The 43,757-nt window shown below is 70.2% G+C and carries 43 protein-coding genes; 29 read left to right on the plus strand and 14 right to left on the minus strand.

What is annotated here, in order from left to right; genetic code table 11:
• Positions 1–193: 193 nt before the first annotated feature.
• From VNO22_02255 to VNO22_02315, 13 genes are all read left to right on the plus strand, one after another.
• Complete coding sequence (locus VNO22_02255) at positions 194–454, plus strand: hypothetical protein (protein ID HXG60173.1); 261 nt, start codon at positions 194–196, stop codon at positions 452–454.
• A gap of 35 nt (positions 455–489) precedes the next feature.
• A complete protein-coding gene (locus VNO22_02260; GenBank protein HXG60174.1) occupies positions 490–855 on the plus strand; it encodes a response regulator in 366 nt (121 codons plus the stop codon).
• A 354-nt stretch (positions 856–1,209) separates the two neighbouring features.
• On the plus strand, positions 1,210–2,499 hold the full coding sequence (locus tag VNO22_02265) for an NTP transferase domain-containing protein (protein HXG60175.1): 1,290 nt from the start codon (positions 1,210–1,212) through the stop codon (positions 2,497–2,499).
• Positions 2,496–3,437, plus strand: coding sequence for a ribose-phosphate pyrophosphokinase (locus tag VNO22_02270; protein HXG60176.1), 942 nt, complete (start codon positions 2,496–2,498; stop codon positions 3,435–3,437). The genes VNO22_02265 and VNO22_02270 overlap by 4 nt, the downstream gene beginning before the upstream one ends.
• A gap of 14 nt (positions 3,438–3,451) precedes the next feature.
• Complete coding sequence (locus VNO22_02275; GenBank protein HXG60177.1) at positions 3,452–4,135, plus strand: 50S ribosomal protein L25; 684 nt, start codon at positions 3,452–3,454, stop codon at positions 4,133–4,135.
• An 11-nt stretch (positions 4,136–4,146) separates the two neighbouring features.
• Positions 4,147–4,746 carry an aminoacyl-tRNA hydrolase gene (gene pth, locus VNO22_02280; GenBank protein ID HXG60178.1) on the plus strand — a complete coding sequence of 200 codons (600 nt, stop codon included), beginning with the start codon at positions 4,147–4,149 and terminating at the stop codon, positions 4,744–4,746.
• The gene (rpsF, locus tag VNO22_02285; GenBank protein ID HXG60179.1) at positions 4,743–5,153 is read left to right on the plus strand and encodes a 30S ribosomal protein S6; all 411 of its coding nucleotides are present in this window, start codon (positions 4,743–4,745) and stop codon (positions 5,151–5,153) included. The genes pth and rpsF overlap by 4 nt, the downstream gene beginning before the upstream one ends.
• 19 nt (positions 5,154–5,172) lie before the next feature.
• Positions 5,173–5,601: a single-stranded DNA-binding protein gene (gene ssb / locus VNO22_02290; GenBank protein HXG60180.1), complete on the plus strand. Its 429-nt coding sequence runs from the start codon at positions 5,173–5,175 to the stop codon at positions 5,599–5,601.
• Between the two features lie 30 nt (positions 5,602–5,631).
• Complete coding sequence (rpsR, locus tag VNO22_02295; GenBank protein ID HXG60181.1) at positions 5,632–5,910, plus strand: 30S ribosomal protein S18; 279 nt, start codon at positions 5,632–5,634, stop codon at positions 5,908–5,910.
• A 13-nt stretch (positions 5,911–5,923) separates the two neighbouring features.
• A complete protein-coding gene (gene rplI, locus VNO22_02300; GenBank protein ID HXG60182.1) occupies positions 5,924–6,424 on the plus strand; it encodes a 50S ribosomal protein L9 in 501 nt (166 codons plus the stop codon).
• An 83-nt stretch (positions 6,425–6,507) separates the two neighbouring features.
• Positions 6,508–7,887 (plus strand): replicative DNA helicase, encoded by a 1,380-nt coding sequence (gene dnaB, locus VNO22_02305; protein HXG60183.1) that lies wholly within the window; start codon positions 6,508–6,510, stop codon positions 7,885–7,887.
• A 16-nt stretch (positions 7,888–7,903) separates the two neighbouring features.
• A complete protein-coding gene (locus tag VNO22_02310) occupies positions 7,904–8,482 on the plus strand; it encodes a carbohydrate-binding protein (GenBank protein HXG60184.1) in 579 nt (192 codons plus the stop codon).
• On the plus strand, positions 8,479–8,862 hold the full coding sequence (locus VNO22_02315) for a hypothetical protein (protein ID HXG60185.1): 384 nt from the start codon (positions 8,479–8,481) through the stop codon (positions 8,860–8,862). Before VNO22_02310 ends, VNO22_02315 begins: the two co-directional genes overlap by 4 nt.
• A gap of 355 nt (positions 8,863–9,217) precedes the next feature.
• Here the strand turns inward: VNO22_02315 and VNO22_02320 are convergent, their stop codons facing one another.
• The 4 genes from VNO22_02320 to VNO22_02335 form a co-directional block, all read right to left on the minus strand.
• The gene (locus VNO22_02320; GenBank protein HXG60186.1) at positions 9,218–13,342 is read right to left on the minus strand and encodes a diguanylate cyclase; all 4,125 of its coding nucleotides are present in this window, start codon (positions 13,340–13,342) and stop codon (positions 9,218–9,220) included.
• Positions 13,339–15,318 (minus strand): protein kinase, encoded by a 1,980-nt coding sequence (locus VNO22_02325; protein ID HXG60187.1) that lies wholly within the window; start codon positions 15,316–15,318, stop codon positions 13,339–13,341. The genes VNO22_02320 and VNO22_02325 overlap by 4 nt, the downstream gene beginning before the upstream one ends.
• A gap of 61 nt (positions 15,319–15,379) precedes the next feature.
• On the minus strand, positions 15,380–15,682 hold the full coding sequence (locus tag VNO22_02330) for a hypothetical protein (GenBank protein HXG60188.1): 303 nt from the start codon (positions 15,680–15,682) through the stop codon (positions 15,380–15,382).
• 36 nt (positions 15,683–15,718) lie between these two features.
• Positions 15,719–15,934, minus strand: a complete 216-nt coding sequence (locus tag VNO22_02335; protein HXG60189.1) for a hypothetical protein — start codon at positions 15,932–15,934, stop codon at positions 15,719–15,721.
• A 96-nt stretch (positions 15,935–16,030) separates the two neighbouring features.
• On the opposite strand from VNO22_02335, the gene VNO22_02340 reads away from it, so the two are divergent.
• Genes VNO22_02340 through VNO22_02350 form a run of 3 tightly spaced genes read left to right on the plus strand, consistent with a single transcriptional unit; the run spans position 16,031 to position 19,202 of the window.
• A complete protein-coding gene (locus VNO22_02340; protein ID HXG60190.1) occupies positions 16,031–17,212 on the plus strand; it encodes an aminotransferase class I/II-fold pyridoxal phosphate-dependent enzyme in 1,182 nt (393 codons plus the stop codon).
• Positions 17,209–18,120, plus strand: coding sequence for an N-acetylmuramic acid 6-phosphate etherase (murQ, locus tag VNO22_02345; protein ID HXG60191.1), 912 nt, complete (start codon positions 17,209–17,211; stop codon positions 18,118–18,120). Before VNO22_02340 ends, murQ begins: the two co-directional genes overlap by 4 nt.
• Positions 18,117–19,202 carry an anhydro-N-acetylmuramic acid kinase gene (locus VNO22_02350; protein ID HXG60192.1) on the plus strand — a complete coding sequence of 362 codons (1,086 nt, stop codon included), beginning with the start codon at positions 18,117–18,119 and terminating at the stop codon, positions 19,200–19,202. The genes murQ and VNO22_02350 overlap by 4 nt, the downstream gene beginning before the upstream one ends.
• 30 nt (positions 19,203–19,232) lie before the next feature.
• Here VNO22_02350 and VNO22_02355 read toward each other — a convergent pair whose 3' ends face one another.
• The 6 genes from VNO22_02355 to VNO22_02380 are packed head-to-tail and all read right to left on the minus strand — an operon-like array spanning position 19,233 to position 25,772.
• Entirely contained in the window at positions 19,233–20,798 is a 1,566-nt protein-coding gene (locus tag VNO22_02355; GenBank protein ID HXG60193.1) for an ABC transporter substrate-binding protein, read from the minus strand.
• A gap of 11 nt (positions 20,799–20,809) precedes the next feature.
• Positions 20,810–21,682 (minus strand): ABC transporter permease, encoded by an 873-nt coding sequence (locus tag VNO22_02360; GenBank protein ID HXG60194.1) that lies wholly within the window; start codon positions 21,680–21,682, stop codon positions 20,810–20,812.
• A complete protein-coding gene (locus VNO22_02365) occupies positions 21,682–22,620 on the minus strand; it encodes an ABC transporter permease (protein ID HXG60195.1) in 939 nt (312 codons plus the stop codon). The genes VNO22_02360 and VNO22_02365 overlap by 1 nt, the downstream gene beginning before the upstream one ends.
• A 6-nt stretch (positions 22,621–22,626) precedes the next feature.
• The gene (locus tag VNO22_02370) at positions 22,627–24,234 is read right to left on the minus strand and encodes an ABC transporter substrate-binding protein (GenBank protein ID HXG60196.1); all 1,608 of its coding nucleotides are present in this window, start codon (positions 24,232–24,234) and stop codon (positions 22,627–22,629) included.
• Positions 24,235–24,285: 51 nt separating this feature from the next.
• Positions 24,286–25,167, minus strand: coding sequence for an SDR family oxidoreductase (locus VNO22_02375; GenBank protein ID HXG60197.1), 882 nt, complete (start codon positions 25,165–25,167; stop codon positions 24,286–24,288).
• A gap of 41 nt (positions 25,168–25,208) precedes the next feature.
• Positions 25,209–25,772 (minus strand): aminodeoxychorismate/anthranilate synthase component II, encoded by a 564-nt coding sequence (locus VNO22_02380; GenBank protein ID HXG60198.1) that lies wholly within the window; start codon positions 25,770–25,772, stop codon positions 25,209–25,211.
• 154 nt (positions 25,773–25,926) lie between these two features.
• On the opposite strand from VNO22_02380, the gene VNO22_02385 reads away from it, so the two are divergent.
• The 8 genes from VNO22_02385 (at position 25,927) to VNO22_02420 (ending at position 35,454) form a co-directional block, all read left to right on the plus strand.
• Positions 25,927–27,582 (plus strand): hypothetical protein, encoded by a 1,656-nt coding sequence (locus tag VNO22_02385; GenBank protein ID HXG60199.1) that lies wholly within the window; start codon positions 25,927–25,929, stop codon positions 27,580–27,582.
• An 87-nt stretch (positions 27,583–27,669) separates the two neighbouring features.
• Positions 27,670–29,571 (plus strand): secretin N-terminal domain-containing protein, encoded by a 1,902-nt coding sequence (locus tag VNO22_02390; protein ID HXG60200.1) that lies wholly within the window; start codon positions 27,670–27,672, stop codon positions 29,569–29,571.
• Positions 29,572–29,754: 183 nt separating this feature from the next.
• Complete coding sequence (locus VNO22_02395) at positions 29,755–30,384, plus strand: TIGR03936 family radical SAM-associated protein (protein ID HXG60201.1); 630 nt, start codon at positions 29,755–29,757, stop codon at positions 30,382–30,384.
• Positions 30,381–31,916 (plus strand): Rne/Rng family ribonuclease, encoded by a 1,536-nt coding sequence (locus tag VNO22_02400; GenBank protein ID HXG60202.1) that lies wholly within the window; start codon positions 30,381–30,383, stop codon positions 31,914–31,916. The genes VNO22_02395 and VNO22_02400 overlap by 4 nt, the downstream gene beginning before the upstream one ends.
• Before the next feature lie 65 nt (positions 31,917–31,981).
• Complete coding sequence (gene rplU, locus VNO22_02405; GenBank protein HXG60203.1) at positions 31,982–32,296, plus strand: 50S ribosomal protein L21; 315 nt, start codon at positions 31,982–31,984, stop codon at positions 32,294–32,296.
• Between the two features lie 39 nt (positions 32,297–32,335).
• Positions 32,336–33,343 carry a GTPase ObgE gene (obgE, locus tag VNO22_02410; protein ID HXG60204.1) on the plus strand — a complete coding sequence of 336 codons (1,008 nt, stop codon included), beginning with the start codon at positions 32,336–32,338 and terminating at the stop codon, positions 33,341–33,343.
• A gap of 37 nt (positions 33,344–33,380) precedes the next feature.
• Positions 33,381–34,496 (plus strand): type IV pilus twitching motility protein PilT, encoded by a 1,116-nt coding sequence (locus tag VNO22_02415; protein HXG60205.1) that lies wholly within the window; start codon positions 33,381–33,383, stop codon positions 34,494–34,496.
• 19 nt (positions 34,497–34,515) lie between these two features.
• Complete coding sequence (locus tag VNO22_02420) at positions 34,516–35,454, plus strand: PDZ domain-containing protein (protein ID HXG60206.1); 939 nt, start codon at positions 34,516–34,518, stop codon at positions 35,452–35,454.
• Between the two features lie 98 nt (positions 35,455–35,552).
• Here the strand turns inward: VNO22_02420 and VNO22_02425 are convergent, their stop codons facing one another.
• From VNO22_02425 to thrC, 3 genes are read right to left on the minus strand one after another with little or no spacing between them, the layout of a single operon-like run.
• The gene (locus VNO22_02425; protein ID HXG60207.1) at positions 35,553–36,929 is read right to left on the minus strand and encodes an aspartate kinase; all 1,377 of its coding nucleotides are present in this window, start codon (positions 36,927–36,929) and stop codon (positions 35,553–35,555) included.
• On the minus strand, positions 36,926–37,945 hold the full coding sequence (locus VNO22_02430; protein ID HXG60208.1) for a homoserine dehydrogenase: 1,020 nt from the start codon (positions 37,943–37,945) through the stop codon (positions 36,926–36,928). The genes VNO22_02425 and VNO22_02430 overlap by 4 nt, the downstream gene beginning before the upstream one ends.
• Positions 37,942–39,120, minus strand: coding sequence for a threonine synthase (gene thrC / locus VNO22_02435; protein HXG60209.1), 1,179 nt, complete (start codon positions 39,118–39,120; stop codon positions 37,942–37,944). Before thrC ends, VNO22_02430 begins: the two co-directional genes overlap by 4 nt.
• 67 nt (positions 39,121–39,187) lie before the next feature.
• On the opposite strand from thrC, the gene VNO22_02440 reads away from it, so the two are divergent.
• On the plus strand, positions 39,188–39,820 hold the full coding sequence (locus VNO22_02440) for a type III pantothenate kinase (protein HXG60210.1): 633 nt from the start codon (positions 39,188–39,190) through the stop codon (positions 39,818–39,820).
• The gene (locus VNO22_02445) at positions 39,802–40,896 is read left to right on the plus strand and encodes a GTPase (GenBank protein ID HXG60211.1); all 1,095 of its coding nucleotides are present in this window, start codon (positions 39,802–39,804) and stop codon (positions 40,894–40,896) included. Before VNO22_02440 ends, VNO22_02445 begins: the two co-directional genes overlap by 19 nt.
• On the opposite strand, the gene VNO22_02450 is transcribed toward VNO22_02445, so the two are convergent.
• Positions 40,893–41,411 (minus strand): hypothetical protein, encoded by a 519-nt coding sequence (locus tag VNO22_02450; GenBank protein ID HXG60212.1) that lies wholly within the window; start codon positions 41,409–41,411, stop codon positions 40,893–40,895. The two genes, VNO22_02445 and VNO22_02450, sit on opposite strands and share 4 nt — an antisense overlap.
• A 192-nt stretch (positions 41,412–41,603) precedes the next feature.
• Here VNO22_02450 and VNO22_02455 point away from each other — a divergent pair, with 192 nt between their 5' ends.
• The 3 genes from VNO22_02455 to VNO22_02465 all read left to right on the plus strand — a co-directional run.
• Positions 41,604–42,884: a hypothetical protein gene (locus VNO22_02455; protein HXG60213.1), complete on the plus strand. Its 1,281-nt coding sequence runs from the start codon at positions 41,604–41,606 to the stop codon at positions 42,882–42,884.
• Between the two features lie 7 nt (positions 42,885–42,891).
• Positions 42,892–43,443: a sigma-70 family RNA polymerase sigma factor gene (locus VNO22_02460; GenBank protein HXG60214.1), complete on the plus strand. Its 552-nt coding sequence runs from the start codon at positions 42,892–42,894 to the stop codon at positions 43,441–43,443.
• A partial coding sequence (locus VNO22_02465; protein ID HXG60215.1) for a zf-HC2 domain-containing protein occupies positions 43,440–43,757 on the plus strand: 318 nt, incomplete at its 3' end. The genes VNO22_02460 and VNO22_02465, both read left to right, overlap by 4 nt.

A 43,757-nucleotide genomic window follows, 5' to 3' on the forward strand; every position in this document is an offset into this window, starting at 1 on the left:
CCAAGGGCTGCGCCGGGGACCGATCGCCTCGTGGTAGAGGTGGGCCAGGCGAACCAGACGCCGCATGACCCGGCAATCCAGGTACGAAAGAGCGATCAGGTGCTCCCCGAGGGGGTGGTAACGATGTCCCTGATCAGTCCATTATGAAGAGTATTCTCGTTGTATATACTCCTTTCAGGGAGTATCATTCAGCGTGAACGCGGCTACGCGGGCGAAGCGCGGCAAGGTCCGGAAGACGTCCGAGGCGCGACCGGTTCCGGACGTGCTGGATTTTTACGACGGCCTCGTGGTGGAGCTGGACCGCCTGCGGGCGCTGGCGGAGCTTCTCGGATGCGCGGGGGAGCGGCTCGATCCGCGCGTCTTGGGAGGGGTGGCATGTCTCCTGGAAGACGTGGAGCGGCGCATGAGGGAGGCGCTGCGGGGTCTGTGGGAGGGAAGGAAGCGGAAAGGATAGACGCGTCCGCGGGGCGGGCGGCCCGCCGGGTTCTCGTGGCGGACGACGACGCCTCGATCCGGACGTACTTGGCGGCGATGCTGTCGGGCGACGGATGGGAAGTGGATTGGTGCGAAGACGGCGTTTCGGCGCTTGAGGCGGCTCGCTCGGGGGCGCATGAGCTTCTGATCCTGGACGTTCTCATGCCGCGCCTGACGGGACTGGAGGTCCTGCGGGAAGTGCGGGCATGGGGATCGCGGGTGCCGGTCATGCTTATTTCCGGGACGCTCTGGGACGGGGTGATCCGGGCGGCTTCGGCGATGAGCGGGCCGACGGTCTGCCTGGCCAAGCCTTTCGGGCCGGCCGACGTTCGGCGCGCCCTGGCGCGCCTGGGGGAGGCGGTCCGGCGCGGGTTCGGGTAAGGGGAAATCGTTTCGACGCGGGGGCGCGCGCGGTCCGGGAAAGGTCTCGAGTGCGACCGGGGTTGTGGCGGACCGAACGGGGGCACAACGGGCGGACGGCGCGCGCGGCTCTCCGCCGGGCTCGTGCCCCGTGGGGGCATGGGGTTGTCCAGGTCGTGCCCCTATTCCGGCCCGGCGGGGCTCCGCATCGGTTTTGCTCGCCTTTTGCCTTGACTTGGCCCCGGGGGGTCCGCTAGACTCCCCACGCCTCCGGTCGTATGACCCCGCATGCGCGGGCGCCGTGCCGTTTGCGCGGCGGCCGATTACCGCGGCGGGAACCGAGAGTTTGGCGAGAGCTCCCGAACGAGGCTCGTCGTGTCGCTCGAGAACGTCAAGGCCGTCGTCCTGGCCGCCGGCAAAGGCGTCCGGATGAAGTCCGAACGCGCCAAGGTCCTTCACGAGGTCCTCGGCCGGCCGGTCCTGGACTACGTTCTTCGCCACCTGCGGGCGGCGGGCGTCGAAGATATCGTTCTCGTCGTCGGCCACCAGGCCGACCGCGTCCGGGCCGCCGCGCCCGGCTGCCGCTGCGTCGAACAAAAAGAACAGAAAGGGACCGGCCACGCGCTCCTTTCGGCCGAGCCGGCGCTGGCCGGATTCTCCGGCGATCTTTTCGTCCTGGCCGGCGACGCGCCCCTCATCGGACCCAATACCCTGCGGCGGATGCTCGACGAGCACCGCCGCGCCGGCCGCGACGCCACCTTCCTCTCCGCCTGCCTCGACGACCCCACCGGCTACGGCCGCGTTCTGCGCGACCGCGCCACCGGACGGTTCCTCCGCTTCGTCGAAGAGGCCGACGCCGCCCCCGAGCAGAAAAACATCCCCGAATGCAACTCCGGAGCCTACGTCCTGCGCGCCCCCGCGATCTTCGAGGCCCTCCGCGAGGTCCGCCCCGACAACGCCAAGGGCGAAATCTACCTTACCGACGCGCTGGCGGTCCTGGCCTCCCGCGGCCGCCCCGTGGACGCCTGCCGCTCCCAGAACCCCGCCGAGATCTACGGCATCAACACCCGCCGCGACCTCGTCGCCGTCACGAATTTCCTGCGCTGGAAAATCCTCGAGCATCACATGGACGGCGGCGTCACCGTCGTCGATCCCTCCACGACCTTCATCGAGGACGACGTGACGATCGGCGCGGACACCGTGATCCACCCCTTCACGGTCATCCGCCGCGGCGTGTCGATCGGCCGGGGCTGCGAGGTGGGCCCGTTCTCCCACCTGCGGCCGGGAACCGTCCTGGAGGACGGCGCGGAGATCGGAAATTTCGTCGAGGTGAAGAAATCCCGCGTGGGGCCGCACTCCAAGGCCAAGCACCTCACGTACCTCGGGGACGCCGTTTTGGGGGCCCACGTCAACATCGGCGCCGGCACGATCACCGCCAACTACGACGGCGTCTCGAAGCACCCCACGATCATCGAGGACGGCGTCCAGACGGGTTCCCACACGGTGCTCGTGGCGCCCGTCCGGGTGGGGAAGGGCGCCAAGACGGGCGCCGGGGCCGTCGTCGCCAAGGGCGAGGTGCCTCCGGGCGCCGTCGTCGTGGGGGTTCCGGCGCGGCCGCTTCGTCCCAAGGCGCCGCCCGAGGCGGGGAAGAAGGCGTCCTCATGAAGAATTCGCTGGCCGTCTTCTCGGGAAACGCCAACCCGGCGCTCGCCAAACGGGTCTGCGACTACCTGGGGCTTCCCCTGGGCCGCGCCGACATCGGCCGGTTCCCCGACGGGGAAATCGATCTCAAGATTCTCGAGGACGTCCGCGGCGCCGACGTCTACGTGGTCCAGCCCACCTGCCCGCCCGTCAACGAAAACCTGATGGAGCTCCTGATCCTCATCGACTGCCTGCGGCGGGCGAGCGCCGAGCGGATCACGGCGGTGGTGCCCTATTTCGGCTACGCCCGGCAGGACCGCAAGGCCGAAGGACGCGTCCCCATCAGCGCCAAGCTCGTCGCCAACCTCATCACCGCCGCCGGCGCCAGCCGCGTCCTCTCGGTGGACCTCCACGCCCCCCAGATCCAGGGCTTTTTCGACATCCCCACCGACCACCTGTACGCCGCGCCCGTCCTCATCGAATACTTCCGGCGTCTCGATCTCAAGGACGTCACGGTGGTTTCCCCGGACGTGGGCGGCATCAAGATGGCCCGCGCGTACGCCAAGCGCCTGGGGGCGGGACTGGCCATCTGCGACAAGCGCCGCAGCGGTCCCACGGAAACCGAGGTCATGCACGTCATCGGCGACGTCCAGAAGCGGAACGTCGTTCTCGTGGACGACATGATTTCCACGGGCACCTCGATCACCGAAGCCGCCCGGGCCTGCCGGCAGCACGGCGCCCGCGACATCTACATCTGCGCCACTCACGCCGTCCTGGCGGCCAGCGCGGTCGAGAAACTCGCCCGCGCGCCGCTCAAGGAGGTCGTCGTCACCGACACGATCCCCCTGGACGGAAAGGAAAAGCAGCTCGGGAACCTCCGGATTCTGTCGATCGCCAACCTCCTCGGGGAGGCGATCCGCCGGATCCATCATTCGGAATCCGTCAGCAGCCTGTTCCTGTAGAGGAGAAGAAGGCCATGGCCGAATCCTTCATGATCGACGCCGAGAAGCGCGACCGGCTGGGCACGCGCGTGGCGCGCCGCTACCGCAAGGCGGGCAAGATTCCCGCGGTCCTGGCCCGGAAGGGCGAGGCGCCGCTTCACCTGCTCGTGGACGCGCGGGAGTTCGAGCGCGTGGTCAAGCGGCACGCCCGCATCGTGACCCTGCGCCACCCCGCCGGACAGGACAAGGTGTTCATCAAGGAGGTGCAGTACGACCACCTGGACGAGCACATGATCCACGTGGACTTCGCCAAGGTGGCCATGGACGAGCTTCTGACGCTCGAGGTGCCCCTCGTGCTCAAGGGCAAGCCCGTGGGGGTGACGGAGGAGGGCGGCGTCCTCGATCAGTACGTCAAGACCCTGCGCATTCAGTGCCTCCCGGACGCGATTCCGGAGGCGGTCGAGGCGGACGTGACGGGGCTCAAGAAGGACGTCAACCTGACGGTCAAGGATCTGAAGCCTCCGGCGGGGGTCAAGATCCTCAACGAGCCGGATCTGACCGTGGCCGTGGTCACGGAGCACAAGGTCGAGGAGGCGCCGGCGGCGGCCGCGGCGGCGCCCGGGCCCACGGAGCCCGAGGTCATCAAGAAGGAGAAGCCCGAGGAGGGCGCCGAGGAGGCTCCGAAGAAGGAAGCTCCCAAGAAGGAGGAGAAGAAGTAGCGGCCGGGCTCATGAAAGTCGTGCTCGGGATCGGCAATCCCGGCGAGAAGTACGCCGAGACGCGCCACAACGTGGGCTGGAAGGTGGTCGACCGGCTGGCGGAGCGGATCGGCGCCCGGTTCCGCAAAGCCGGCTTCGAGTTCTGGGCCGCCGAGGGGCGGCTGGGCCGGCGCGAGGCGACGCTCGTGAAGACGTGGACGTACGTGAACGAAACAGGGCGGGCGATCCCGGAGATCCTGAAGCGGTACGGCGACGACCTTCTCGTCGTGTGCGACGACGTGAACCTGCCGCTGGGGGCCCTGCGGATCCGGCCCAAGGGCTCCAGCGGGGGCCACAACGGCCTGCGCTCGATCGAGGCGGCGCTCGGGCACGACGCCTACGCGCGGCTGAGGATCGGCGTGGGCGGAGGGAGGCCGGACCCCGACTGGGTGCTCGGGAAATTCGCCCGCGAGGAGCGGCCCGTGATCGAGGAGGCCGTGGCGGCCGCCTGCGACGCGGTCCGGTGCTGGGCCGAGGAAGGCCTGGAAGCGTCGATGACGAAGTTCAACCGCCGGGGTCCCCCCGCCGCCGAGGCGCCGGGGGGTGCGGCGAAAGGAGGATCCGACCGGTGAGCGTGAGAACGTACGAGGGAATGCTTCTGGTGGAGCCCACCGTGGCCAGCCGGGAGTGGAACCGCGTGGTCGAGGAAGTCGAACGCGTGGCCAAGCGCAACGGGGCCGCCGTGCTCCAGATCACCAAGTGGGGGGAGCGCAAGCTCGCCTATCCCGTCCGCAAGGTGAACCGGGGCGCCTACGTCCTGGCGTACCTGGCGGCGCCCCCCAAGGCGGTGGCCAAGATCCGGGCGGACCTGCAGCTTTCGGAAGTGGTCCTCCGGAGCCTGATCCTGCAGCACGAGGGGGAGCTGCGCAAGGAGCCGCCCAAGGATTTCGAGACGGCCGGTCCGCTGCCGCCCAAGACGGATCTGGGCGGCCGCCCGCCGGGGCCCCCGCGTCCGGCGTTCGAGGGCCGTCCGTCGTAACCCGTAAGGAGGTTCGCCCATGGCCAGCGTGAACAAGGTGCTCTTGCTCGGGAACCTGACGCGCGACCCGGAGCTCCGCTACACCCCGCAGGGCGCGGCGGTGTGCGAGTTCTCGCTGGCGCTCAATCGGGCGTACACGAGCAAGCAGACGGGCCAGCGCGTGGAGGAAGTGTCGTTCGTGGACGTCGTCGCCTGGGCCCGCACGGCGGAGCTGTGCGCCGAGTATCTCAAGAAGGGGCGGCAGGTGTTCGTCGAAGGGCGGCTCACCCAGGACCGCTGGGAGTCCCCGGAAGGCAAGAAGATGAGCAAGCTCCGGGTCACCGCGGAGGCCGTGACCTTCCTGGGCGGGCGCCCCGCCGGCGAGGCCCGGCCCGGGGCCGCGCCGGGGTCCGCCCCCGCGGCCGCCGAGGAGGCTCCCCCGGAGCCCGATGCGGAAATGCCGTTTTGAGCGAAGGTTTGAGGAAGGAGAACGTCAGCCATGCCTCGAGTCGAACGCGACCGCGATGAGCGGGACGACCGGCGCAAGAAGTACACCAAGTTCCGCAAGGACAACCGGTGCCGCTTCTGCCGCGACCAGGTCGGAGAGGTGGACTACAAGGACCTCCAGGTCCTGTTCAAGCTGTGCACCGGGCAGGGGAAGCTCTATTCCCGCAAGCGCTCCGGCAACTGCGCGTATCATCAGCGCAGCGCGCAGGCCGCCGTCAAGCGCGCCCGCTTCATGGCCATGCTTCCGTACGTGGGAACCGGCAGCCTGTAACCGCGAGGGTCCTATGAAAGTGCTGCTCTGGCAGGACGTCGAGAAACTGGGAAAGCGCGGCGAGATCGTGGAGGTCCGCGACGGCTACGCGCGCAACTACCTGCTTCCCCGGCGGCTGGCGGGGATCCCCACGCCCGCCGCCTACCGGGAGCTGGAGCTCGAGAAGCGCCGCGCCGCCAAGCGCGAGGCCGCGCTCATCAGCGACGCGAAAGCCGTCGCCGAGAAGCTGGCCGCCCTCCCTTCGGTCTCGATCGAGGTCAATACCAACGAACAGGGCCAGCTCTACGGGAGCGTGACCCCGACCATGATCGCCGACGCCCTCCGCGCCCAGGGCCTCAAGGTCGAGGCCAAGGCGATCGAGATCCCCGAACCCATCAAGCAGGCCGGGACGTACGAGGTCACGATCCACCTTCACCGCGACGTGCGGCCCGCCCTCAAGGTGTGGGTCCTCTCCACCCGGGCCGTCCAGCCCGGCGAGAAGAAGGCCGAGGACGCCGCGCCGCCCGCGCCGTAGGGTATATAGTCTCCAGGGAAGCGCCGGGCCGCCCGCCTTCGCCCGCGCCGGGGCGGGCCGGCCCGTTCCGAGGGAGGGGAGCCATGACGACCGCCGCCCGCAACCCGGTGCCGCCCGCCGACGTCCTCCGGGCCGCCCCGCTGCCCCAGAGCCGGGAGGCCGAAATGGCCCTCCTCGGGGCGATGATCTACGACAACGAGATCATCGGCGACGTCGTCGAGCTCGTCAACCAGCGGGAGATGTTCGCCTTTCCCGCCCATCAGACGATCTTCGAGGCGATCCTGCGGCTGCACCTGGACCGCAAGCCGATCGACCTCGTGGTCCTGCGGGACGAGCTGGCCCGCGACCGGCGCCTGGAGTCCGTCGGCGGCGCGGAATACCTGGCCTCCCTGGTCGGAAACCTCCCCGACTCCGCCCACGCCCCCGAATACGCCCGCACCGTCTACGAGAAATTCGTCCTGCGCAACATCATCGAGACCTGCAACCGCATCGTCCACCAGGCCACCCAGGTCACCGAGGACGTCGAGGCCGTCCGCGAGGAAGCCGAGCGCGCGCTCTTCCAGGCCCTGGCCCGCGGCGAGAAGGGCACCGTGCGCACCATGACCGACATCCTCCACGAGACCTTCCAGAAGATTCAGGACTTTCACGACCGCAAAGGCCGTCTCCTCGGGATGCCCACGGGCTTCTACGAACTGGACGACCTTCTGTCGGGTCTTCAGGCGGGCCAGCTCTACATCATCGCCGGCCGTCCCTCCATGGGGAAGACCAGCCTGGCGATGAGCATCATCGAGAACGTCGCCCTCAAGGAGCAGAAACGGGTCCTGTTCTTCTCCCTCGAAATGGCCGCCGAGCAGATCGCCCAGCAGATGCTCTGCTCCCATACCCGCGTCCCTTCCCACCTCCTGCGCACGGGAAAGATCTCCGAGGAGGATTACTACCGGCTGACCCTGGCCGCCGGGACCCTGAGCGAGGCCCGCATCTTCATCGACGACTCGGCCGACCTCTCCGCCCTCGAGGTGCGCACCCGCGCGCGGCGCATGAAGGCCAAGGAAGGACTCGACCTCGTCGTCGTCGATTACCTGCAGAAGATGCACGCCCGCCAGGGGAACCGCGCCCCGGAGTCCCGCCAGCTCGAGATCGCCATGATCTCCTCCAACCTCAAGGCCATGGCCAAGGAGCTCAACGTGCCGGTGATCGCCCTGGCCCAGCTCAACCGCGCGCCCGAGGGACGCGAGGACCGCAAGCCCATGCTCTCCGACCTGCGCGAGTCGGGCGCCATCGAGCAGGACGCCGACGCCGTGATGCTCCTCTATCGCGAGGAGTACTACAACCCCGACACCGAAAAGAAGGGCGTGGCGGAGGTGATCCTGGCCAAGAACCGCACCGGCCCGACCGACACCGTGGAGCTGGCGTTCCTTAAGGACTTCACCCGCTTCGAAAATCTCGCGGCGCGCCCCACGTAGGGAAGGAGGTCCCGTCATGCGATATCCCGCCGCCGCGGCGGCGCTGGCGTTCGTCCTGGCCGCCTGCGCGTCCGCCGAGTCCTGGCCCGGGCCTTCGCGTCCGTTCCGGGGCAAGATCCACGGGATCCCCGGCATGATCGAGGCGGAAGATTTCGACGAGGGCGGGGAAGGCGTGGCCTACCACGACGCCGAGGCGCGCAACCTCGAGACCCGCGGCGCCCCGTACCGCGAGTCGGGAGTGGACCTCGAATGGCGTCCCGAGGCGCGCGGGGGCTACAACCTGGGATGGACCCGGCCGGGCGAGTGGCTCGTCTACACGGTGGAGGTCCGGGAATCCGGCCTCTATCGGCTGGATACGAGCGTGGCCTGCAAGGGCCCGGGCGGGACGTTCCGGATCGAGTTCGGCGGCGTGGACCGCACCGGGCCGATCGAGATTCCCGACACCGGAGGATGGCAATACCTCAAGCCTCTTTCCCGCGAAGGCCTCCGCCTGGAGGCGGGCCGCTGGGCGATGAGGGTGGTCCTGGACCGGCCGGGCGCTTCGGGCAGCATCGGAGACATCGACTTCTTCACGTTCACGCGGGTGGGTCCGTGAGGAAGGCGCCCTACGTCCTGGCGATCCTGGCGACCTTCGGGGTGGGGATCGCGGATCTGGCGCTTCTCGGGGTCCCCGCCTTCCGGAACGGCTGGTGGACGATGGCCCTGTTCGCGGTCCCCGCGGCGTTCCTGGGAATCGGGCGGCGCGGGGCGGGCGCGATCCGGTTCTGGGCCTGGGCCGTCTTTCTGGCGGGGCTGCTCGGGTATCCCGCGCTTCGACTCTGGGCGTTCCGCGTGCCTCAGGATCCGCCGGCGGTGTCGGTCGGGTCGCGGGCGCCGGACTTCACGCTTCCGGACGCCGAGGGGCGCCCGGTGTCGCTCGGGGAACTCGCGCGCGGAGGGCGCGTCCTTCTGGTTTTCTTCCGCGGCCCGGGCTGACCGGTCTGTCGGGCCGAGCTTTCGGCCCTGGCCGCCCGCCTGGAGGACTTCCGGAACTCGCGGGTGACCGTGGTCGCCGTGGGGCCGCAGCGCCCGGAGGACGCCCGCGCGCTCGGACTTCCGTTTCCGGTGCTCTCGGACGTCTCCCTCGAGGTGACGCGGCGGTACGGGCTTCTTCACCCGGGAGGCTTTCTGGGACGGGATGCGCCGCGGCCGGCGCTTCTGCTGCTGGGGCCCGACCGGGTCGTGCGCTGGATCCGTCCCGCTCCGGATGTGCGGACGCGGCCGGCGCCGGAAGAAATTCTGGAAGCGCTCCGGAGCGCGCGCGGTCCGGGGGGGGGCGGGACGCCGCCGGTCAGAAGGGTTTCCGCGCGGTCGGCGCGGCGGCGGCCTTCGCCTCGGCGGCCAGCGCCTCGGCGAGCTCGCGCATTTCGCGGTCGCGCGCGGCGGCGGCGAGCAGCGCCTCCTCCGCCTGACGGGTTCCCTGCCGCGCCAGCGCGGCCAGCGCGGCCCGGCGCGTCTCGGCGGAATAGCCCTTGACGAGCCCCAGGAAGCGCGGGCGGCGCTCGACGATCCGCGAAAGCAGAGGCACCGACGCCGGGTTGGGCGCCGCCTCGAAGTAGGCGCAGCAAAGCTGCAGGAGGCGCTCGTCCTCCGTGGCCTCCATGAGCTTGCCCACTTCGGCGCCGAGCTGCGGGATCTTCAGCCGGGCCGCCAGCTCGAGCCCCCGCACGCGGCGCCCCTCGTCGGCGCTCCCCAGGAGCTGCCGCACCACCGGAGCCGCCAGCGGCGCCGGCCACCGCTCCGCCGCCTCGAGAATCATCCGGCGGACCTCGGGGGGGCCTTTCTCCGCCAGCTCGGCCAGGTGACCCGCGAGCGCCGGTCCGAGAAGCGGATCGATCACCTCGAGGAGCCGGGCGACGCGGTCCGGCGGCGTCTCGGGGCCCAGGACCTGCGCGAGCTCCCCGGCCACCTCGGCCGCCGCGAACCCCAGGGCCGTGGCCATCGCCTTGCGCGCCGCCGGGTCCGGCTCGTCCAGGAACGCCTCCAGGAGCCGCCGCACCGCCTCGCCGCCGATCGACAGGAGAATGTTCGCCGCGGTCAGGCGCTCCTCGGGCCGCGGCTTGCGGAGCGAGGCCAGAAGCACCGGGTAGGCCGCGGTCTTCGGGATGTCCTGGAGGATCGATTCGCACGCGATGGCGATTTCCTGGGGGGTGTCCGCGGCCGCGGCGCGCTTGCGAAGCACGGAGCCGGCGATCTCCGCCAGTTCCCGCAGGCACCCCACCGTGGCGGCGGCCGGGATCCACAGCGGGAGGATGTCCGTCGCCGTGCGGAAAAGCTCAGGCGTCTTGTCCTCCCAGAGCCGCTGCCGGAGCGGAGGAGCGGAGCGCTCGACCTCCAGCCGGCGCGTTCCCGGCGAAGCGAAGGCGAGCGACCGGCCCAGAAGATCGAACGCGCGGCGGCGGTGGCGACCGCTCGGGTCGGCGAAATGCGCCCCCAGGCGGTCCACGAGCTGCTCCGCGAGCGGCCGGAGCGCTCCGTACGCGAGCGTCTCGACGAGCGCGGGGAACTGCTGCTCGAGCTCCCCGGAGAGGAACTCGGCATACGGCCGGGCCAGAAGCTCCCGCGCGCGGATTTCGGAACGGATGGGCCTGGGCGGCGGGGCCACGGCGACGACCGTCCGGCCCTCCTCGGCGCGCGCGTACTCGCGGGAGCCGAACTCCACGTGGACGAACTGCTGCAGGAGGCCGGCGGCCGGCGTTCCGGGCGGCATCGAAAGGAAACTCACCAGGGCGCGCACCTCGTCCTCCGTGAGCCCCGAGGCGAGCGTTATGCTCTTGAGGGCGCGTTCGTCGATCTCCTTCACGAGGAAGGCGCCCGCCTCGCCGTAGAACTTGCGGTCGCCCGGCCGGCCGTTGACGACGAGCTCCCCCTCCGCCGTTCCGAGAACGACCGCCGGGACGCGCGCGCAGAGCTCCGTGAGCGCCCGGGAGGCCTCCCGGGCCGTCTCCTCGACGAGCGAATGCCCCGGCGGGTAGAGCTTGAGGGCGTCCACGGCGGCCTTGAAGAGGCGCAGGGCGTCCCGGAGCGCCGGAAGATGCTCGGGCGGAATCGGCCCCTCGGCCGCCCGCGCGGCGGCGCGCGCGTCGCGCTCGCGGACCTGGTAGGCCTTCTGGACGAGGTCGATGCCCTCGAGCCCCTCGCGGTCGAGGAAGCGGTCCCAGTGGTCGGCCTCCGCGCGCACCCGGTCGAAGGGCTCGGTGAACGCCTTGAGGAGGGTCTCGATGCGTCCGACGTCGAAGGAGGGCAGGAGCGTCAGGGACTCCACGAGGCGTTCGTCGAGGAGCGCGGCGAAATCGGCGGCGACCGCGGCATCCGAGGGCCGGCCGTTGATCGCGGGGCCGGCGGAGCCGGCGGAAAAGGTGAAGCCCGGCGCGGCCGCCAGGAGCGCCCGGAGTTCGTCCCGGAGCTGGGCGACGAATCCCGCGCTCACCTGGCTCCACTGCGGATAGAGCCGCCCGACCTTGAGCGCTCCGGCGAAGTGCCGCAGGGCGGCCAGCGCGTGCTCGAGGGCCGCCGGGGAGAGCGGCTCCTTGCAGGGCTCCAGCCGCGCGCGGCGCGCGCCCTCCCGCCGCGGGGGCCTGAGGATCTCCGCGCGGCGGCGCGCCACGGCGTCGAAGTGCCGGGCCCGGTCCTCCCGGCCGGCGCGCCCGTAGTGATAGGCCAGCTCGTCGGCCAGATGGGCGACGTCGCCCCCGTGGCGGGCCTCCTGAGCCACGCCCACGCGCGCGTGGAGATGGCGGCGCTCGTCGTCCGGCGAGGATTCCAGACGCGCCCGGCGGGCGTAGGAGGCCGGGAAGGAGAGAAGTTCCGTCTCCGTGTCCGACGTCACCAGGAGGCGCGCGCGCCGGGCCTCGTCGATGAGGTCCAGCATCTCCATGTCGTCCTGGCCCATGACCTCCTGGAGGAGATCGGGATCCACGTCCGCCCCGATGACGGCGGCGCCGAGGAGGAGCGTGTTGGCGCGGGCCGGAAGCGCTTCCGCCACGGCGCGCACCGCCCCGTCGAGGTCCCGAGGAAGGTCGGCGGGTCCCAGGGCCGGGATCTTCCATCGGCCGTCCGCCAGCCGCACGCGGCCCTTGAGGAGAAGCGCGCGGAGGGTCTCTTCGAGCCAGAGCGGGTTGCCGCCCGAGGACTCGACGAGCTGCCGCACGGCGTCGGGGGCGAAGTCGGCGTCCGGCAGGATCGCCTGGAGCATCCGGCCCATTTCCTCGGGGGTCAGGGGGCCCAGGGCGAGCGTGACGGCCGAGGGGCCGCGCTCGCGGAAGAAATCCCCCGCCCGCGTGCGGGCGAACGCCTCCGCGTCCAGGTCCGTGGCGGCGGCCAGGAGATACGGGACGCCCCGGGCGGCCGCCTGGCGGAGGGCCTCGAACGTGGCCGCGTCGGCGTGCTCCGCTTCGTCGAAGGTTACGAGGAGCGGTCCCTCGCGCGCCAGCTCCGCCAGGAGCGCGGGGAAGGCCTCCCAGAGGAGGCGCGCGTAGCGGGACAGCTCGAGCTCCGCGGGCCGGTCCGGGAGCGGGTACTCGCGGAGCACCACCGCGAGCGCGCTGCGGGGGTCGGGACCCAGCCGCAGGAGCGCCTCGCGCACGATGCGCGGATCGGTGACGGAGAGGCCGTCCACCGCCTCGGCGAGGCTCGCGTAGGGGAACCCGGCGCGGGGTTCCCGGCAGGTGGTCGAGAGCACCACGAACCGCTCGGAGCGGGCCCAGATTCCCAGCTCCCGCAGGAGCCGCGACTTGCCCAGGCCCGCGGGGCCGGTCACGAGCGCGCAAGAGGCGCCCACATGGCGGGCGTCCGAGGCCATCTGCCGGAGCTTGGCCTGTTCGGGCGCCCGGCCGATCAGCAGCGGACAGGGCAGGCCGCGGAAGACGCCGATTTCGGCGAGCACCGCCGGATCCAGGCGTCCGGCGACGGCGACGCGGTCGCGTCCCTGGCGCTTGGCGACGAAAAGCGCCAGTTCCGCCGCCTCGATGAGGAGCGTGGGCGAGCGGCCGTCCACGGGATAGGACGAGGCGGACGCGCTGGCGGTGAGGGCGACGCGCAGGCCGCCTTGGTCGTCCGCGCCGAGCGCGAACGGTTCGGAGCGCACGGCGGCGCGGAGGGTTTCGGCGCAGCGCAGGCCGCGCTCCTTGTCGGCTCCGGGCAGGAGCGCGCAGAACGCGTCCGCCGCCCAGCGGTAGAGGAGGGTGTCCGGTTCGGCGGCCGCGCGGAGCCGCCGGGCGACTTCGGAGAGCAGACGCTCCACGAGCGCCTTGGGGAAGCGCTCGGTGGCCGATCGGAAGCCGTCCAGGTCGAGCATTACGAGCGCGCCCTGGCCTCCGGGGACGCGTTCGCGAAGGTCCCTGAGAAGGGCGCGGCGGTTGGCCAGTCCCGTGACGCGGTCCAGGAGCGCGGGGTCGGGCGCGGCGGAGGCGTTCATGGGCGGCGGATCTCCTCGAGCTCGCGGCGGGCTTCCTCGGCCAGCGGCGTTCCCTCGAGCGTCCGGAGGATCTCGGCCGCCTTGGGGTCTCGTCCGGCCGCGCGGCAGTAGAGGGCCAGGCCCCAGCGGTCTTCCGCGCGGTCGAGCAGGCCGCAGGCGGCCGCCAGGGCGGCCACGCCCTCGGGGCCCAGGTCGGACCAGTCGGCCGCGTCGGGTTCGTCCTCTGCGAGAAAGACGACGCGGTCCGGATAGGCTTTGAAGATCCGGACGTCGCGCAGGGTGCGGCCCCGCACGGAAAGCTCCGGAAGGACGGGGCGCAGGCGGCGCACGGCGTCCGAGAGGCGTTCCTTGAAGGCGAGGACGGCGTCGCGGTGCCGGGCGAGGCGGGCGGGGCCGGGTTCGGAGGGGGAGCCCAGGCCGAGCGCCTCGGGGGCCTCGGGGCGGAATTCGGCCAGGCGGCGGAGCGCGCGTTCGGCCGGAGGTTCCGTCTCCGGGGCGGGACGGAAAGCGACCCACGCGGCGGCTCCCGTCAGGACCGCGGCCGCCAGCGCCGCGGCCGCCGGCGCGGCCCGGCGCGACCGAGGGGGCGGAAGGGAAACCGCCCGCGTCCGGGAGGAGGAGGCGCTCCCGTCCAGGACGGCGCGGGCCTTCTGGAGGATGGAGGCGATCTCCTGCGCCACGGCCAGCGCGCTCGGGGGGCGGCGTTCGCGTTCCTTCTCGAGGCATCGCAGGCAGAGCGCCTCGAGGTCCGCGGGGATCGACCGCGTCCGCTCGCCGGCGGCGGCCCGCTCGCGGGCCACGGTGGACGGCGGGACCGGCCGGTCGCGCAGGGTCTGGAGGATCACTTTTCCCATGTCCCCGGCGAACGGAGGACGCCCGGTGAGGACTTCATAGAGGACCGCGCCCAGTCCGTAGACGTCCGTGCGGGCGTCCACTTCGTCGTTCCGCCCCGCGGCCTGCTCGGGGGACATGTACGAGGGCGTGCCGCTGATCATGCCGACGTCGTCGGCGAAATTTCCGAGCTGGCGGGCCAGGCCGAAGTCCAGGACGTACGGCCGTCCGTCCTTGGCGATGAAGATGTTGCCCGGCTTGAGGTCGCAGTGGAACGTGGGGATCGGCCGCGTGTGGGCGTAGTGGACCGCGTGGGCCACCTGGTAGAGCACGCCCAGCCAGCGTTCGGGGTCGGCGTCCCAGAGGGACTGCTTGCGTTGCTCGCGGTGGCGGCGGATTTCGTCGTACAGGGTGTGCCCTTCCAGGCACTCCATGCTGATGTAGTAGACCTGGCCGACGCGGCCGATGTCGTAGACCGAGACGATGTTCGGGTGGCGCAGGCGGATGGCGTTGTGCGCCTCGTTGAGGAGGCTGGCCACGCGGGAATGGTGGCCGGAAGCGGTTTCCGAAGGCTGCGGCTTGATCCGCTTGAGGGCCACATACTGGTGGAGGTAGGTGTCCCACGCGCGGGAGACTTCGGCGATCCCGCCGCGGCCGAGGGGTTCGAGGATCACGTACTTGCCGAACCGCCGGGTGGTCTCGCGGAGCGCTTCCTGGACCTCGGGGGGTACGGGCAGGCAGCTGTTGACGATGATCGAGCTTTCGACGCACTTGTGGCCGTCGCCCGGCGGGGGCGGCCGGAGCGGACCTTGGCAGCGGCCGCACTGGTACGCGATGGCGTCGGGGCGGCGGTCCACGTTGACCAGAATCTCGCAGCTCGGGCAGAAGAGGATCTTCTTGTCCTGCTCCCCGAGCGCGCGCTCCACCGCCTCGCGCGTGACGTAGCCCTTCCGGACGAGAATCTCGCCCAGCCGCGGGGGCGGCGTCCCCTCGCGCCCGACCATCTCGCGCTGCGTGCGGAGGGCGTCCTCGAGCTGCTCCGGGCGCAGAAGTCCGTCCCGGACCAGGATCTGGCCGAGATCCGCCTTTTCGGGAACGGGCGGGAGGGAGGACGGCGCCGGAGCCTTCTCGGTGCGCGGTTCCATGGAGTCTTCCGGAGAGGCGCGGGGCCCCCCCGAACGAATGAATTATACACTCCAGGGCGGCCTATTCGCCCGCGGTCTGCAGGAGGAGGGACTTGAGTTCGTTGTAGTACGTCGGATTCGCCAGATCGCGGGTCAACAGGTTATACACGCGGACCTTGCGGTTCTGGCGGTCGAGGATGAAAACGTCATCCTTGGACGCCCCCCAGCGGGACCAGACGTTCCCCGAGGGCGTGATGTCGTCCTGGAGCCAGGGAATCGTCCGGCCCGTCGTGATCGTTCCGTTGCCGGACTCCTCGCCGAGGACGTTGATTCCGAGGATCCGGATGGCGGTGGCCGGGTTGGCGGTCAGAAGCTCGGTCTGCATTTCGTCCAGTTTCCCGAACTGGGTCTGGCAATAGCTTCAGGTGGCGTGGCCGAAGTACCAGGCCGAGACTTGATCCAGGTAATCGCGGGGCGAGACCTTCTGATTGTAGGTGGCCGAGTTCGGGTTGACGTCGGTGAGGGAGAAATCGGGCATGACGGGGGGAGGGCCGTCCGAGTCGGAATCCTCGCGGCAGGCCGCTGCGAGGGCCAGAGCCGCCAGGAGCGCCGGTCGGATCAGCGTCGTGCCGCGCATTGGGACCTCCGCCAACGTAGCGCGGGGCCGGGCCGGGAGCAACGGAAACCCGCGCGTTTCTTGTGGCCCGCCCCGCTTTCCGATAAAGTTCTTCCCATGCCCCGGGACTTCGTCTCCAGGAAGGCCGCCCGTTTCACCGAGAGCGTCATCCGGGAGATGACCCGCCTGGCCGACCGCCACGGGGCGATCAACCTGGCTCAGGGCTTTCCGGACTTTCCGGCCCCCGCGGCGCTCAAGCGCGCCGCCTGCGAGGCCATCCGGCGCGACGTCAACCAGTACGCCGTCACCTGGGGCGCGCCCGCCCTCCGGGAGGCTCTGGCCCGCAAGTACAAGAAGTACAACCGAATGGACGTGGACCCTGACCGAAATATCACCGTCACCTGCGGCGCCACGGAGGCCATGATCTCGGCGCTCCTGGCGGCGGTCGATCCGGGGGAGGAGGTCATCCTTTTCGAGCCGCACTACGAGAACTACGGGCCCGACACGATCCTCTCCGGCGCCACGCCCCGCTTCGTGCATCTGCATCCTCCGGACTGGCACCTGGACGAGAAGGAGCTGGCGCGCGCCTTCAACCGGCGCACGAAGGCGATCGTCCTGAACACCCCCAACAATCCCACGGGGAAGGTGTTCACGCGCCGGGAGCTCGAGACGATCGCCCGGCTGTGCCTGAAGTGGGACGTCCTGGCGGTCACGGACGAGGTGTACGAGCACATCGTCTACGAGGGGGAGCACGTTTCGATCGCGTCGCTCGACGGCATGGCGGAGCGGACGATCACCACCTCGTCGCTCTCGAAGACGTTTTCGATCACGGGCTGGCGGCTCGGATACTGCATCGCGCCCGAGCGGCTGAGCGGCGCGATCCGGAAGGTGCATGACTTCCTCACGGTGGGGGCGCCGCATCCGCTCCAGGTCGCCGCGGCGCGGCTTCTGGACCGGCCGGGGACGCTCTTCGAGGACCTGCCGCGCGAGTACCGGGAACGCCGCGAGGTCTTCTACCCGGCGCTCGAGGCGGCCGACTTCCGTCCGTTCCGGCGTCCCGCCGGCGCGTACTACGTGATGTGCGACGTCTCGCGGTTCGGGTTCCCGGACGACACGGCCTTCGCCCGGTGGTTCGTGCGGGAGGCCGGGATCGCCGTGGTTCCGGGCAGCTCTTTCTACGTGGATCCCGCGCGGGGGCGCCACCTCGTCCGGTTCGCCTTCTGCAAGCGCAAGCCCACGCTGCGCGAGGCGGCGCGGCGCCTGGCCCGCCTTTCCGTACCGGCCGCCGCCCGCTCATGAAGCGCGATTTCGACCGGCTCCTCACCGAGCAGCGCCATCCGCGCACGCGGCGGATCGACGCGATGCCGGTGTCCGAGATCCTCGCCACGATTCACCGCGAGGACGCGCGGGTGGCCGGCGCGGTGGCGGCCGAGCGGCCGCGGCTGGCGCGGGCGGTCGAGCTGGTCGTCGAGCGGCTGCGGCGCGGCGGGCGGATCTTCTTCGTGGGGGCGGGAACGAGCGGACGTCTGGGGGTGCTCGAGGCGGCCGAGATGCCGCCGACCTTCGACACGCCGCCGGAGCTCGCCCAGGCGGTCATGGCCGGCGGTCCGGAGTGCGTCTGGGCGAGCAAGGAGGGGGCCGAGGACGACGCCGCCGACGGCGCGCGGCAGATCCGGCTCCGCAAGATCCGCCCGGCGGACGTCGTCGTCGGGATCGCCGCCAGCGGGGTGACGCCGTTCGTGCACGGGGCGCTCCGGGAAGCCCGCCGGCGGGGCGCGGGGACGATCCTGGTTGCCTGCAACCGCCGGGGGGTGCCGCCCCGGCCGGCGGACGTCGTCGTCGCCCCGCGGGTGGGTCCGGAGGTGATCGCCGGATCCACGCGCCTGCGGGCCGGCACCGCGACCAAGATGGTGCTCAACGCCCTCACGGTCGCCTCGATGATCCGGCTGGGCAAGGTCTACGAGAACCTGATGGTGGATCTCCAGACGCGCTCCGACAAGCTTCACGCGCGGGCGCGGCGGATCGTGCGGATTCTGACGGGGGTTTCGGAGCGGCGCGCGGCGCGGGCGCTGCGGGCGGCGGGAGGCCGGTGCAAGACGGCGATCGTGATGCTCCGGCGGGGCGTGACCCGGGAGGAGGCGGAGCGGCTCCTGGAGGCCGCGGGAGGGATGCTCCGGCCGGTCCTGGAGGACGGCGGCGCGCGATGATCCGGGCGCTGGGGCTCATGTCCGGAACGTCCGCCGACGGGGTTTCGGCGGCGCTCGTGCGGATCGCGGACCGGCGGGTGGAGCTTCTGGCGTTCCGGACGGAGGCGTATCCGAAGGCGCTGCGGGAGCGCGTGCGGGCGGCGGCGGGGGCGCGGGCGCCGGAGCTCTCGGAGCTTCACGCGGATCTGGGGCGGTTCTTCGCGCGGGCGGCCCGGCGGATCCTGGCGGGGCGCCGCGCGGACGTGATCGGCTCGCACGGCCAGACGGTCTGGCATGAGCCGGGGCGGCACACGCTTCAGCTCGGGGAGCCTTCCTTCATCGCCCAGGAGACGGGGATTCCGACCGTGGCCGATTTCCGGCCCGCGGACGTGGCGGCGGGGGGGCAGGGCGCGCCGCTCGTGCCGTATTTCGACTGGTTCGTCTTCGGCGGCCGGCCGGTGGCGCTTCTGAACCTCGGAGGCATCGCCAATTTCACCTTCGTGGGGCGGACGCTCCGGGAGACCACCGGCTTCGACACGGGTCCGGGCAACGTTCTTCTGGACGAAGCGATGCGCCGGGCGTTCGGCCGGGAGTACGACGCCGGCGGCCGGGTGGCGGCGTCCGGGACCATCGATCTTCGGATGCTCCGGCGGCTGGATCATCCCTACTTTCGGAAGCCTCCGCCGAAGTCCACGGGGCGGGAGCTTTTCGGGCCGGCCTTTCTCGAGGAGCGTCTGGGACGGGAGCTCCGGCGGCGTCCCGCCGACGCGGTGGCGACGCTGACGTTTTTCACGGCGCGCACGATCGCGGACGCGTTCGCGCGGTTCGCGCCGCGTCCGGTGCAGGAGGTCGTGGTGTCGGGCGGCGGGGCGTTCAACCGGACGCTGGTGCGTCATCTGGAATGGATGCTCTGGCCGGCGGCGGTGCGGCCGATCGACGTCTACGGCTTTCCGCCCCTGGCGCGGGAGCCGGCGGCCTTCGCGCTTCTGGCGGCGCAGACCCTGCGGGGCCGTCCCTCGAACGTGCCTTCGGCCACCGGGGCGCGCCGCGCGGTGGTCCTGGGGAAGATCGTGCCGGCCGGGAGGGGCGGGGTTCCGTCCTGAACGTCCGGGCGCCGGAGACCTCGGAGTTCTTCATCGCTCCGGAAGCGGGGCCGGACGGGACGTCGGCGGGACCAGCCGCAGGGCCGGCGTTTCGCCGCCCCGCAGGATCGAACGGACGATGCCCTCGCGGTCGATGGTCTGCGAAAGCGCCCGGCGGACGCGGGGGTCGTCGAGCGGCCGGACGCTCGTGTTGAAGACGTAGTAGTACACGGCGTTGTAGGGCGCCGCCACGTGGTCCGGACGGGTGGCATAGGTGTCGACCGCGTCGGGAGGGGCGCGGAAAAGCCAGTGGCAGGCGCCGGATTCGTAGAGCCGCCAGGCCGCGTTGTCGTCGGCGACGCTCAGGAAGACGAACTTCGCGAGCTTCACCTCCCGGGCCGCCCGGTAGAGCGGGTTCTTCACGAACACCTTCCGGTCGTTGAAGGTCCACGACTCCAGACGATACGGGCCGTTGTGGACCATCGTTCCCGGGCGGACCCACTCGGCGCCGTGGCGCTCCACGGTGGCGCGGTGGACCGGGAAGAAGACGTTCAGGCAGAGAAGCTCCGGGAAATAGGGCGCCACGTGCGCCAGCTCCGCCACGAGCGTCCGGTCGTCCGTCGCGCGCACGCCCAGGCTCGAGGGCGGCGCCTCGCCGCGCGCGACCGCCCGGGCGTTGCGCAGGACGAAGAGCCGGTCCACATAGGGCGACGCCGTGCGGGGATCCGCCGCGCGCCGCCACGCCCAGACGAAATCGTGGGCCGTGACCGGATCGCCGTTCGACCAGCGGGCTTCCCGGAGCCGGAAGGTCCAGGTCTTTCCGTCCGGGGAAACCTCCCAACGCTCGGCGGCGGCGGGGACGGGACGGGCGTCCTTCGGGTCGGGCGCGGCCAGCCCCTCGAAGAGATGCATGAGGACCTTGAGGCCCGCGATGTCCTGGGAAAGCGCCGGATCGAGCGAGGCGGGTTCCTCGGCGCCGTTGAACACGAGGACGCCGTCGGCCGGCGCGCCGGGACCCTCCAGGGTCACGCCCTGAAGCGGGTGCATGTCCCGGACGTTCGGGTAGACCCCCTTGACGAACGGCTTGATGTAGTTGTGGGACACATAGTGATAGATCGGAGCCACCGCGGCCTCGTCCAGAAGCAGGCGCTCCGCCTCGGCCAGAAGACCGAGCCGCCGCGCCGCGTCCGGCTCGGCGTCCGCCGCGTCCATGAGCCGCTCGAAGGCGTCGGAACTCCATCCGGCGGCATGGGCCCGGCTGTCGCGCCGGAAGAGGGCCAGGAACGCGTGGGGGTCGAGGTACTCCCCGATCCAGGCGCGGCGGGCGATCTGGTAGTCGCCCGCGGCCAGGCGGTCGAGGTACACCCTCCACTCGACGTTCCGGAGGTCGACGTCGACGCCCAGCGCGCGCCGCCAGTTCTCCTGGATGCGCGCGGCGATGCGGGTGTGCCAGTCGGCGCGGTTGTACAGGATCGTCAGGCGGGGAAATCCGCGGCCGTCGGGGAATCCCGCCTCCGCCAGGAGCCGGGCGGCGGGCGTGCGGGGCGGGGCGGGGGCGTCCGAGCGGCCGCAGGCGGCCAGAGCCGCGGCGGCGGCCAGCACAGCGAGGGCTCGCATGGCGGGCCTCCTCACGACGGTCGCTGCTGGACGTCGAAGGCGTCCCGCAGGCCGTCCCCGATCGAGTTCAGGCAGTACAGCGTCAGCGCCAGGGCCGCCCCGGGAAAAGTCACCAGCCACCAGAGGTTGCGCTCCGTGCCGAGCGCCTTGGCGCCCTCGCTGATGAGGACTCCCCACGACGTCTCCGGTTCCGAAACCCCGAGGCCCAGAAAGGAGAGGAACGATTCCGTCAGCATCGCGCCCGGCACGGAAAGCGTCGCGTAGACGATCACGGGTCCCAGGACGTTGGGCACCATGTGGCGCACGATGATGGCGGGCATTCCCGCCCCCAGCGCGCGCGCGGCCTCCACGAACTCCCGTTCCCGCAGCGAAAGCACCTGCCCGCGCACGATCCGCGCGAGCGTCAGCCAGCCGAAAAGGCCGATCACGAGGAAGACCCACGCGAGGCTCCGGGACTCGACGAGCGCCATGATGACGATGATGAGCAGGATGTGGGGGAGTCCGTAAAGGACGTCCACCACGCGCATCATGAAGGCGTCCGTCCGGCCTCCCGCGACCGCCGAGGCGGCGCCGTAGGCGGTCCCGACGAGCACGCTCACGGTGGTGGCCAGGAGCGCCACGGCGAAGGAGACCCGGCCTCCGCGGAAGACGCGCGAAAAGAGGTCGCGGCCGAGCGCGTCGGTGCCCATCCAGTACGTGGAGTTGGGGCGGCCCAGGGTGTAGGTGAAGTCCTGGTCGCGGTAATCGTGCGGGCTGGCCCAGGGGACGACCCACGTCGCCAGCCCGAGGAGCCCCAGAAGCGCCGCCGAAACGAGGGCGCGCCGGTTGCGCCGGAACCGGCGCAGGGCCAGGCGGGTCGGGGACCGGCTTTCCTCGGCTCCCATCAGTGGACCCTCACCCGCGGGTCGAGGATCCCGTAGAGGAGGTCGACCGCGAAGTTCATGGCGATGACGATCGCCGTGTAGACGAGAACGCAGGCCATGATGAGGTTCATGTCCCGGTTGAGGGCGGATTTCACGAAGTGCTGGCCGAGGCCCGGGATCGCGAAGACCGACTCGACGACGAGCGATCCCGTGACGAGGACGGCCACCATGGGGCCGAGGTAGGAGACGACGGGCGTGACGCCGTTCTTGAGGGCGTGCCGGAGAAAGACGGCGCGTTCCGGCAGGCCCTTCGCGCGGGCGGTGCGGATGAAGTCCTTATGGAGGACGTCGAGCATTCCGGCGCGCGCGAGCCGAGAGATGTAGGCGATATGGACCAGGGCGAGCGTCACGGACGGAAGCACGAGCTTCTTGAGTTCCGAAAGGCGCGTCCAGTCCTCGGGCCAGAGCGCCGCCGGAAGCCAGCCCAGGCCGATGGCGAAGACGAGGACGAGGATCGGTCCGAGGAGGAAGTTGGGTACGCAGATGCCGGCGATCGAGAGGCTCATGGCCAGGGTGTCGGGCCAGCGGTTCTGGCGGGCGGCGGCCAGGAGGCCCAGGGGCAGGCCGATGCCGAGCGCCAGGAAGGCCGCCAGCGCCCCCAGGACCGCCGATTTCCTCAGGCCCGGCCAGACGATATCGTTGCAGCTGAGGTCGCGGTAATAGAGGGAGGGGCCCAGGTCCCCCCGGACGTAGCGCGCCATCGTGCGGGCGTACTGGACGAGGATCGGCCGGTCGAGTCCGTAGAACGCCTCGAAGTTCCGCAGCACTTCCGGGTGGACGGCGCGCTCCGTGGTGAAGGGGCTGCCGGGGGCGATGCGGGTGACGGCGAAGGAGAGCGTGGCGACGACCCAGAGGGTGAGGATTCCCTGGAGGAGGCGGCGCAGGGTGAACGCGAGCACGGGAGGTCAATCCTCCGCGTCCAGGCGGGGGCTCGTGTAGTCCTTCCAGGCGGGCGGGACGAAATGGTAGGCGGGCTTCTGTCCCTGCCGCAGGACGTGCCGCACGAGGGCTTCCCGGTCCACCGCGAGGGCCAGCGCGCGGCGCACGCGGACGTCGCGGAGGGGACCGTGGCGGACGTTGAAGGAGTAAAAGTAGGTGGCCAAGTAGTCGCCCCCGCGGTAGTCCGGCCGCTTCATGATCTCCTCGATCTGGTCGATCGGAAGGGCGGTGATCCAGTCGATGGTTCCTTCCTTATAGAGGTTCCAGGCGGTGACCCGGTCTTCGATGGGCAGGAACTTGATCCGGGGCTGGCGGACGGCGGCGGCGTTCCAGTAGCGCGGGTTCCTTTCCAGGGTCAGGGAATCCGTGGGCTTCCACTCCGCCAGACGGAAAGGGCCGTTGGTGACGATATGCTCCGGCCGGGTCCAGGCGGCGCCGTGCCGTTCGAGGACATCCTTGCGGACCGGATAGAACGTCATGAAGCCGGTCAGGTCCAGAAAGTAGGGGCAGGGGTGTTCGAGTTCCACCTCGAGCGTGCGGGCGTCCCGGGCGCGGACGCCCACGGTCGAAGGGTCGGAGGTCTTTTTCTCGTGGAAGGCCTGGGCGCCCTTGACGGCGAAGAGGATGTGGGCGTAATCGGTAAGCGTGGCCGGGTCGAGGGCCCGCCTCCAGGCGTAGACGAAATCTTCCGCCGTGACGGGACGGCCGTCGCTCCAGGCGGCCTCGCGCAGATGGAACGTATATTTCTTTCCGTCGGGGGAGATGTCCCATCGTTCGGCGACGCCGGGGCGCGGCTCGAGGGTGCGGGGGTCCGGGGTGGCGAGGCCCTCGAAGAGGCCGATGAGGACGCGGTATTCGAGGGCGCCGCGGGCGAGCGCGGGGTCGAGGGTCTGGACTTCGCTTCCGTTGTGGATGACGAGGGTCTCGCGCCCCTCGGCGCGGACCTCGGCGAGGGGATGGATGTCCTGAACGTTCTCGTAGAGACCGCGGACGTGCTCCTTCCAGCAGTTCTGGCTGACATAGAAGTAGAGGGGCACCACGGCCGCCTCGCGCAGGAGGATCTTTTCGGCGCGGGAAAGGAGCGTCGAACGGCGGGCGCGGTCGGGTTCGGCGGCGGCCTCGCGGATCAGCCGGTCGTATTCCGGGTGCGACCATCCGGTGTTGTTGTTGCCGCTGGCGGAGGTGAACATTTCGAGGAAGGTGTTCGGATCGCGGTAGTCGGCGATCCATCCGCGGCGGGCGATCTGGTAGTCGAGAGCGCTCAGGCGGTCGAGGTAGATCTTCCATTCGACGTTGCGCAGCTCGACGTCGATTCCGAGGTTCTTGCGCCACATCTGCTGGAGGGCGGCGGCGACTTTCTTGTGGGCCTCGTCGGTGTTGTAGAGGACTTCGAGCGTGGGGAAACCGCGCCCGTCGGGGTAACCGGCTTCGGCGAGAAGGCGGCGGGCGCGTTCGAGGGCGGCGCCCGCTCCGGCGGCGGGGGGCGGTTCCTTGCGTCCTTCGCAGCCGGCCAGGACGAGGGCCGCCAGGAGGGCCGAACGCGCGGCCCGGGGGAAGTTCGCGGGCGGGCGCATCGCAGGCCATCGTAGGCCCGTCCCGCGGTCAAGTCAACATCCCGGACGGCGTCAGACCCCCATGATGTTGTAGCCGCAGTCGACGTAGAGGATCTGGCCGGTGATCGCGGAGGCCAGGGGGCTGGAGAGAAAGACCGCGGCGTGGGCGACCTCCTCGGGTTCGATGGGCCGCGGCAGGGGGCTGTGCCGGGCGGCGTGGTCGATCATCTGCTGGATGTCGCCGATCGCGCGGGCGGCGCGCGAGGCGTAGGGCCCCGCCGAGATGAGATTGACGCGGATGCCGGCGGGTCCGAGCTGGTGGGCGAGCTGGCGGCAGTCGATCTGGAGGGCGGCCTTGGCCGACGACATTCCGCCGCCGTAGTGGGGCACGACGCGTTCGCCGCCGATGTAGGTGAGGGCGAGGGCCGAGGCCCCTCCGGGGCGTCCCTCCATGAAGGGACGCGCCGCCCGCAGGAGCGACGAAAGGGAATACGCGCTGACCGAGAGCGCCGTCAGGTACGCCTTGCGGCTCGTGTCGATGAGGCGGTTCTTGATCTCGGGGCTGAAGGCCACCGAGTGGATGAGGATGTCGATCCCGCCGAATTCGCGGCCCACGGCTTCGACCGATCCGCGGATCGAGTAGTCCGCGTACTTCTGGTAATGCCGATCCCGGCGGGTGGCCTCGTCCACGTCGTCCATCGTGTCGAAGCTCACGTCGCAGGGGACGATCTTTTCCACCCGGAGCGTTCCGGCGCCGAAGGGGAGCGTGCGGGCTTCCGCGTCCTTCTCGCGGGTGAGAAAGTTTTCGACGATGCCCAGGACGCGCGGGTGGCAGGAGAAGACGAGCCGCGCGCCGGCGGCCTGGAGGGCTTTGGCGATGTGCCAGGCGAAGCCCTGGTTGTCGGCCACGCCCGTGACGAGGGCGATCTTTCCGGACAGGTCGATCGGAACCATATGGGCCCCCATGATAAGGAGCCGGCCGGGCCTGACAACAATTATCGCGTCAGGAAGTTCCTCAGGAGTTCCAGGCCCGCCTCGGTTCGGTAGCTTTCGGGGTGGAACTGGACGCCTTCGAGGGGCCAGGAGCGGTGGCGCAGGCCCATGATCTCCCCTTCGGGCGTGCGGGCGGAGATCTCGAGTTCCGCGGGAAGCCCCTGCTCCTCGACGACCAGCGAGTGATAGCGCATCGCCCGGAACGGATTGGGAAGTCCCGCGAAGACGCCGGCTCCGTCGTGGCGCACGAGGCTCGTTTTGCCGTGCACGGGCCGCCGGGCGCGGCCGACGCGCCCCCCGAGGACGTGGGCGATGCACTGGTGGCCCAGGCAGACCCCGAGGATGGGCACCCGGCCGCCCAGGAGGCGCAGGACGTCGTTGGTGACGCCCGCTTCGCTCGGGGTGCGCGGGCCGGGGGACAGGACGATCCGTTCGGGAGCCCGGCGTTCGACGTCGCGCGCGGTGACGGCGTCGTTGCGGACGACCTCGACGGCGGCCCCGAGGGCCCCCAGGGCCTGCACCAGGTTGTAGGTGAACGAGTCGTAGTTGTCGATGACAAGCAGCATGAGGGGCGTCCGGACCCGGAATTCCTTATAAAAACGTCCGCAGGGCCGGTCAAAGGGTGTTTTCCGGCAATAAATTTGACAACCGCGGGGGGTGGTCTATAATTAACTCCGCAACAGCTTGGAAACGCTGCGATCCTCACGACTGGGAGGCCGTATGCGTCGTCTCGCGGTGGCGTTCGGGACGTGGGTGCTGCTGGCCGAGGCGGCCGCAGGGGTCCCCCAGGAGCGCCGGCCGGAGCCGGCGGCGCCTCAAGACCGCGTGGACCTGGCCGGGGTGCTCGACTCGTGGTACAAGATCGAGCAGGCGGACCGGCACGTCGGGTTCGTCCACGAGTTCATCGAGCGCGTCCCGGCGGGCAATCCGTGGCGCTACAACTATCACGTCGACGCCGAGCTGGAGGTCATGGTCCCGGATCCCCAGGAGCCGGGGAAGGAAGTGCCGCTCGTTGAATCCATCCGGGTGCGCGCGCGTCTCGACGACACTTACGCGCCGGTGGACTGGCAGCAGCGCAGCCACGTCAACGGCGTGGACGTGGATCTCCTGGCGACGGTGGACGAGAGCGGGCAGCGCACGCTCGAGGTGGTTCTCTCGGCGACCGATCGCCGGCAGTTCCCGGTGCCGCAGGAGGAGGAGGTCTACTTCTCGCGGTCGCTCATGTTCATCGCGCTGCGGCAGAACGGGAGCCTGGCGCGTCCCGGCACGCGGCGCGTGTTTCTGGTCCAGCCGCAGGCGCAGGGGCCGCCGGTCATCGACCTGTCGATCGAGGTGCGAGAGACGGTGAAGCGCGAGTACATGGGCAAGAAGGAGGTTCCCGTCACGCGGGTGTCGTATCTCAAGCCGCCGCCGGCGATGAACCGCGACTGGGAGCTCATGGACGCGTTCATCGACAAGTTCGGCCGCATCGTCGAGGAGACGCGGCGGGGCGGCCTGCGCATGATCCTGGTCAAGGGCGAGGAGGAGGCGGTGGGCCATGAGACCCGCCTGCGCCAGAGGGCGCGGCGGGACCCCTTCCGCAAGGACCTGGCCATGACGCTGCGGGCCAAGGAGAAGGAGGGCGCCGGGGCCGGGGAGAAGAAAGAGGACGTCCGCATCACCGACGCCGGCCAGGTGCAGGCGCGGCTGAAAGAGGGGCAGAAGCTTCTGGAGGACCTTCGGAAGGCCCGCGAGGAGAACCGGGAAGCGGAGGGGGAGCAGATCTATCAGAAACTCCTGGCCCTCCACCAGGCCCTGCGCAAGTTCCTCCAGGAACGGCCGCAGGGGCAGGATGTGCAGAGGCAGGCCGAGGAGCTGCGCCGCCAGACCGAGGAGGTGTGGGGCGGCGCCGAGCGCCTCATGAAGAAGCTCCGGCTCGTCTACGTGCGCGTCATGGAGCTTTTCGACCGGGATGAGTGCGACGAGATGGCCAAGGGGGTCGAGGAGCTGCGCAAGGCGCAGGACCGGCCCGAGCTTCAGGATACGCCGCAGCTTCTGCTGCTGGCCGGATGGGTGGCCAAGGTGGAGCCGCTCGTGGCCAAGTGCCGCACCCGGATGGAGCTGGCGCGCAAGAAGATCGTGCTGACGGGGACGATCGCCTACGAGGAATGGACCTTCCAGCCCATCGATCCGTCGGTTGCGGTTTTCGGGCACGTGGCGGGCGCGCCCCAGGAGGTCCGGTTCATCAAGCCGAGCCGGCTGGCCGTCATCAACGACAAGGTCTACCGGGTCGGCGACGTCGTGGAAGGCGAGGGGGTGCGGGTCGAGAAGATCTGGCCCCACGGCGTGCAGGTTTCGCTGCGGGAGGAGACCCGCGACGTCGGCATCCGCCAATAAACGGGGGTCCTGAGGGACTCAGGGAGGGATATCGTGGGAGGGATCAGCCGTCCGTCCGGGCTCGGAATTTTTCGGAGAACGCTTGCCATGATCGGCGTCCGCCTTTCGCTCGCCGTGTTCGCCGCGTCGGCCCTGACCGCCGCTCCGGCCCGGGCGCAGCAGGAGCCCCCTCCGGCTCCGCCGGCCGGCGGCGCCGGGGCTCAGGAGATGGACCCCCGCGCCAAGGCCATCCGGGAAGCCTACGAGGAACGCCTGCGCCGCGAGCGCCAGCAGGTCACCATTCGCGTGCGCAACGCGACGGTCGGCCAGATCGTCGAGGAGTTCCGGCGCCAGACCGGCTGGAACATCGTCGTGGACTACCGGAACATCCCCGACGACTACCGGGTGGACGAGTTCATCGTCGAGAACGAGCCGGCGCGCCGGGCGCTGGAGGCCTTCGCGGCCAAGGCGGAGCTCTCGATCGAGGACGTCAGCCCCACCCTCATCATGCTCTCGCGGCCGCCGCGGCTCACCTTCAACTTCCGCGACGCGGACGTCAAGGTGGTCATCGACATGATCGCGCGGGTCTCCGGCGCCAACATCATCGTGGCTCCGGACGTGAAGGGATCGATCACCCTTTCGATCAACAACGTTCCCTGGCAGGAGGTTCTCAACTCCGTCGTCAAGACGCTCGGATTCGTCACGGTCCGGGAAAACTTCGGGATCATCCGCATCATTCACCAGGACGAGCTGCTCAAGCAGATGGAGACCCGGGTCTTCCGGCTCCGGTACATCCAGCCGCCGCCCACCTACACGGCCAAGGTGGAGGAAGGCAAGCTCATCAGCGGCCGGCCGATCCAGCCGCCCCAGCAGATCGAGGAAGTGCTGCGCCGGTTCGTCCTCAAGCAGACCCTGGAGACGGTGCTTTCGCGCAACGCGGCCGGCCAGGTCCTCGGGAAGCTCGACTTCGACCCCCAGACGAATTCCTTCATCGTGCGCGACACGAAGGTGACCCTCGACAAGATCGGCGAGATCATTTCGCTGCTCGACGTGGAGCCGGAGCAGGTGCTTCTGGACGTCAAGTTCGTCTCGACGACCAACGAGGATCTGCTGACGTTCGGAGTCAACTGGGACCTCGGCGGACAGGGGGGCGCCACGGTGTCCAGCCGCATCCTGCCTCCCTCGACCGTCGTGGATCCCGTGACGAGCCAGGTCCTCTCCGGCAAGATCACCAAGCTTCCCTTCGGGTTCGGAAACGAGCTCCACGCGCCCGGCGAGCAGTTCTTCCTGACTCAGTACGACATGACGATGACCCTCCGGGCGTTCAAGCAGGACCGGTTCTCCCGGCTGCTTCAGGAGCCGACGCTGGCCGTGGCGGACAACACGGAGGCCACGATCTTCGTGGGCGAAACGATCAGCTACGCCGAAGTGCGCACCACGACCAACCAGTTCGGCGGGCTGGAGTTCTCCCTCGGCGAAGCTCAGAAGTCTCCCGTCAAGGTGGGCTTCCAGCTCTTCGTGATCCCCAAGATCGTCGCCGACTCGAACAAGGTGATCCTGACGATCATTCCGCAGAACGACTTCCTGTCCGGACAGTCGGGCGTGGCCGCGGTGCCGGGCTTCGAACGCTTCACCCTCGTTTCGAACGGCGCCCCGCAGAGCATCGACCTGCCGCGGATCTCGACGACCACGCTGGTGACCAAGCTCGTTCTGGAGAGCGGGCGGACGGCGATCCTCGGGGGACTGGTCGTCGAGCGTTCGACCTTCGAGGACCGGGGGATTCCGATTCTGAAGGACATTCCGCTGGTGAACTACCTCTTCAAGCAGCGCAACGACACGATCCGCAAGGAGCATCTCCTCATCTTCATCACGCCGCGCATCGTGCGCTCGGGGCAGGGCCCCTCGCAGGATCTGCAGCGGCAGCTGCGCCTGAGGGAAGAGCAGGAGCGGCAGGAGCTCGAGGAGCTGCGCAAGAAGCAGCAGGAACAGGAAAAGAAAGCGCCGAAGTAGTAAAATGAAGCCGGGCGGGGGCGCCGGCCGGACCGGCGCCCCCCCCGCCGGCATGCCCCGACGAGCGGGGAGCGCGGAGCGGACGGGATCCGCCGAGGGCGGCCCGCCCGCCGAAGAAAAATTCGCCGTCCGGCCGGGGATGGATGCCCCGGCTCCTTCCCGCCTCTCCCTTCCCGTCGCGGCATGAACATCTTCTCCTACCGGGTGCGGTTCACGAAAACCGGCCGGATGCGCTTCCTGTCCCACCACGATCTGATGCGCCTGTGGGAACGGGCCCTGCGGCGGACGGGACTGCCCCTGCGCTTCACCGAAGGGTACAACCCCCACCCCATCCTCGCCTTCCCCACGGCGCTGGCTCTGGGCATCGAATCCTTCGACGAGGTGTTCGAGTTCGAGCTGACCGGCTGGACCGCCCCCCGCCAGATCGAGCGGCTCCTGGCGGCGCAGCTTCCCGAGGGGATGAGCGTCCTTTCCGTGGAGGCCTTCGACCGCAAGGACCGCTCCTATGTGGATTTCGTCGAATACGAAGCCCTGTGCCCGGGACAGGGAGGCCGCGTCCCCGACGCGATCCGGGCGTTCCTCGCCCGCGCCGAGTGCCCCGTCGAGCGGGTGTCGGACAAGGGCTCCCGCACGATCGACATCCGGCCGTACGTCATGGCCCTGGACTCGGAAGGCGACCGGGTGTTCCTGCGCCTGCGGGTGACCGACCAGGGCACCGCCCGGCCGGACGAGGTCCTGCGCGCCCTGGGGCTGTCGCTGGACGAGACGGTCCGGATCAAGAAGACCTACACGGAGCTCGCGGTGCGCCCATGATTCCTTCCGGCCGCCTCATGCTCGTCAACGCCGTCGAGAAGGAGGAAACCCGCATCGCCATCCTCAAGGACGGCCGCCTCGACGATCTGCATGTGGAGCGCAAGACCCACGAGACGCTCGTGGGCAACATCTACAAGGGCCGCGTGGAGAACGTGCACGCGAGTCTGCAGGCCGCGTTCGTTCACGTGGGTCTCGAACGGAACGCCTTTCTCCACGTGTCCGAGGTCGTGGGGGAAGGGGAGGAGCCCTACCATCGGCCCCGGCCCGGCCGGCCCGCCCGGGGGCCCAAGCGGTTCATCCAGAACCTCCTGAGGCCCGGACAGGAGATCCTCGTCCAGGTCATCCGGGATCCCTTCGGCGAGAAGGGGCCCTCGGTGTCCATGGAGATTTCCCTGCCGGGCCGGTTCCTGGTCCTGACGCCGCTTTCCCGGAAGATGGGCATCTCGAAGAAGATCACCGATCCCGCCCAGCGGGCGGCGCTGCGCCAGGCGGTGCGGCAGCTCACGCAGGAGATCCCTTCCGAAGTCGGGTTCATCGTGCGGACCTCGTCGGCCGACACGCCCCCTCAGGACCTGCGCGCCGACTACGAATACCTTCTGCGGGTGTGGAGCGCCGTCGAGGCGCGCGCCCGGACCGCGCACGCCCCGGCGCTTCTCTACCAGGAGACCGAGCTCGTCCTGCGGACGGTGCGCGACTTCTTCACTCCCGAGATCGAGAAGATCGTGGTGGACGACGCCGGGGTCTTCGAGCGGCTCCGCGAATTCTTCGACCACGTGATGCCCCGGTACCGCGATCGGCTGGAACTCTACGAGGGGGCCACGCCGCTGTTTCACCGCTACGACCTCGAGTCCCAGATCGAGCAGCTCAACGCGCGGACCGTTCATCTCCCCTCGGGGGGCTCCATCGTCATCGAGCGGGCCGAGGGGATGACGGCGATCGACGTGAACTCCGGGCGCCTCGTGCGGGAGGCGAATCCCGAGGATCTGGCCCTCAAGACCAACCTCGAGGCGGCGCGCGAGATTTTCCGGCAGCTCCGCCTGCGCGACCTGGGCGGGATCATCGTGATCGACTTCATCGACATGAAGATGGAGCGCCACAAGCGGGAGCTCGAGGAGCTGGCCCGCCGGGAGGCCCGCAAGGACCGCTCGCAGATGGTGATCCTGCCGCTGTCGCAGTTCTGCCTGCTGCAGATCGCGCGGCAGAAGATCCGGCCGAGCCTCGACGTCGTCTCCCACGAGCCCTGCCCCACCTGCGGCGGAACGGGCGTGGTCAAGAACACCGAGTCCGTGGCGCTCGAGGTTCTCCGGGCGCTCAAGTCCACCCTGGACCGCGGGGACATCGCCGTGGTCGAAGCCCGGGTGAGCCCGGACGTGGCGGGCTACCTCAAGGAGCGCATGGAGGACCTTCAGAAGCTCGAGGAGCGGCACCGCAAGCGGATTCATCTGACGGCCACGCGGGAACTGGCCTCGAACCGCGTGGAGTTCTCCTGCTACAACGCCGCGGGAGAAAAGGTCGTGGATTTCGTGCGCTGAGGCGGCGGGCCGGCGCCCCGAAAAAACTTGCCCCGGCCGGGGCCTTCTGATATAAGGATCCCCCCATGTACGCGATCTTCAAGAACGGCGGGCGGCAGTATCGCGCCGAGAAGGGGCAGACGCTGGAGCTCGACCGCCAGGGCCCCGCGGAGGGGGAGCGGATCGAGTTCACGGAGGTGGTGCTCCTGCACGACGGCCAGAAGGCCCGGATCGGCGCGCCTCTGGTGGCCGGCGCCAAGGTCCTGGCCGAGGTCGTCCGGAACTTCAAGGGCGAGAAGATCCGCGTCTTCAAGTACCGCCGCCGCGAAGGCTACCACCGCACCCGCGGGCATCGCTCGCGGAAGACCCTCGTCAAGATCACCGACATCGTGGCCCCGTAACGGGCCGGGCGGCCGCTCGGGCGCCCGGCGTCCCTCCCCATGTTCCGCGACGAAGTCACCGTTCGGATGAAGGGGGGCGACGGCGGAGCCGGCTGCGTCTCCTTCCTTCGCGAGAAGTACCGTCCCAAGCTGGGCCCCGACGGGGGCGACGGCGGCAAGGGGGGCGACGTCGTCCTCGAGGCGGACGAGAACTACAACACCCTCTACCATCTCATCCATATTCCCCGGTTCGTCGCGCAGAACGGGGAGCCCGGCCGGGGTCGCAACCAGAGCGGCAAGAAGGGACGCGACCTCGTGATCAAGGTCCCCGTGGGAACCCTGGTTCGGGACGCCGATCGCGGGGTGGTGCTCAAGGATCTCCGGCGCCACGGGGAGCGGATCGTGCTTTGCCGCGGCGGCAAAGGGGGGCGCGGGAACCAGCACTTCGCCACGCCCACGCATCAGGCTCCCCGCCGCGCGGAGCCCGGCCGGCCCGGGGAGGAGCGCCGCGTGCGGCTGGAACTCAAGATGATCGCCGACGTGGGGCTCGTGGGTCTTCCCAACGCGGGGAAATCGACGCTTCTGTCGCGCCTGTCGGCCGCCCGTCCCAAGATCGCCGACTATCCCTTCACCACGCTCGTTCCGAACCTCGGGATTCTGAAGGGCGACGACTTCCGGACCCTCGTCGTGGCGGACCTTCCGGGCATCATCGAGGGAGCCCATGAAGGGAAGGGCCTGGGAGACCGGTTCCTGCGGCACATCGAGCGCACGCGCCTGATCGTCCACCTCGTGGACGTCTCGCCGCAGGCGCTTCGCCCGCCCGTGGACGCCTACCGGACGGTGCGGCGGGAGCTGGAGGGGTACAGCCCCGCCCTGGCGGCCAAGCCCGAGGTCGTCGTGGCGACCAAGATCGATCTCCCCGGGGCGCGGGAGAACGCCGAGGCGCTTCGCCGCGCTCTCGGAGAGAAGCGGCGGGTGCTGGAGATTTCCGCGGCGACGGGGAAAGGGCTTCGGGAGCTGGCGGGGGAACTTTTCCGCGTCCTGGCCTCGGAGCGTGGTATAGAATAGGCGGCGTCGGGGCAGGGGGCCCGTTGGAGGACGCGGAATGGAACTGGCCAGGATCTTCGCGGCGATGGTCAAGGAAGAGGCGTCGGACCTCTTCCTCAAGGTGGGCGTTCCTCCCGCCATGCGCGTCGTCGGCCGGGTGGTGTCCATGTCCGCCCCGCCGCTCACCGAAGAAAACATGATGGAGATCTACAACGAAGTCTGCGACGACTTCGCCAAGAAGAAGTTCGCCGAGAAGGGCGAGGTGGACGTCTCCTACGAAATCTACGGCGTGGGGCGCTTCCGGGCCAACGTCTTCCGCCAGCGCGGCTACATCGGCATGGTCTTCCGGCACATCCATTCGAAAATTCCGACGCTGGAGGAGCTCAATCTGCCGGCCGAGGCGCTGCGCCGCCTGGCGCTCCTGCCGCGCGGACTGATTCTCGTGACGGGAACGGCCGGCTCCGGAAAATCCACCACCATCGCCGCGATGATCGATTACATCAACCAGACCGAGGAACGGCACATCATCACGATCGAAGACCCGATCGAGTTCACCTTCACCGACAAGAAGTGCGTCATCGAGCAGCGGGAAATCGGTCAGGACACGGACTCCTTCGTCTCCGCCCTCAAGCACGCCGTGCGCCAGTCGCCCGACGTCCTCTTCATCGGCGAGATGCGGGACCTCGAAACCATGGAGGCCGCCATCCACGCGGCCGAGACCGGACACCTCGTCTTCTCGACGCTGCACTCCCTGAACGCCATGCAGACGGTGGACCGGATCATCAACTTCTTCCCCCCTCACCAGCACGCCTTCCTCCAGCTTCAGCTTTCGATGCTGCTGCAGGGGGTGATTTCCCAGAGGCTCCTGCCCACCAAGGACGGCGCCGCCCGGATGCCGGCGGTGGAGCTCATGACCTCCACCCCCACCATCCAGGAACTTCTCCTGCACGGGAAAACCCGGGAGCTGTACAAGGCGTTAAAAGACGGAAGCTATTACGGATGCATGACCTTCAACCAGTCGCTCAAATCGCTCCTGGAGCGCGACCTCATCACGCTGGAGGACGCGCTCAGCGCCGCCGACAGTCCGGACGAACTCAAGCTCGAGCTGCGCGGCATCTCCAAGGACGCGCAGCGCCACTTCGGCGGCGGGGGGGGCGGATTCGGGCGGCGGTGACGGAGCCCCCGGGACGCCCATGAACGACGTCAAGCTGCTCAACGGCCTTCTCTGGGCGCTCAACGGCCTGCTCGGGCTGGGAATCGCCGCGTTCGCCTGGTTCTTTCTTCTCACGCCGGCGCGCGGGAACCTCGACGGCGTCGTCTTTCAGGACGAAGCCCCCCGCGCGGAGGTCGTGCGCCCCGCGGGGCCCGGGGACGGAGTGCTGCGGTCCCTTCCGAATCCGCTGGAGCCTCGGGCCAGGGGAGCCGGGCCCGCCGCTCCCACCTTCCGCGCCGTCCTCAAGGGAACGCTGCCGACCGAGAAGGATCCCCGCCAGGCCGTGGCGTTCATCAAGTCCCCGACGCGGAACGTGGACCTGGTGGCCTACGTGGGGGAGCCGATCCTGCACGACGGGCAGCCCTTCGAAGAGTATCGGGGCTGGACGCTCGTCGAGGTGACCAAGGACACGGCCACGTTCACGAACGGGACCCTGCGGGAGACCCTGACGCTCGACCCCAACGCCCCTTCCGGACCTTCCGGTCCCGGGACGCCCCGCGCCGCCGGTCCCGCCGGCCCGCGCGCCAACCGCGCCGGTCAGCCCTACAACCCCGAGGGGTTCCGCAGCCGCCTGCTGGCCTCCGCGGAGAACCGCCAGGTCTGGGGCATGGATCCCGACGAGATCGACTGGGCCCTCCAGAACAGCGACCGCATCATGGACCAGGAGTTCCAGGTGACGCCCTACGCCGGCGGGGGACTCAAGATCGAAAGCGTCGCGCCCGGATCGCTGGGCGCCATGCGCGGCCTGATCCCCGGGGACGTCGTCAAGGACATCAACGGCCAGCCGCTCACGAGCCTCGCCGACATCCGAACGCTCATGAACAGCCCCGCCCTGCGCCAGAGCTCCGGGCTTCGGATCACCCTCGAGCGGGCCGGAAAACCCGTCATCCTCGAGTACCGACCCCTGCCGCGGCAGTAATCGTTCCGGGGACCGAACGGGGATCTCCGGGTCGGCGATGCCGTCCGGAACTTCTCCAGGGTTCGCGTCGCCCGGAAGGTGAGGTCCGATCGGCCGCCTCAGGCCGGCGGCGAAAGGAATTCTTGGTGAAGGGCCCGCACCGCTTCGGGGCCCGCGTCGCCCTTCACGATAAAGGAAATCGAAAGCTCCGAGGACCCCTGGGCGATCGCGATCACGTTGATCCCGCGGCGCGCCACCGCTCCGAACACGCGCGCCGCCGTCCCCGGATGGCCCTTCATGTTGGACCCGATCGCCGCCACGATCGCCACGCCCTCCTCCACGTCCAGGCGGCGCGCCTCCCCAGACCGCAGCATCCCCGCCTCGATCGCCGCCCGCGCCGCCGCCACCTGGGACCCTGAGACGGCGAACGAAATCCCCGCCTCGGACACGGAAAGGATGATCATCTTGACGTTGACCCCCCGGTCCGCCAGAAGCTGGAAAATCCGCGCCGCCGTCCCCGGACGGCCCATCATCGCGGCCCCCGTCACCGTGATGAGCCCCGCGTCCCGCACGAGAAGCACCGAGCGGACCACCTCCGAGGATTCCGGCCCCTCGTCCGTGATGAGCGTCCCGGGCCCCTCCGGCCGGAACGTGTTCTTCATCCGCACCGGAATCCGCCGCTCCGCCGCCGGCTCCAGCGCCCGCGGATGCATCGACTTGGCGCCGAAAAGCCCCATCTCCACCGCCTCGATGAAACGGATCCGGTCGAGCCGCCGCGCTTCGGGGACGATCCGCGGATCCGCCGTCATCAGGCCGTCCACGTCGCTCCAGATCCAGATCTCGTCCGCCTTGAGCGCCGCCCCGACGATCGTGGCCGTGTAGTCGCTCCCGCCGCGCCCGATCGTGGTCGTCACCCCGTGCTGCGTGGCCGCGATGAAGCCCGTGACGACCGGAACCTCCCCCGCCTCGAAGGGCCCCCGAAGCGTCTCGGCGATCTGGTAGAGCGAAAGCTCCATGAGCGGCTCCGCCTCGCCGAAGCGGTCGTTGGTCACCAGCCCCGCTTCCTGGCCCGTGTAGGTCCTCGCCCGCATCCCCTCCCGCTCCAGCGCGCGGCGGAAAAGAACCGCCGCCAGGCGCTCCCCGAACGAAACGACCGCGTCCTTCGAGCGCGGCGTGAGCTCGCCCACCGCCGAAATCCCCACGACGAGGCGATGAAGCTCCTCCAAAAGCGCCGCCGTCCCCCCCGCCTCCTCCAGCGCCCGGGCGCACTCCTCGTGGCGGCGGCGCAGATCCTTCATCCGCGCCTCGACCGCCGGCCGGTTGGCCGCCCCCGCGGCTTCCGCCAGCTCCAGAAGCTCCTCCGTCACGCCGTCCAGCGCGGACACCACCACCGCCACCCGGTCCCGGCCCGCGCGTTCCTGCACGAGCTTCGCGCAGCGGCGCATCTTCTCCGCGTCCGCCACCGAGCTTCCCCCGAACTTCATGACGAGCTTCATGCCCGACCCCCGACCGTGTGCCAGATGTCCAGGAGATCCCGCAGGATCGCCGTCGCCGTCTCCGGCCCGCCCGCGCCCCGGCCCACGAGCGACACCTCGCCCCCCGTCCGGAGCGTCAGCGTCAGGCAGTTGAGATTCGCGGGCACGTTCAGGGGCGCCTCCGCCGGAACCTCCCGCGGCTCCACCGACAGGCGCTCCCCGATCTCCGCCATAAGCTTCACCGCCCGCCCCGCCCGCCGCGCCTCCTCGATCCGCTCCCGCGCGATCCCCCGGATGCCGCGGATCGAAACGTCCGAAAGCGTGCAGGACCGCCCCAGGACGCCGTTGGCCAGAATGACGAGCTTCGTGGCCGTGTCGATCCCGTCGATGTCGGCCGACGGGTCCGCTTCCGCGTACCCGAGCCGCACCGCCTCCGCCAGCGCCCTCTCGAAATCGAGCCCCTCGCGGTCCATCCGCCAGAGGATGTAATTCGTCGTGCCGTTCAGGACCGCCCGCACCGAGAGCACCTCGTCCCCCCGCGCGCACTCCTGCGCCAGGGCGAGCACCGGCGTTCCGCCCCCCACCGTGCCCGAGAACCGGAATTCCACCCGGTTGTGCCGCGCCAGCTCCCGCAGCGCCGGAAACGCCACCGCGAGCGGACCCTTGTTGACGGAAATCGCGTGCTTGCCGGACCGGAAGGCGGCCTTCAGACGCTCGAAGGCCGGACCCGGGGACCGCACCGACGTGGGCGTGGCCTCGATGTAGAGCTGCGCGTCGCTGCCGGCGATGATCTCCGGCGCCGGCACATCCCGCACGCCGCGGCCCGGGAGCGCCGCCACCGTCCCTTCGCGCTCCTTGGCCGCCAGGAGGGCTTCGACGTCCAGCCCGCTTTCGGCTTCCGCGGCGCCCCGCGAGTCCAGAACCCCCACCAGCGCCGGGGCCAGACCGTGGCGCGCGTAGAGGTCCGCGCGGCGCTCCCCCAGAAGCCGAGCGAACGCGCGCCCGACGACGCCGAACCCCCCGAGCAGGATCTTCATCCCGCCAGCATCCGGCGCAGCGCCGGAAGCGTCGGCTTCACCCGCGCCAGCTCCATCTTCCCCCGCGCCAGGGCGTCGGGGTCCTTCAGGCCGTGCCCCGTGGTGACCACGACGACCGTCCGCGCCCCGCGCAGGCCGTGCCGCGCCAGCCACGCCACCGGCGCCGCCGAGGCGGGCTCGACGAACAGCCCCTCCGTGCGCGCCAGGCGCCGCTGAGCCTCCAGGATCTCCGCGTCACTCACGGTTCCCGCGTCGCCCCCCGATTGCTCCAGCGCCGCCACCGCCTTCTTCCAGTTGACCGGCGCGCCGATCCGGATCGCCGTGGCCACCGTCTCGGGCGCCTCGACGGGCCGGAGCGCCGCCCGCTCTCGGAACGCCCGGACGATCGGAGCGGCCCCTTCGGCCTGGACGCCGATCAGGCGCGGAAGCCGCCGGATCCTCCCGAGCGCCTTCCATTCCTGGAAGCCCTTCCAGATCGCCGAAATGTTGCCCGCGTTGCCCATCGGCAGAACCACCGCGTCGGGCGCTTCCCCGAGCGTCTCGCACACCTCGTAGGCCAGCGTCTTCTGGCCTTCGAGCCGGTACGGATTGAGGGAGTTCAAAAGATAGACGCTCCGCTCCCGGAGGGAAAGCTCGACGACCAGGCGCATGGCGTCGTCGAAGTTTCCTTCGATCTGCGCCACGCGGGCGCCGTGGGCCACCGCCTGCGAGAGCTTGCCGAGAGCGACCTTTCCCGCCGGCAGAAGCACGAGCGCCCGCATTCCCGCCCGCGCCGCGTACGCCGCCATGGAGGCGGAGGTGTTGCCCGTCGAGGCGCAGGCCACCGCCCGCGCCCCCACCGCCCGCGCCAGCGCGATCCCCACCGTCATCCCGCGGTCCTTGAAGGAGCCCGTGGGATTCTCCCCCTCGTTCTTGACGAAAAGCCGGGGGATGCCGATCTCCCGCCCCAGGCGTTCGCAGAGATGCAGCCCCGTGTCTCCTTCCCCGAGGGTGACCGATCGGCGCACCGGAAGAAGCGGCTGATAGCGCCACACCCCCCGGCCTTCCAGCGTCCCCACGCGCCGAAGGTCCCGGGGCTCCAGCGCCACCTCGAGGGGCGATTCGCACGCGCGGCAGGCGTAGAGCGTCCGCTCCCGTCCGTACCGCGCGCCGCACGAGAAACACCGGAGGATCATCCGGGCCGCTATCCTACCCGCCCGCCGCGGTTTGTCAAAGGGCCTCCGCCCGTCTACAATGCCCCCCATGCGATGGGGCGTCGTGGACGTGGGCAACACCCGCGTCAAGCGCGCCGTCTTCGACGGCCGGCGGCTGCGGCCGTGGGACGGCCGGCCGGTGGACCTCTGGATCGGAGCCCGCGTGGGGCGGGCGCGGCCGCCGCGGGGGACGCTGCTCCTGGGGCGCGACTTTCCGCCGCTCGTCCGGAACCGCACGCGCCGGCCGGAGGCGGTCGGGGCGGACCGGCTGGCGCAGGCGTCGGCCGCCTGGGCGCGCGCGGGCGGCCCCTGCGTCGTCGTCTCCATGGGGACGGCGATCACGATCGACGAGGTCGGATCGCGCGGGGACTTCCGGGGAGGGCTCATCGCCCCCGGGCTGCGCACCATGGCCCGCGCGCTGCGCGACGCGACGGCGCTTCTGCCCGAGGTGGAGCCCGTCCGGCGGCGGCGGGCGGTCGGACGCGACACGCAGGAGGCCATCCGGTGCGGGATCTCTCTGGCGGCGGAAGGGCTTCTGCGGCGGGCGCTCCAGGATCGGCGCGGACCGGTCTTCGGCACGGGCGGAGACGCTCCGCTCTTCCGCGAGTTTTTCGACGTCTGGGCGCCCGACCTGGCGCTCGAGGGCATCGCGCTTTCCTTCCTATGCTGGCGGCGCTGCTGACTCCGCCGGGGCGCGGGGCGATCGCGGTGCTTCACGTCGCCGGACCCGGCGCCCGGGCGCTCGTGGCCTCCCTTTTCGGCCGTCCGGTGGAGGAACGGCCCCGCTTCGGGCGGCTCGTCCAGGACGGCGAGGTGCTGGACGAGGTCGTGGTCCGGGCCGTCGATGGGTTCACGGGGGAGGAGACGGTCGAGATCTCCTGCCACGGCGGCCGCGCCGCGGTCGAGCGGATTTTCCGGGCGCTGGCGGCCCTCGGGGCGCGGCGGGCGGCGCCGGAGGAGCTTCTCGAGCGGGGCATCGAAACGGGGGCGCTCGACCGGATCCGCGCCGAGGCGTGGACGCTCCTTCCCGCGGCGCGCACGGAGTTGGCGGCGCGCGTCCTTCTCGATCAGGCGGAGGGGGCGCTTTCGCGCGCGGTCGCGGAGGTCCGGGACGCGGCGGGGGCGCGGCGCCTGCGGGAGACGGCGTCGTTGGGACTGGCGCTGGTGCGTCCCCGGCGGGTCGTCCTGGCCGGGCGTCCGAACGCGGGCAAATCCACGCTCTTCAACGCGCTTCTGGGCCGGGAGCGGGCGATCGTTTCCCCCGAGCCCGGCACGACCCGCGACCCGGTGCGCGGGATCGGCGCGGTGGCCCAGGTGCCGCTGGAGTTCGTGGACACGGCGGGGGTCGAGGCGCCTCGCGACGCGATCGAAGGGATGGCGATCGATCGCACGTGGGAGGCGCTTTCGGAGGCCGATCTGGTCGTCTTTCTGTTCGACGGGGAGTCGGAGGGGGAAGAAGACCGACGGCTTTTCGGGCGGCTGGCGGGCCGGAAGGCGCTGGCGGTCGTGAGCAAGATCGACCGGGCTCCCGGGGCGCCGGGCCCGCCGGGCGCATGCCGCCTTTCGGCGCGGACGGGAGAGGGGCTGGAGGAGCTCGGAAGGAAGATTCTCGAGGCGCTCGGGATCGTGCCCCGTCACGAGCCGGGGGCGCCCGTGGTGTTCACGTCGCGGCAGGAGCGGCTGCTCGGGGCGGCGGCGGAAGGCCGGCTCGACGCGGCGGCGGCGCGGGAGGCGCTGCTTCGGGGGCCGCGAGGTTAGGGAGCGGCCGCGAAGCGGACGAGCCCTTCGATCTCGCGGAGCTGGATTTCGCGGAGGAACCGGCCGAAGGGGTCGGAGGGATCGCGCCCTTCGGCGGCGGCGCACAAGTCCACCATGAGGAAGGGGTCCCAGGCGTTTTTGCGGCGCAGGGGGGCGGCTTCGGCCACCTGGCGGAAAGGGCCTTCGAGGAGCTCCCGCGCGGCGGCGTGAAGGGGGCCGAACGCCGGGTGGTCGCCGACGCGGCGGAACCAGTATTTGGCGTTGCCGTAGTCGGGTTCGCGCCGGTGCATGACGCCGTGGAGGTAGCTGCCGGTCGAGGTCGGGATATCCTGCGCCAGCTCGTGGGCGCGTTCGAGGTGGTCGTTCCAGAGGAAAAGCGCCGCCCGGAGCTCCGGCGGCGCCGCCAGGCGCCCGATCCGCTCGCTGAGGGCGGGATCCCACGTCCCCCGGGGGACCAGGAGCGGCGGTTCAGGCCGCTCCCGCAGGCGGGTCAGGATTTCGTCCAGAACCGTCATCGGGGTCGAGGGGCCGTTGGCCCCGTGTGCACGGGGGGATTGTATCATGAAGGGAAGCCGGGGGTACCTTCCTCGCAGGCTTTGCCGCGCCGGGGCGGGGGCGTCGTATAATCCCCCGGGGAACGGATTTGCGTCACGGGAGGGGTCCGTCGTGACGTTGGGTAGGGGAATCTTAGCTGAGGTGGAGCTTCTATGAATCGACGCATCCTGCCGGCGGCATTCGCCTGTCTTCTCCTTTCGGCGGCGGTTCGGGCCCAGGACGCCCCTCCCAAGGTGGAACAGAGCCGGATCGACGCCGCGATCAACAAAGGCGTCGCTTATCTCAAGGCGCAGGCCGGGAGCCTGCGGAAGTTCGAGCACGTCAATCGGCCGATGCAGGAGGACGAACTGGTCCTCTGGACGTTCGTTCACGCGGGGGTTCCGGAAAACGATCCCGTCTTTCAGAAGCTCCTCAAGGAGATGCTCGAGCGCAAGCTCGAGTCCACGTACTGCGTGGCGCTTCAGGCGATGATCCTGGAGGAGGTGAATCGCGTGAAGTACCAGTGGCGCATCAAGCAGTGCGCCCAGTTCCTCGTGGACAATCAGTGCAAGAACGGGCAGTGGACGTACGGGGAGCCCACGATCTACGCGGATGAGACGCCTTCGGAGTCCGAACGGGAAGACGTTTCCACGCGGGCGCCGCGCGAGCGGCGCGGGGTGGTGGACTTCGGCGGGCCGGGGATGCGGATCAAGCCCGAGGTCAAGCGCCGGGTCAAGGTGGAAAAGAAGAAGGACGGGCCCGAGGGCGGAGACAATTCGAACACTCAGTACGCGGCGCTCGGCATGCGCGCCTGCCACGATGCCGGCATCATCATTCCGGAGTCGGTCATTCAGAAAGCGATTCAATGGTGGCGGACGTCGCAGAAGGAGTCGAGCGGTCCCCGCGTGCGCTTCGACGTCAAGGACAGCCTGGACGCGCCGATCACCGGCGGAGCCAGCGGCGTCATGGAGGTCGTCAACGCCGAGCCGCAGGGCTGGTGCTACAGGGATCATGCGGAACACAAGGCCTACGGATCGATGACGGCGGGCGCGGTGGGGAGCCTGGCCATCTGGCTTTACATCAAGGACGACGACGGGGGCAAGAAGAAGCGGTCCTGGAAGAAGGACAAGGACGTGCACGAGGGGCTGGCGTGGCTGGCTTCGAACTTCTCGGTCACGTACAACCCCGGCCCGTACGAGCACGGCGACAGGGCCGAAAATTCCCAGCACCAGTACTACTACTACCTCTATGCGATCGAGCGCGCCGGGATGCTTTACGGAACGGAGACGCTGGGGACGCACTGGTGGTATCCCGAGGGCGCCAAGGTGCTTCTCGAGAAGCAGGGCGGCGACGGCAAGTGGGGCGGCGGGGTCGTGGATACGTGTTTTGCGATCCTTTTCCTCAAGCGCGCCACGGCGCCGCTGGTGCCTACCGGGGAGACCGGCCGGAGGTAGAGGTCCGATGCCGGCCGACGAAGAGACGCGGCTCCTGGCGGCGGCCAAGGCGGGGGATCCCGCGGCGTTCGAGCGCGCCCTGAGGCCGCACCTTCCGATGCTCTTCGCCTACAGCCGGGCCATCTGCGGCGACTACCATGCCGCGGAGGACGTGGTCCAGGAAACGGCCGAAATCGCCTACCGCAAGCTCAACTACCTCATTCCGGAGGCGGATTTCGCCGGCTGGCTCAAGGCCATCGCCCGCCGGCAGGCGCTGGCCGCCCGCCGCAAGCTCACCCGGGCGGGCCTGGTGGCGGAGGAATTGATCGAAAAGGTCTATCAGGATCCTCTCCCCGCCTCTCTCGATCGCCGCAGCGAAGCGCTCGAGGAGTGCCTCAAGCAGGTGGGCGGCCGCGCGGCGGAGGCCCTGCGGGCCCATTACTTCGAGGGCGTTCGCCTCACCGATCTGGCCCCCCGGCTTTCGATGACCCCCGCCGCGGTGCGCCAGATGTTGCATCGGGTCCGGCAGCTCCTGTTGGACTGCGTGCGGCGGCGGCTCACCGTGGAGAACGTGTCGTGAGAATCCTCACCTGCGAGGAAACGCGCGCCGCCTTGAGCGACCTGGTCGCCGGCGAGCTCGGCATGGCGGAAGGACGCTCCCTCGAGGCGCATCTGGCCGGCTGCGCGCGATGCACGGGCGTGGGGGAGGAGATCTTCTGGCAGGACCGGGTGCTGGCCGAGCGCGCGATCGAGCTCCATGGGGAACGCCTGGCGGCCCGGATTCGGGACATCCTGACCGGGGTGCGCCCGAAACAGGTGACCGAGCATCTGAGCGCGGTCCGGGTCCGGCCCCGCCGGCGGGGGGCGGCCCTTCGCGCGGCGGCCGCGGCGGCC

The organism is Planctomycetota bacterium, from assembly GCA_035574235.1.
GTDB lineage: Bacteria > Planctomycetota > MHYJ01 > MHYJ01 > JACPRB01 > DATLZA01.

Coding starts and splice junctions, on each gene's coding strand:
- VNO22_02270 (HXG60176.1), top strand. CDS start 2,496: ATGAAGAATTCGCTGGCCGTCTTCTCGGGAAACGCCAACCCGGCGCTC.
- VNO22_02275 (HXG60177.1), top strand. CDS start 3,452: ATGGCCGAATCCTTCATGATCGACGCCGAGAAGCGCGACCGGCTGGGC.
- pth (HXG60178.1), top strand. CDS start 4,147: ATGAAAGTCGTGCTCGGGATCGGCAATCCCGGCGAGAAGTACGCCGAG.
- ssb (HXG60180.1), top strand. CDS start 5,173: ATGGCCAGCGTGAACAAGGTGCTCTTGCTCGGGAACCTGACGCGCGAC.
- rpsR (HXG60181.1), top strand. CDS start 5,632: ATGCCTCGAGTCGAACGCGACCGCGATGAGCGGGACGACCGGCGCAAG.
- rplI (HXG60182.1), top strand. CDS start 5,924: ATGAAAGTGCTGCTCTGGCAGGACGTCGAGAAACTGGGAAAGCGCGGC.
- dnaB (HXG60183.1), top strand. CDS start 6,508: ATGACGACCGCCGCCCGCAACCCGGTGCCGCCCGCCGACGTCCTCCGG.
- VNO22_02310 (HXG60184.1), top strand. CDS start 7,904: ATGCGATATCCCGCCGCCGCGGCGGCGCTGGCGTTCGTCCTGGCCGCC.
- VNO22_02320 (HXG60186.1), bottom strand. CDS start 13,342: ATGAACGCCTCCGCCGCGCCCGACCCCGCGCTCCTGGACCGCGTCACG.
- VNO22_02325 (HXG60187.1), bottom strand. CDS start 15,318: ATGGAACCGCGCACCGAGAAGGCTCCGGCGCCGTCCTCCCTCCCGCCC.
- VNO22_02330 (HXG60188.1), bottom strand. CDS start 15,682: ATGCAGACCGAGCTTCTGACCGCCAACCCGGCCACCGCCATCCGGATC.
- VNO22_02335 (HXG60189.1), bottom strand. CDS start 15,934: ATGCGCGGCACGACGCTGATCCGACCGGCGCTCCTGGCGGCTCTGGCC.
- VNO22_02340 (HXG60190.1), top strand. CDS start 16,031: ATGCCCCGGGACTTCGTCTCCAGGAAGGCCGCCCGTTTCACCGAGAGC.
- murQ (HXG60191.1), top strand. CDS start 17,209: ATGAAGCGCGATTTCGACCGGCTCCTCACCGAGCAGCGCCATCCGCGC.
- VNO22_02350 (HXG60192.1), top strand. CDS start 18,117: ATGATCCGGGCGCTGGGGCTCATGTCCGGAACGTCCGCCGACGGGGTT.
- VNO22_02355 (HXG60193.1), bottom strand. CDS start 20,798: ATGCGAGCCCTCGCTGTGCTGGCCGCCGCCGCGGCTCTGGCCGCCTGC.
- VNO22_02360 (HXG60194.1), bottom strand. CDS start 21,682: ATGGGAGCCGAGGAAAGCCGGTCCCCGACCCGCCTGGCCCTGCGCCGG.
- VNO22_02370 (HXG60196.1), bottom strand. CDS start 24,234: ATGCGCCCGCCCGCGAACTTCCCCCGGGCCGCGCGTTCGGCCCTCCTG.
- VNO22_02375 (HXG60197.1), bottom strand. CDS start 25,167: ATGGTTCCGATCGACCTGTCCGGAAAGATCGCCCTCGTCACGGGCGTG.
- VNO22_02380 (HXG60198.1), bottom strand. CDS start 25,772: ATGCTGCTTGTCATCGACAACTACGACTCGTTCACCTACAACCTGGTG.
- VNO22_02385 (HXG60199.1), top strand. CDS start 25,927: ATGCGTCGTCTCGCGGTGGCGTTCGGGACGTGGGTGCTGCTGGCCGAG.
- VNO22_02390 (HXG60200.1), top strand. CDS start 27,670: ATGATCGGCGTCCGCCTTTCGCTCGCCGTGTTCGCCGCGTCGGCCCTG.
- VNO22_02395 (HXG60201.1), top strand. CDS start 29,755: ATGAACATCTTCTCCTACCGGGTGCGGTTCACGAAAACCGGCCGGATG.
- VNO22_02400 (HXG60202.1), top strand. CDS start 30,381: ATGATTCCTTCCGGCCGCCTCATGCTCGTCAACGCCGTCGAGAAGGAG.
- rplU (HXG60203.1), top strand. CDS start 31,982: ATGTACGCGATCTTCAAGAACGGCGGGCGGCAGTATCGCGCCGAGAAG.
- obgE (HXG60204.1), top strand. CDS start 32,336: ATGTTCCGCGACGAAGTCACCGTTCGGATGAAGGGGGGCGACGGCGGA.
- VNO22_02415 (HXG60205.1), top strand. CDS start 33,381: ATGGAACTGGCCAGGATCTTCGCGGCGATGGTCAAGGAAGAGGCGTCG.
- VNO22_02420 (HXG60206.1), top strand. CDS start 34,516: ATGAACGACGTCAAGCTGCTCAACGGCCTTCTCTGGGCGCTCAACGGC.
- VNO22_02425 (HXG60207.1), bottom strand. CDS start 36,929: ATGAAGCTCGTCATGAAGTTCGGGGGAAGCTCGGTGGCGGACGCGGAG.
- VNO22_02430 (HXG60208.1), bottom strand. CDS start 37,945: ATGAAGATCCTGCTCGGGGGGTTCGGCGTCGTCGGGCGCGCGTTCGCT.
- thrC (HXG60209.1), bottom strand. CDS start 39,120: ATGATCCTCCGGTGTTTCTCGTGCGGCGCGCGGTACGGACGGGAGCGG.
- VNO22_02440 (HXG60210.1), top strand. CDS start 39,188: ATGCGATGGGGCGTCGTGGACGTGGGCAACACCCGCGTCAAGCGCGCC.
- VNO22_02445 (HXG60211.1), top strand. CDS start 39,802: ATGCTGGCGGCGCTGCTGACTCCGCCGGGGCGCGGGGCGATCGCGGTG.
- VNO22_02450 (HXG60212.1), bottom strand. CDS start 41,411: ATGACGGTTCTGGACGAAATCCTGACCCGCCTGCGGGAGCGGCCTGAA.
- VNO22_02455 (HXG60213.1), top strand. CDS start 41,604: ATGAATCGACGCATCCTGCCGGCGGCATTCGCCTGTCTTCTCCTTTCG.
- VNO22_02460 (HXG60214.1), top strand. CDS start 42,892: ATGCCGGCCGACGAAGAGACGCGGCTCCTGGCGGCGGCCAAGGCGGGG.